Source organism: Streptomyces sp. NPDC050738 (assembly GCF_040654175.1).
Lineage (GTDB): Bacteria > Actinomycetota > Actinomycetes > Streptomycetales > Streptomycetaceae > Streptomyces.
In genome coordinates this window covers 110,237-164,795 of the sequence record NZ_JBFAHN010000004.1, presented here as the reverse complement: position 1 = coordinate 164,795, position 54,559 = coordinate 110,237, and the positions used below count along the sequence as shown (strand labels likewise).

Here is a 54,559-nt window from a genome sequence, read left to right as displayed (position 1 = left end):
CGAACGCCTTCTGCGACGCCTCGACGAAGTCCTTGTACGTGGTCTGCTGTACGGCCTTCTTGAAGGCGGCCGTGTTCAGGCCGGGAACCGTGTCGGCGATCTTCAGCAGATTGGCGTCGGTGAAGCCGTCCGTCTCCTCGCTCGGCTGGCTGGCGAAGAGCGCCGCCTGGAACTGGGCGAACTTCCCCGTCCCCGCCTCCACCGAGGCGCGCAGGGCGTTCGCGGCCTTGACCGAACCGCTGCCGCCGAGCCGGGCGTCGAGGAAGGAGGCCATCTGGTACTCGACCTTGGCCTTGCCCGCGGCGACGAGCCCGGGCAGCGCCTGCGCGCCGCCCTCCTCGAACTTCTGGCAGTACGGGCAGCGGGGGTCCACGTACACGGTGACGGTGTGCGGCGCGTCCGCGTCCCCGACGACGATCTTCGAGCCCACCACCTGGGCCGAGAGCCCGGCCAGCGTGGCGGCATCGGACGCGGGCTGCACGGCGAAGGCGGCCGGGGCGGCGTCGGAGGCCGGGCCGGAGGCGGACGCGCAGCCCACGGCCGCGGCGCCGACCAGCGAGACGGCGGCGAGCGACGCGACCAGGCGTCCGGTGTGACGACGTACAGCCAGACGTGCAGCCATGGGGGAACCTTCCGCAGAACGACGGGACCTCCTCTCAACGCTAGGACCCGCAGGCACGGCGATCGCACCGCAAAGGACCCGTACCCCCAGGCCAAAGGTCCCGCGAACTCGATACCCTGCGCGACAACAGCGCGGCGACAGCAGGGGACACATCGACATGAGCACCGTCAACGGCGGCATATCGTTCTGGTACGCGACCGAGGGCATCCCGGATCCGCGGGAGCCCCTGCCCGGCGACACGTCGGCGGACGTCGTGATCGTCGGGGGTGGGTACACCGGCCTGTGGACGGCGTACTACCTCAAGAAGGCGGTCCCCTTCCTCAACATCACCGTCCTCGAAGCCAAGTTCTGCGGCTACGGGGCCTCGGGCCGCAACGGCGGCTGGCTCTACAACGGCATCGCGGGCCGCGACCGCTACGCCAAGCTCCACGGCCACGAGCAGGCCGTCCGCCTCCAGCAGGCGATGAACGACACGGTCACCGAGGTGGTGAACACCGCGGCGGCCGAGTCCATCGACGCGGACATCCACCAGGGCGGCGTACTCGAAGTCGCCTACACCCCGGCCCAGTTGGCGCGCCTCAAGGCCTTCCACGCCGTCGAGATCGCCTTCGGCGAGAAGGAACGCACCATCCACGGCGCCCGCGAGACCGCCGAGCGCGTCCGCGTCCAGGGCGCGGTCGGCTCGACCTGGACGCCGCACGGCGCGCGCCTGCACCCGGCGAAGCTGGTGAAGGGCCTGGCGAAGGCGGTCGAGGCGCTGGGCGTGACGATCCACGAGTCGACGCCGGTCACGGAGATCAAGCCGAAGCACGCGGTCACGCCGTACGGCACGGTGCGCGCCCCGTACATCCTGCGCTGCACGGAGGGCTTCACCGCGTCCCTCAAGGGCAGCCACCGCGCCTGGCTCCCGATGAACTCCTCGATGATCGCCACCGAGCCGCTGCCCGCCTCCGTGTGGGAGACGATCGGCTGGCAGGGCCGCGAGACGCTGGGCGACATGGCGCACGCGTACATGTACGCGCAGCGCACCGCCGACGACCGGATCGCGCTGGGCGGGCGCGGGGTGCCGTACCGCTACGGCTCGAAGACCGACAACGACGGCCGTACGCAGCCGGAGACCATCGAGGCGCTGCGCGAGATCCTCACCCGCTTCTTCCCCTCCCTCGCCTCGGCCCGCATCGACCACGCCTGGTCGGGCGTGCTGGGCGTCCCGCGCGACTGGTGCGCGACCGTCACCCTGGACCGGACGACGGGCCTCGGCTGGGCGGGCGGATACGTCGGCTCGGGCGTCGCCACGGCCAACCTGGCGGCCCGCACCCTGCGCGACCTGATCCAGCAGGACTCGGGCCAGGGCGGCCCGACGGAGCTCACGACACTCCCCTGGGTGAACCACAAGGTCCGCAACTGGGAGCCCGAGCCGCTGCGTTGGCTCGCCGTCCACACGATGTACGCGGCGTACCGGGGTGCGGACCGCCGCGAACTGACGGGCAGCACGACGGAGACGGACAAGATCGCGCAGTACGCGGACCGCCTGTCGGGACGGCACTGACACCGCGACGGACGACGAAGGCCCGGACCGGCGTGACATCCGCCGGTCCGGGCCTTCGTGGCGCAACTCCCCTGTCAGAGCAGGCTGTTGTACGCACCCCAGCCGGAGCCGATCTTGACGCGCGCCGCGTACGGAGCGGCCGCGTTGCCGGTGCCCTTGTACAGCCACAGCACGCCCGAGGCGTCCTTGGCGACGAGGTCGGCCTTGCCGTCGTCGGTCAGGTCACCGGGGTACGAGACCTGGCCGTAGGCGTTCCAGCCACTGCCGACCTTGACCCGGGGCGCGTACGGCACGGCTCCCACTGTGCCGGTGCCCTGGTAGACCCACAGCACCCCTGCCTTGTCGCGTGCGATCAGGTCGGCCTTGCCGTCACCGGAGATGTCGCCCACGCCCGTGATCTGGGTGTACGCGCTCCAGCCGCTGCCGACCCTGACCCGCGGGGCGAAGGGCGCGGCGTCCTGGCCGGTGCCCTGGTAGAACCAGAACACCCCGGTCTTGTCGCGCGCGAACATGTCGGGCTTCCCGTCGCCCGAGACGTCGCCCAGACCGGTCAGCGTGTCGTACGCGTTCCAGCCGGTGCCGACCTTGACGCGCGGCTTGACCACGTTCCAGTCGCCGGACATGCGGTAGTTCCAGAGCGTGCCGGTGGCGTCGCGTCCGACGATGCCGCCGCCGGTGTCCTGCACCGTGATGGGGGCGAGCTTGGTGAGCGCGGTGTAGGTGTTCCAGCCGCTGCCGATCGTCTCGTTGAAGTCACGGAAGGGCGCGGTGGCCTTGCCGGTGCCGTAGTGGTAGTCCAGGTATCCCTTGGAGTTCCGGGCGAGCAGCTTGTAGTGCGTGGGGACGGGGCGGGTGCTGTCGATCGCGAAAGCGCTCGACGCCTCCGGGTTGCCGTCGCCCCAGTTGTACACCTGGTAGACGGCATCCATGTCGAGCTTCCAGGCCGCCGCCGTCGCACCGGCCTTCAGGGTGTACGTCACGGTGGCATCGCCCGGCGTGACCTGGCAGGTGACTCCGCCGTAGGCCAAGTCGCCGGTGGTGTGGTCGCACTCGGCGGTGGGGCCACCCGCGGCGTCGGTGATCGTGACCTTGAGTTCGTCCTCCTCCGGGTCGCGCATCCCGTCCGCAGGCCGGAAGGTCAGCTGCAGCTCCCCGTTGTCCACCGCGTGCAGGGAAACGGTGTGCGTCACCGTGCCGCCCGCGGCGAGGGCGGGCGTGGAGAGCGTCATCGTATTGCCGGCGACGTGGGCCGCAGTCAGCACGCGCACCGTACGCGCGGCGCGCGTCTCGTCCTCCGTGACGCTGCCGACCGTCTGCGCCTGCTTCACCGCGGCGGCGATGTTCGCGCCGCTCTTGGCGTACACCACCCCGTAGTGGAGCGTGGTCTCGTCCGCGGTGGACGCCGCGGCCTCGACCATGGGCCCGGGGAAGATGTGATCGTCGTTGGTCGGGCAGGTATAGACGCCCTTGACCCCGGAGAAGGCCTTGCAGTCGCTGTCGACCGTGGCCTTCATCCCGGCAGGGAGCCCGCCCCCTGCCCAGGTGGCGTCGGTGAGCGGCTTGGTGCTCAGGGCGTAGATCAAGGTCCCGTTGGGCGTGCCTCCCACCGAATCGGGGGCGAGTTCCGCGAATCCCTCGCCCGGCTTGAGGGTGGAACCGTGCACTTCGAAGGAGTACGGATCGTCGTCCGCCGCGGCCTGTACCGCCGTGGCGAACCCCCCGGTGACCGCCAGGGCCACCACTCCCCCGAGCATGCCGAGGCGCTTTCCGCCCCGGCCGAAGAGTCTGCGCGTCATGCGCACCTCACATCTGGATGGCGGCATTCTGCTGCCGCTGCAACGCCAGGTATCCCCCCATGGCGTGGACGGAACGTACCCCACAGGGGCCCCATGCTTCACAGCTGGGGCCCCGTGGGCAGTCCTCAGACGGTCAGCGCGACCGGGATGCGCTGCGCGCCGTTCGCGATGAACGATTCGACCGGTGTCAGGCCCTCGGACGTCCGCTTCAGGTCCGGGAAGCGGGCGAACAGCGCCTTCAGGGCCACGTCCGCCTCCAGGCGGGCCAGGGGGGCGCCGAGGCAGAAGTGGACGCCGAAGCCGAACGCCAGGTGCTCCTTCTTGACCCGGTCGATGTCGAACGCGTCGGCGTCGGGGCCGTGTTGGGCGGGCTGGCGGCCCGCCGCCGCGTAGGCGGCGAGGATCGCGTCGCCCTGGGGGATGACCTGGCCGCCGGGCAGCTCGATGTCCTCGACCGCGTACCGCATGGGGAGGTGGGCCACGCTCGGCTCCCAGCGCAGGGTCTCCTCGATGACCTCGCCCCACAGACCCGAATCCTCGGCGGTGACGCGCTCGCGCTGTTCCGGGTGGTCCAGGAGCGCGCAGGTCGCGTTGCCTATGAGGTTGACCGTGGTCTCGAATCCGGCGCTGATGATGAGCAGCAGCGTGTCGGCGAGCTCCGCCTCGCTCAGGCGGGTGCCGTCCTCGTCGCGGGCGGCGATCAGGACGCTGGTCATGTCGTCGGCGGGCTCGGCGCGCTTGAGCGCGATGAGGTCCGCGAGCATCTGCTGGAGCTCGGCGAAGTTGGCCGCCGCGTCCTCGATGGTGGTGTCGAAGACCCGCTCCACCAGCAGCGCCATACGCGGCTGGAGCTTCTCGGGAAGCCCGAACAGGTGGCAGATGACCTGCATCGGCAGCGGGTGCGCGTACGCGCTGCGCAGATCCGCCTCGCCGTCGGGCGAAGCCGCGAGCCCGTCGAGGAGCTCGTCGGCGATCTTCTGGATCGTCGGCTTCAGCGCCTCGATGCGGCGGCCGGTGAACGCCGGGGCGATCAGCTTGCGCAGCCGGCGGTGGTCGGTGCCCGCCGCCGTGAACATGTTGTTGACCGCGACCCAGGTGTAGATCCACATGTCCGGGGTGATCTCGCCGCGCTGCCACGCGCCCCAGTTCTTCGGGTCCTTGTTGACCCGGTCGTCGGTGAGCAGCGACTTGAGCAGCGCATGGTCCGTGATCGCCCAGGCGGCTACATCCCCGGGGAGTACGACACGGGCCGCGGGCCCGCGCTCCCTGAGGGCCACGGACTCTCCGTGGATGTCCCGGCCTGCCGGGTCGATGACGAAGGGCTGCTCCATGGGGTGACTCCAGTCTTCTGGGGAGTGATCGGGGTGAAGTGCGCCGGGAGATGGGACAGCGCCCGGTGGAAGGGGCCGGGCCGCCACTGCAGCTGTTCGCGGGGCACGGCCAGTTCGAGGTCGCCAAGGTGGCTGGTGAGACGTTCGATGGCGGTGACCGCGACGAGCAGGGCGGGCTGTTTGGCGGGGCAGGCGTGCGGGCCCGCGGACCAGGCCAGGTGCGCGCCGCCGTCGCTGCGCGGCTCCGAACTGCCGCTCAGGGGGCTGCTGTTGCCGCCTCCGGTGAGCAGGTCGTCGGGGGTGGTGTTCGCCGCGTGGTACGAGACGAGGACCAGCGCGTTGGCCGGGATCCAGGTGCCGTGGAAGTGCACGTTGGCGCGCGGGAAGTGGGCGCTGTAGTTCGCCATCGGGGGCTCGTTGCGCAGCACGTCGTCGACGGCGTCGTACGCGGTGAGGGCGCCGTTGGAGAGGGTGCTGTAGTAGTCCGGGTTCGACAGCATGCGCGAGAGGCTGTTGGAGATCAGGTTGGTCGTCGGCTCCTGGCCGGCCGCCATGGTCAGGACGACCTCGGCGGCGAGCTCGTCCGTGCTCAGTCCGGCCGGGTGGTCCATGAACCAGCTGGTCAGATCCTCGCCGCGCTTCTGCGACTTGAGCGTGATGAGCTCGGTCATGTACTGGCTGAAGTCCTCGTTGGCCTTGATGGCGTTCTCGGGCTTCGCGTCGAACATCCCGCCCAGCGCGGCCACCAGCCGGGGGCCGTCCTCTTCGGGCATTCCGAACATGGCGTTGAAGAGGATGAGGGGCAGCGGGCGGGCGTACTGGACGACCAGATCCGCCTCTCCGGTGGCCCCGAATTCACGGATCAGGCCGTCGGCGATGTCCGCCACTTGTTGGCGCAATCTGTGCGGTTCGACCCGGCTCAAGCTGTCCGTGATGACCGACCTGTAACGCCGGTGCGCCTGGCCGTCGTTGAAGAGTGCGTTGGGGCGCCAGCCGAGCATGGGGCGCACCGGGGATTCCGGGGGCAGCCCGCTCTCCCAGGCCCTCGGGTCCTTCGCCCAGGTCTCCGTGTCGTTCAGGAGCTCCATCGCGGCCTGCCGGTCGGTGACGAGGTACGCGCTCACCCCCGGCGAGATCTCGACCGGCGCGACCGGGCCGAAGGCCCTCAGCCGGGTGTAGATGCTGCCGGGGTCGGCGGCGAACTCCTCCCCGTACAGCGGGACGGCCAGCGGCATATAGGAGTTCTTGGAATGCGGCACGGTCATGAGGCGTCCAGGGCGGGTACGGATTCGGGAGCCGGTACGGATTCGGGTGCCGGCGCGGGCTGCGCGAGGAGGTGGGTGACCAGCTCGATCAGCACGTCCACGGAGGACGTGGTCCGCCGGGCGTCACAGATCACCAGCGGGGTGTGCGGCTCCAGGTCGAGGTGGTCGCGGAGCACCTCCGGCGGGTACTGGGGGGCGTCGGGGAAGTTGTTGACGGCGATCGCGTACGTCAGCCCCTGCTCCTCGATCATGTCGATGACGTCGAAGGACGCGTCCAGGCGGCGCGTGTCGACCAGCACGACCGCGCCCAGCGCCCCGCGCGCGATGTCCTCCCAGAGCGGCTTGAAGCGCTTCTGGCCGGGGGTGCCGAACAGGTAGAGCACGAGATCGCCGGGGAGCGTGCGCCGCCCGAAGTCGATGGCGACGGTGGTGGTCGCCTTGTCCCGTACGCCGACGAGGTGATCGACACTGGCGCCGGCCTCCGTCATCACCTCCTCGGTGTGCAACGGGGCCGTCTCCGAAAGGGAGTTGATCATCGTGGTCTTCCCGACGCCGAAGGCTCCGGTCACCACGATCTTCAGCAGCGTCATCTCGGCGCTGTCGAGATAGGTGGCGCTATCGGATACTGCGGAGTCCATCGAGGACCGCCTCCAGGAGCTCGGGGTCGTGCACTCGGGCATGGGGAATCGGGGCGCGGGCGCTCAGGTGCGAGCTGTCGACCAGGTCGGCCACCAGCGCGCGCACCAGGCTCACGGGCAGGACGAGCCGGGCGGCGACCTCCGCCAGTGCCAGCGGTCCGCCCGCGAGCAGGTCGAGCAGGCGGCGCTTCACATGGGTGAGGTCATCGGTCGATGTCATACCGGTGGCGGAGAGCAGGGTGACCCGGTCCAGGGTGTTGCGCGTCGGCTGGACGCTCTCGGCGGCCAGGAAGGACGGCACGAGCCGTCGACGAGGCGCCGGGGTCATCCCCGTACACCGTCCCTGACCCGCGGGGGCGAACTCATGGCCTTGGCGCCCAGTTTGGCGACCTGGACCTGCATGGCGTGGGCGATGACGCCCATGTCCACGGTGGAGTGCGCGAACACCGCCATCACGGTGTTGTCGCCGGCCGGGATGAGGAAGGCGAAGCCGTACGTCGTGGAGACCACCACCTGGTGGACCACCGGGCTCTCCACCTCGCCGGCCAGGTTCCTGACCAGCTCCTTGCCCGCGCCCTGGAGCGCGGACGCCATGGCGGAGGCGCCTTCGCCCGCCTCGCGGGTGAGGTTCTCGGAGGCTCCCTGGATCATCCCGTCGCCGGAGAGCACCAGCGCGTGGACGACCCCCGGCACCTCCATCAGCGGAGCGAGCACCCAGGACATGTCCCTGAGGAGTGGGCGCTTGGGAACAGTCATGACTCGGAGCCTTCTTCCTGGTCGGCGGTCTGCGCTTCTGCGACGCCCCGCTGGGTTCCGGTGTGCCAGGCACCCCAGGTCTGCGCGGCCTGCTCCGGGTCGATCACCGGTACGGCGGGGGCGGCGTCCTGCGTCCTGTCGTGCTCGTGCGCGTGCTCGTACCCGGAGGCCTCGGGGGACCGCTTCTGGCGTCTGCGGCGCGGGAGTTCGACGGCGGCACCGGGCTCGGGGGCGGGAGCCGTGGCCGTTTCCGCAGCGGCGGAGGCGGAGACGGGGGCGGCGTGGGCCGGGGCGGGTGCGACGGCGGCCGGAGCGCTGTGCGCGGTCCGGGCCGGCAGCTGGTCCCGTACCTCCGGCTCGGGCTGCCTGCGCAGGGCCGGGGACATCGCCGACATGGGCTGGGCCTCCTCGTCCATCAGCAGCAGGAGGTGGTCGGGGATCCACACGACCGCGCGCACGCCACCGTACGAACCGGGCTTGTCGACCGTGACCGTGAAGCCGAACTGCTTGACCAGCCGGCCGATGGTCGCGAACCCCGCACGCGGCGGGTCGCCGAGGTGGGTCAGCAGCAGCGACTGCTGGCTGGAGAGCATCCGGGCGGCGAACTGCCGCTCCTCGTCGGTCATTCCGACACCCGGGTCGTCGATGACGACGCATGCGCCGGTCTGCACCTGGTGGAGGCTGACGTCGACGGCGCGCGTGCCCTGGGGCGTGTGGTGCACGGCGTTGGCGAGCAGTTCGGCGACGATCACGGCGAGCGGCTCGACCGCCCGGGCGACCACCCCGACCGGCACGTTCAGCTGGCTGGTGACCTGGACGCGCTGGTAGCCGGGGATACGGGACTGCGCCCCCGCGACGATGTCGCCCAGGTGCGAGTCGGCCCTGGCCAGCCCCGGCCAGGCCCCGCAGAGCACGCCGGTCGCCTGGATCTGGCGGAGGTTCTCCTCGTTCGTACGGTCCAGTCTCAGCAGCTGCTCCGCGAGCTTGGGGTCGTCGTAGAGGAACTGCATCTCCTCGATCATCGACTGGATGCGGTAGCTCTTGGCCTGGATGCTCGCGGTGGTGTCCCGCAGCACGGCCTGTGCGCCCTCGTCGACCCGGATCTCGGTGTCGACGACGACCTGGGCGACCTGGTTGAGGACGCCTTCCAGGAGCGTGCCGATCTCGGTGTGGGCGAGCGAGGGGTCCTGGGTGCCGGGGATGGCCACATGGCGGTGCCGCAGGTGTGTGACGAGGGCGGGCAGCCGTACGGCGCCGAGGTACGCGACCTCGTCCGACACCTGGATGTACCGTTCCTCGGCCGCGAGCCTGGCGAGCCCCGCGCCGTGCGCCTCGGCCCTGAGCCCGGCCTCCATGGAGCGGAAGCGCTCCTCGGCGCTCTGTGCCTCCGCCCGCAGGCCTATCTCCATCGCCTGGTGGCGCCCTTCCGCGGCCAGGCCTGCGGCCATGGCCTCGGTCCGCAGGGCGGCGGCCGAGCGGCGGGCACGGAACAGGAGCTGTACCGCGACTGCTGCTGCGGCCGCCATGACCACGGCGGCGGCCCAGGGCAGCGCCTCCGATATCTGCGTCATCAGTAGATCCTCGGTGGAAGGGATTCAGCCCAATCCGCAAGCGGACGAAGCCAGTTGAGACGACCACAGAAGAACATCCGTTCGCGGCGGCAGATGCAACAGATCTCGCGATCATGGCCGGAAACCGCCGTTGATGGCGCGTCGACCGCACTCCCGGGTGGCCGCGGTGACCACGCTGTCGAGCAGCCCGGGGTAGAGGGCATCCAGGTCCTCGCAGCGCAGGATGCTCATCTTGGCGGCACCTCTGTAGTACTGACGGATCACCCCGCCGTCACGGAGTACGCGGAAGTGGTGTGTCGCGGTCGATTTGGCCACAGGAAGGGCGAACCGGGCGTAGGGGAACTCCCCTTTCCCCGTTGCCAGTTGATGCACTATCCGCAGGCGTATCGGGTCAGCGAGCGCATCGAGTACGGACTCCAGGCGGATCTCGTTGCGCCGGGGGTGGGCGAGCGGGGGCCTGCTCGTCGCCCGGGCCGGACGCACCCACGGACCGAGTTCGGCGAGGACCGCGGGGAGGTGCTCGTAGAGGAAGAAGTGACCGCCGGGGAGGATCCGGTGGCGGAAGGCGACCGAGGTCAGGGCGCTCCACTCCCCCGTCGCCCCCGGGTCGACGAGCGGGTCGTCCGCACCGCCGAACGCGACGACGGGGCAGGGCAGCGGGGTGAGGCGCGCGTGCTGCGCATGGTCGCCGTAGCCGGCCATCAGCCGGAAGTCGGCGCGGATCGCGGGGAGCAACGCCCGTACCAGGCAGGCGCGTTCGAGGACCGCGGCAGGGGTGCCCAGGTGCACCAGCTTCTCGACCAGCGCGCTGTCGGAGAGATCGTGCAGGGGGTGCGCCGTGCGGGCCCCGACGGGCCGGCAGCCGGAGACGACCGCCGCCAGGGGCAGCGGCCCGCCCGTGGCGGCGAGGCGGCGCGTCGTCTCGTACGCGACGTGCGAGCCCATGCTGTGGCCGAGCAGGACGAACGGCTCCGTGCGCGGCCGGGCCGCCAGCACGGCGAGCACCTCGTCCACCACCCCGGCCATCGAGGTGAGCGGCTCCTCCGCGCGGCGGGCGCCGTGTCCGGGCAGCTCGACGGGTACGAAGTCGAACGCCGGGTCCGCCGTCTGCCGCGCCCAACTGCGGTAGCTGTCCGCCGAACCGCCCGCGTGGGGCAGGCAGTGGACGCGGACGCGTCGGCTGTCGTGAGCCTTTTCGTGAGCCTTTTCGTGAGCCATGGAGAGTCCTCGTCGTCGCCGGCGGGTCAGGCCGCTGCTCGTGGTCGGTTCAGGGGGAGCGCGTCGTCGCGCCCGGTGCGCCGCGGATGCACGGGTCCGCTGCCGTCCTTCAGCGGGAGGCAGCCGCCGCCGCGGCGGTGGGCGACCAGCTCGGCGGCGATCGCCACCGCCGTCTCCTCGGGCGTACGCGCTCCCAGGTCGAGGCCGATCGGGGAACGCAGCCGGGCCAGTTCATGCGCGGTCAGGCCCGCCGCGCGCAGCCGCTCCTCGCGGTCGGCGTGCGTACGGCGTGAGCCCATGGCGCCGATGTAGCCCACGGGGAGGCGCAGGGCGAGTTCGAGGAGGGGGATGTCGAACTTGGCGTCATGGGTGAGCACGCACACCACCGTCCGGTCGTCGACCGCGTACCGCTGCGACTCCAGATAGCGGTGCGGCCAGTCGACGACCACCTCGTGCGCGTCGGGGAAGCGGCGTGCGGTGGCGAAGACGGGGCGGGCGTCGCAGACGGTCACGTGGTAGCCGAGGAACCGTCCGATACGGGTCACGGCGGCGGCGAAGTCGATCGCGCCGAAGACCAGCATCCGGGGGGCCGGTGCGTAGGACTCCACGAAGAGCGTGAGCGCGCCGCCGGCTTCGGGCGGGCACGGGCTCCCGTCGGGGGCGAGCGTGTGCGTGTCCGTGGTGCCGGAGCGGAGCAACTCCCGTGTGTGGTCGAGGACGGTGTGCACGGGGAACCCGGGCAGGCCGCCGTGGTGCGTCTCGTCGGTCACGGCGAGAGCAGTCCCCAGGAGCGCGGCCGGCCCGCCGACGACCCGTGCGAGGGCGACGGGCGTCCCGGCGGCGATCAGGTCGATGGCCCGCGCCAAGGGGGTCGCCGCATCGGCCGCCACCGGTTCGATCAGGACTTCCAGCGTTCCGCCGCAGGTCAGGCCCACCGCGAAGGCGTCCGTGTCGCTGTAGCCGAAGGTCTCGACGACCGTACGGCCGCCGGCGATCGCCTCCTCGCACAGGGCATACACCGCCCCCTCCACGCAGCCGCCCGAGACGCTGCCCACCGCTTCCCCTTCGGCGTTCACGGCGAGCGCGGCCCCCGGTTCGCGCGGCGCGCTGCCGGAGGTGCGGACCACGCTCGCCACCGCGAAGGCCTGGCCCGCCGCGCGCCAGGCCGACAGCCGCTCGGCGATGTCCTTCATGTCAGGCCCCCTCGGACGACGCGCCGACCAGCGCGTCCCGCTTCTCGCAGTCACGCAGCCAGTCCAGCGACAGCCAGCGCACGGCCGGGGCGGGCGCCGGGCCGCGTACGGCAGCCGCAGCGCTGTGGCGCGGCCCGCACGGGATGTCCAGGAGCGTCCAGCCCTCGGGGTGCGCCGCCCGGTCGGCGCCGAGGTAGTCGGCGGACAGGTCGCGGCTCAGACCGGTGCCGATCCCCTTGAGGTACGCCTCCTTGCGCGTCCACAGCCGGCCGAACGCCTCCTGGCGTACGTGATCGGGCTCGGCCCGCAGCTCGGTCCGCTCGTCCGTGTGGAGCGCGGCCGAGCACACCTCCACGGTCTCGGCTCCCGGCCGTACCTCCACATCCACGCCGATCGGTGTGGCCGCGACCCCGACCAGCACCATGCCGCTGCTGTGCGAGAGGGAGAAGTGCACCGGGCGGGGCGGGTCGGCGACCGCAGGGCGGCCGTGCGGCTCACCGCAGCCCGGGCACGGCTCGCGCATGAACTCCAGCTCCGCGGCAGGGGTGTCGAGGTACTCGCCGAGCAGTCTGCGCAGGGCGATGTGCGCGAGTGCGTAGAGGTGGCCGCCGGTCGAGCGCTTGCAGGTGCCCGCCCGGTGGCGCTCCGCCTCGTCCAGTACGGAACGGTCGAACTCGGCCTGTGGCGTGCCTGTTCTGGGCTGGCGCAGCAGCCACAGATCGACCCGGCCCCCGTCGAGGGGGAGGACATCGCTCATGCCGCTGCCGCCGCCGCGTACTGCCCGGCCAGGCGGTCGGCCAGATGGTCGGCCAGGGCGTCCGCGTCGGCGGCCCCCAGGATCCGGGGCAGGGCGACATCCAGGTGCAGGGCGTGCCGTATGCGCTGCTGGAGTTCCAGGCCGGTGATGGAGCCGACACCGATGGAGCCGAGGGTGCGCCCGGTGGTGTGGACAGCGCCGGGGTCCACGCGCAGCACCCGGGCGAGCTCCTCGCGGAGGTACGCGCCGAGCAGCCGCCTGCGCTCCTCGGGGCGCCCCTGGGCCAGTGCGGTCGCATCGGGGGCGGTGACGCCGGGGGCGGGTGCGGGGCGGTCTTCGGGGGGCGGCGCCTCCCACAGGTCGTCGTCCCAGCCGGTCGGGCGGTGCGCTTCGGGAATCATGGCGTTCTGTCTCCAACAGGCTGTGGGATTACGGGAGTTGTCGGGTCCTGGGCGAGCTGCTCGCGCAGAAGCGCCTTGACCCGGTGCGGGTGCAGCGGGAGTGCGCCGACCGTGCCGCGCAGCTGGAGCGCGTCGCGTACGGCGTTGGCGACGGCGGCCCCGACGCCGGCGGTGCCGCCTTCGCCCGCGCCGCGCACGCCCAGGGGGTTGCCGGGCGAGGGCGAGTCCTCGTACAACTCGACCTGGATGTCGGGGAGATCGCTCGCCCGGGGCCAGAGGTAGTCGTTGAGGGTGGTGGAGAGCGGCTGGCCGTCCTCCGTGTAGCGGAACTCCTCGAAGAGCGCGCCGCCGATGCCCTGGACCGCACCGCCGATCAACTGGCCGTGCACGGCAAGGGGGTTGACCGCCCGGCCGATCTCATAGCTGACGGCGTACCGCAGGAGCTTCACGGCTCCGGTGCCCGGGTCCACCTCGGCCTGGGTGTAGTGGGCTCCGTACGGGTACGTCATGCCGTCGGCGACATAGGTGCCACGGCCGATCAGCCCCGGCTCCTGCCCGGTCCTGATGTGCTGGGGGGTGAAGCAGGCCACGGCGATCTGCCCCAGGGTCAGCCGGGTTCCGGGGTCGTCGCGCCGGGCCAGCGTGCCGTGCCGGACCTCGATGGAATCGGGGTCATCGGGGTCCGCGCCGAGCATCACGGCGGCGACGCGACGGGCCTTGGCGAGGGCCTGTTCGGCGGCCATCTTGACGGCGGTGCCGCCGACCACGGTCGAGCGGCTGGCGAAGCTGCCGGCGCCGTCGGGCAGGATGTCGGTGTCCGAGAGCACCACGGTGACGGACTCCGTGGGGATGTCGAACTCCTCCGCGCAGATCTGCGCCATGACCGTCTCGATGCCCTGCCCGGAGCTCGCACCGCCCATGGAGACGCGTACGGCGCCGGTCACGCCGATGTCGACGACGGCGCTGTCGTGGCCGAGGCCCGCCTTCTCCAGGATGACGGCACACCCGGCGCCGACCAGCCGCCCTTCCGCACGCGCGGCCGCGGCCTCCTCCTGCCAGGCGGCGTAGTCGACCGCGGTCCTGGACTTGTCGAAGTGGTCGAGGTGGTCCTTGCCGTCCAGGAACATCGGCGAGCCGAAGACCTGCATCGGCCGCCGCATCGGGAGTTCGGTGGCATCCAGCAGATTGCGGCGGCGCAACTCGACGGCGTCCATGCCCAGTTGGGTGGCGGCGAGGTCGATGGCGTGCTCGCGTACGAAGTTGTGCTGGAAGCGTCCGGGGGCGCGGTAGGTGCCGATCGGGGTCTTGTTGGTGGTGACGATGTGGATGCGGCTGCGGCAGGCCGGCAGCCGGTAGGGGCCGGAGATCATCGCGGAGGTGAGGGCGGCAACGACGGCTCCGTGCGTACGGATGTAGCCGCCGTTGTCCAGCCATCCCTCGTCGCGCAGCCCGAGCAGCAGCCCGTCGTCGTCGAAGGCGAGCTCGATGTGGTGCTGCTGTTCGCGCGCGTGGTTGGCGGCGATCATGTGCTCGGTGCGGTCCTCGGACCATTTGACGGGGCGGCCCGTACGCAGGCAGAGGAAGGGGACCAGCAGGTCCTCGGGGTAGAACTCGCCGCGTACGCCGAAGCTGCCGCCGGCGTCCGACTCCAGCATGTGGATGCGGTGTTCGGGGACGCCGAGCATGGAGGACAGGACCCGCCGGTTGAAGTAGGGCACCTTGGTGGCGCCCCAGATCGTCATCCGCTCCGTCCTGTCGTCGTAGTCGGCGACCAGACCGCGCGGCTCCAGCGGAGTCCCGCTGTGGCGGCCCGTGCTGAGGTCCGCGCTCACCACGTGGGGCGCTGTGGCGAAGACCTCGTCGACGTCCCCGTACGCGAACTCGACGACGCCCACCTCGGCGCGCTCACCGCGCCAGGACTCCGGGCGCTCGTCGGCGGCGCTGCGGGCGTCGAGGAGGACGGGGAGCGCTTCGAGGTCCAGGGCGACCAGGTCGGCGGCGTCCTCGGCGATATAGGGGTCCTCGGCGAGGACGACCGCGACGGGGTCGCCGACGTAGCGGACGAATCCGGTGGCCAGAGGGGACTGCAGATAGGGGGTGAAGTCGATGCCGGGATGCGGCTGGCGGACCGGGATGCGCAGCTCTCCGGGCAGGTCGGCGGCAGTGAACACCCCTATGACACCGGGATGTTGGGACGCCTCTTCGGTGTCCACGCCGACGATGCGGGCATGGGCGAGCGGGGAGCGCACCATCCGCATCCACAGCTGCCCGGGGCGCACGGTGTCGTCGTGGAAGCGGCCGCGCCCGCGCAGGAGCCGGTCGTCCTCGAGACGGGGTACGGAGATGCCGATGGCGTTCACGCCTGCTCCCCTGCGGGTGTGGCGACGGCTTCGAGGGCGTCGACGATGTGGGCGTATCCCGTGCAGCGGCACAGGTTGGCGGAGACGCAGGCGCGGATCTCCTGCCGGTCGGCGCAGGGGTTGCGGCGCAGCAGTTCGGTTCCGAGCATCAGGAATCCCGGGGTGCAGAAGCCGCACTGGAGGGCCCCGTGCTCCTTGAACGACTCCTGGAGCGGGTTGAGTTTGCCGTCCTGGGCCAGCGATTCGACGGTCTCGATTTCGGCGCCGTCGGCCTCGGCCGCCAGCATCAGGCAGGAGCGGACGGGTGCTCCGTCGACAAGAACCGTGCAGGTCCCGCAGGACCCGGTCTCACAGCCGACGGTGGTGCCGGTGAGGTTCAGGTCGCGTCGCAGTACGTCGGCGAGGCTGCGCCAGGGGTCGGCATCGACCGCGTACGGCTGCCCGTTCGCGGTGAGCCGGACGGGGACCTGTGGGGGCCGGGTGGGGTCGCTCATCGCGCGCCTGCCTTCTCTTCTTCGCGCCTGCCGGCGTGTGATTCCTGCGCACTGCCGTGTGCACGGGCGGTGGATTCGCGCAGCGCCCTGACCAGCAGCGTGCTCGCGAGCTCCGTGCGGTACGGGCCATCCGCGCGCGGGTCTGGGGGCGGATCGAGTACGCCGGCGAGCACGTCCCCGGCGTGCCGGAACAGGGCTTCGCCCGGGATCTCGCCCAGGAGCGCCTGTTCCACGAGAGGGACGCGCACCGGCGTGGCCGCCGCTCCGGCCAGCGCGACGCGGGCCGAGGTGATCGCTCCGTACGGGCTGGTCTCCACGACGGCTCCGGCGGCCACCAGAGGCAAATTGCCCTGCTGGACGGCGAATTCGACGAGGGCCGCGGTGGGGGCCGGGGTGGGGAACCTGATCCCGGTGATGATCTCGGCGTGGTCGAGGACGGTCTGTCCCGCGCCGGTGAACAACTCACCGGCGGCGATCGTGCGGGGGCCGGCGGAGCCGCGTACGACGATCTCCGCGTCCAGGAGCACGGCGGCCAGGCACCATTCGGCGCACGGGTCGGCCTGGGCGAGGGAGCCGCCGAGCGTGCCACGGGTGCGTACGGGAAGGTGCCCGATGAGCCGGGCGGTCTCCGGGAGGACCCGGAACGCGGTGTCCAGGCCGTGGCCCTGTGCGGACTCGATGTCGTGGTGGGTGGTGAGTGCGCCGATGGACAGGACGCCGTTGTCCTGGGCCATGCCGCGCAGCCGCGTCAGGCGCTTGAGGTCGATGACGGCGCTGGGGCGCACCGTGCGGCGGTTCATCAGGGCGAGGAGGCTCTGCCCGCCCGCGAGGACCCGGGCTCGGGGCCCGTACGTCTGCAGGCAGGCGACCGCCTCGTCGACCGATTCCGGTTGGAGATAGACGAATCGGGTCGGCTTCATGCTCGTTCCTCACGGGGTGGGCAACGGGGGGACGGGGGCCCGGCCGGCCGGCGGCCCGGTGGGGGGCGTCGGGCCGCCGGCGGGACGGGGCACACCTCAAGGGCGGTCGATCGGGGGGATGTTGATGGATTCGTGGCCGAGCTGGCGCATCAGGTCCGCCAGGTCGAACCACGCACTGCGCTCGATGACCTTGTCGCCGCGGAAGCGGTCGATGCCGACCGCACCGAAGGTGGCCTGCTTGCCGCTGGGCGGCAGGCCGCGGAACGCGCCGAGCTGGGTGCCGATGCACTCGACCCGGGTGACGACGACGTCGCCCTCGGCGGTCTGCTCCTGGACCAGGTCGCTGATGTCGGGGAAGGTCGTGCGGAAGGCCTTGACCCAGGTGCGTACGCCCTCGGGTCCGCGCAGGTCGAACTGCGGCCAGTGGAAGTCCTCGTGGAAGATCTCCTCGGCGAGGTCCAGCCTCCCGTTGGTGATCATCTCCTCGAAGAGCAGGGCGACGAGCTGCTTGCGGCCCGTGGTGACGTGTATGTCGGTGGTCATGGTCATGGTGTTGTTCTCCGGATCTCTCGGGGCGGCGGCGTGCCGGTCAGCGGGTGCCGACGGGGCGGCCGGGCTCGGCGACAGCGGCAGCGGCAGCGGCCGGGGCCGGTACGGCGACCGGGGTGGACGCCTGGGCGCGCGGCGGCCTCGGGAGCTTCACGCTGATCGCGCAGGCGATCAGCACGAGGACCAGACCGATGGACGCCACCCATTCGAGGGCGGAGGCGTAGACGCCGACACCGTGCCCCGTGCCGACCGCGGCGAAGAAGACCGACCCGATGCCGGCGACACCGACGGCACTGGCGAACTGCTGCGTGGTGGTCAGCACACCGGCTGCCGCACCGGCCTGCTTGGGCTCGATACGGGAGAGCACCGAGCCGGTCAGGGCCGGAACCGCGAGTCCGTTGCCCAGGCCGATGAGCACCATCGGACCGATCAGCCGCAGTGCGCTGGTGTCGGATCCGGAGACGCTCAGGTCGACGAGGAGCACGAGCAGACCGACCGCGGCGATGGCGGTGCCCACGGTGACGAGGCGGCCGCCGTGCCGGCCCGCGATCCGAGAGGAGGTGATGGAGGAGCCGGCGAAGGCCAGTCCCAGCGGGCAGAAGGTGAAGCCCGCGTGGAGCGGGTCGAGACCAAGTCCCGTCTGGAGCACCAGAGTCAGCGAGAACATCAGGCTGAAGAAGGCGAAGAAGACGCCGAGGCTGACGAGCAGACCCTTGGTGAAGATCTTGTTGCGGAAGAGCGTGGTGTCGAGCAGCGGCTGCCCCGCGTTGCGCGCCAGCCGCTTCTCCCACGCCACGGTCAGCGCCATGAGCGGAGCCGAGGCGATCAGGCAGATCCAGGTCCACACCGGCCAGCCCTCGCTGCGGCCGACGGCGAGCGGGATGAGCGCCAGCGCGAGGCTGCCGGACACACCGAGTACGCCGATGGGGTCGAGCTTGGCCTGGGCGGCGGGCTTGCGGTGCGGCAGCAGACGCAGGGCGAAGCCCATGGCGATGAGCCCGATCGGCACGTTGACCAGGAAGATGACCCGCCAGCCGAGCCCCAGCACGTTCACCTGGAGCAGCGCACCGCCGAGTACCTGGCCGGCGACCGCGCCGACACCGATGGTGACGCCGAACCAGGCGAGGGCGCGGGCGCGCTCGGTGGCCGGGAAGACCGCCGTGATCAGGGCGAGGACCTGCGGGACCATCATCGCGCCGGTCAGGCCCTGGACGAGGCGTGCGGCGACCAGCTGGCCGGAGGTCTGGGCCAGCCCGCAGAGGAGCGAGGCCAGGGTGAAGGCGAGGGTGCCGTACAGGAAGAGCTTGCGGGACCCGAAGAGGTCACCGAGGCGGCCGCCGGTGATGAGGCCGCTGGCGTAGGTGAACCCGTAGCCCGCGACGATGAGTTCGAGGGCGGCCTGGCCCGCGTGGATGTCGTGTTCGAGGGAGGGGGCCGCGACGTTGACGACGTACAGGTCGAACTGGGCCATGAACATGGCGGCCAGCAGAACCGGCAGCATCAGCCAGCGACGGGAGTAGGGCCCCTCGGGGGTTTCGGGCGGTGCGGACACCGCACTTGCTTGCTTGGACATGTTGCACCTGATTTCTGGTGGGGGCGGGTGTTCTCAGGCCGCGGCGGACGTCGCCGCGACGGCGGCCGTGCTCTGGCTGCGGACCTTCTCCAGGCGCCAGTCGACCTTGGCGTAGTCCTCGCCCGCGAGAGCGATCGCTTCGTCGATGTCGCGTACGACCGGCAGGTCGAAGCGGCGCACGATCGCCTCGAGGCGATCGGTCACGGAACCGCCGAGCTGGATGTAGGGGATGTCCAGCTCGTCCAGGGCGACCAGCAGGAGGTCGTCGCATTTGGAGCGGAACTTCTCGTTCATCGGGCGGTGGCCGTCCGCGCCGAGCGGGAACTCGTTGCGCAGGTGGACGAATCCGTCGAAGGACTCCTTCACGTGCTGGCGGAAGGCGTGCCCGAGCTGGGCGGTCACCTCCTCGAAGAAGCCCATCTCGGGCGTCTTCGCCGGCGGCGGCCCGTCGACGTGCGCACCCGGGTCCATGCCGAACTCGACGCGGACCGCGGCGTACGTCCACTCCTGGAGCGAGGACCCGTCGGCGATGAAACTGCCGCCCAGGAGCGCCTCGTTGACGGCGCGCCCGACGTGGCGGCGTACGGCGAGCTGGATGTACTCGGCGGGGGTGACCTCGGTGAGCGCCTTGCCGGGAACGGCGTCCGGCATGATCTCGCGGATGGTCTTGGCGGGCGAGCGCGGAATCCCGGTGTGGTGGGAGAGCGCCATCGCGGTGAAGGTCTTGCCGGCCGAATAGGTGCCGGATATGGACAGTCGCATGGTGTGGCTCCTGCGGTTCGTGACGGGCGGGTGAGAGGGCTGAGGCGGCTGAAGTGGGGGCGTCAGGCGGGGAGTTCGTGGGCGAAGGAGCAGCGCATCTCGATGCCGGCCATACGGCTGTGGAGCTCGACGGTGCGCCAGATCCCGCCGCGCAGGGGCAGCTTGCGGGCCGCGGTGAGCGTGGTGGCCGTCTCCAGTGCGCCGGAGACCGGCACGGCCAGGGGCTGCGGGTCCTCCGGGGCCTCCAGGACGGTCTGCATCATCCACAGGGTGTTGCTGGACTCCCTGGTCAGCGAGTCGAGTTCGTACATCAGCACCTGGGCGAGCTGGAGGTTGACGACGAAGCAGTCCACCAGCGAGACGACCGGCGGTCCTGCCCCCTCGATGCCTTCGGTGGGGGCGGTGTCCGATACGGCGGTGAAGCGTGCGGTGGCCTCGGCGGTGAGGGCGCCCATGTCGACGCGGACGTCCTCGACGGTGTGCCTGCGGAGCTTGAACCCCTCGCCGTAGAACCGCGGTTCACCCGGTCCGAGCGCGTCGGTGAGCGCGTCGTAGCGGGCGGGCGCGGTCGCCTTCGTACGGAGAGGGTGGTCGATCTCGCAGCGCACGCGCAGACCGCCGACCGTGCTGTCGTACACCGAGCGGTGGCCGCCGCGCGCCGACTCCTCGGCGACGGTCGCCTTGAGGGTCGCCGAGAGCGCGATGCCCTCCAGCTCCTCCTGGGGTGCGCCGCCCGCCCGGAGAACGACCTTGCGCAGGCGCATGGCCGAGCGGTCCGCGGCGTCGAGGCCGTAGGCGTGGGCGAGGTGGAGCTCGGCGAGCTGTACGCCGAGGACGAGGGCGTCGACGGTGCTCAGGTGCGGACGCAGGTCCTCGTCGGCGGTCTTCTTCGACCAGTCGGCGGGGTAGCCGATGTCGGCCTTCGCGGTGACGGCGGGACCTTCGGCGCCGGCGGGGTGCGCGGTGATCCCGTACACCGTGTAGTCGGCGCGCTGGTAGCCGCGGGAGAAGAAGCGGGTCTCCCCAGGGCCGAGGTAGTCGTCGACGGTGCGCAGCAGGAGCTGCTGCTCGGCAGCGGCGGCGGACATCGTCAGACCACCGCCGTGGCGTCGAGCGCCTTCTCGTAGGCGTTCACGAGGTCGCGGACCGTGCGCATGTCGGTGATGGAGAAGCGGTCCTCGAACGGGTCGACTCCCAGCTCCAGTTCGAGCTGGATGAGGAGCTGTGCGAGGAAGAGCGAGTTGAGGCCGAGCTCCACCAGGGAGTCGTCGAGGCCGAGGGGACCCGAACCGCCGTCCTCCTCCAGGCTGAGCGCCCGTATCTCGTCCTCGACAACGGCCTGGACGTTCGTGGTCTCTAGCATGTGATTCCTCCGTCGACTATCAGGGACTGTCCGGTCACGAAATTCGATTGCGGGGAGGCGAGGAAAAGAACGGCGTCGGCTATTTCCCCGACGGTTCCCAGCCGGCCCAGCGGTGTCCTGTGCTGAATTTTTTCGCGGTTCTTCTCGGTGACGTCCGCCGTCATTTCGCTGTCGAAGAATCCGGGGACGATCGAATTGACCCGGATGTCGAATGCGCCGAGTTCACGCGCGAGGCTGCGGGTGAAGCCGTCCATGCCGGCCTTGGCCGCCGTGTAGACGGACACGCCCCGGTAGCCCCGGACGGCGTTGATCGAGGAGACGTTGACGATGGCGCCGCCGCCGCTTCGGGTCATCAGCCGGGCGCAGGCCTGGGTGAGGATCACCGGCGCGAGCAGGTTGGTGGTGAGCAGCGAGTCGATCTTCTTGGGCGGGGTGGTCAGGAAGAGTTCCTGGTGCAGCACGCCCGCGTTGTTGATCAGCAGGTCGATGCGCCCGAAGCGCCGGCCCACGACCCGTACGAACTGCCGCATGGTCTCCGGGTCACCGAGGTCTGCGGACTCCCAGAGGTAGGCGTCGGGGTGCTGCTCGGCGGTGGCCGCGGTGAAGTCGTTGGCCGTACGGCTGAAGGCCGCGACCCGCCAGCCGTCCGCGAGCAGCCGCTCGGTCAGGACCCGCCCCAGCCCTCTGCTGCCGCCGCTGACGACCGCGACCTTGCGGACCGCCTCGGTGGTCTCGGTGGTCTCGGTGGTCTCGGTGGTCTCGGTCGCTGTCATGTCAACGCCCGGGTCTTCTTGAACCGGTCGTTGTGGTGTTCGGCCTCGGAGATCTCCACGATCGCGGGGATCTTGAAGGGCTCCAGACGCGTGCGGCAGTGTGCGCGCACCCGGCGGGTCAGCTCTCGGGCCTCGGCCGGCTCGCTGAGCTTGACGACGGCCTTCACCACCATGCCGGTCACATGGCTGGGCTTGCCCGACACGGTGGCCTCGGCGATGCCCGGGACCTCCAGGAGGATGTTCTCGACCTCGCTGGGGTAGACCTTCTCGCCCGCCACGTTGATGATCTCCGAGCGGCGGCCCAGGATCCGTACGTAGTCGCCGTCGACGTCGACCGCGTCCTGGGTGTTGAAGAATCCCTGGTCGTCGAAGGGTGCCGGCGCGTTCAGATAGCCGAGCATCGCCATCTCCGAGCGGATCCAGAGGATGCCGTCGCGGATCTCGTACTCGAAGCCGGGACCGCCCAGCTTCACCCACAGCGTGTCGTCGCCCTTGGACTTGGTGGGCAGGATGCCGAGCTCGGAGAGCCCGTACGTCTGCTTGTACCGGACCGTCGGCAGCGCTTCCTTGAGCCGCTTCAGGGTGCCCAGGGGCATCGGTTCGGTGCCGTACGTGATCAGTCCGAGCGCGCTCAGGTCGTGGCGCTGATAGGCGCCGGAGATGAGCAGCATGTTGAGGAACGTCGGGGTCGTCGGCAGCACCCGCACCCCGAACTCGGCGACCGCCGCGCACACCGTGTCGGGCGAGCGCTCGGCCAGGGTGACGACGGTGCCGCCCTGACTGAGCGTGTGCAGCAGGGTGTTGATGCCGCCGATGTGGTCGATGTTCAGGAACGCGAGGGTGGACTGCGGCCGGGTGGGCGCCCCGTACCGTGCGAGCACCTTGGTGAAGTCCAGGACGGTGGCCTTGCTGCGGCCGGTGGTGCCCGAGCTGAACAGCACCAGGCCGGGGGCGCCGGCGGTGCGCAGCCTCGTGTAGAGCTCGTGGTCCGCTGTCCGGCCGGTGCGCTCCAGCGACCTCGATGTGCCGTCGGCGCCGATCGTGATGACGGTCTCGACTTCGGCGACCTCGTGGAACTCGGTCCGCTTCGCGGCCGTCAGCAGCGTGAGCGGTACGACGACGGTGCCGCGCTCGATCAGGGCCAGCAGCCCCGCGCAGGCCTGGAAGGAGCTCGCTCCCTCCAGGACCACGACCTCGCCGGCCGTCACCTCATGGGTGTCGAGGAAGGTCCTCCAGTCGGCGATGCTGCGTACCAGATCCGCATAGGTGTGGCGCACCGAGTTGTAGACGATGGCCTCGGTGTCTCCGAAACTGCTCAATCGCTCAAGGAATTGATCGACCATGATTCCCTCCGCCGTTCAGGAAATTCGAATAAGGAAGAATTGATGTCCGGTGACTGCCGGACAGGACGCTAGGTGGTTGAAGTCCACATGAACCAAATCAATTGAGCTCCGCGTGAGGCAGCTCACGGTGGTCGGCCACTTTCCGGTCCAGGAAGCTGATGTTCACCGCCAACTCCGCTGCCTGCCTGGCCAGTTCGGACCGGTAGCGCTCCAGCATCCGCAGGCGTTCGGGCGCGGTCTCCTCGCCGCGGCGCAGCAACTCGACGTAGCAGCACAGGTCGGCGACGCTCATCCGGGTCGCGCGCATGTCGGCGAGGAAGCCCAGCCAGCCGAGGTGGTACTCGGAGTAGGCCCGCCGGCCGCCGGGCCCGCGCGGCACCTCGTCGATGAGGCCGAGCCGCTCGTACCAGCGCAGGGTGTGCGCAGCCAGTCCGCTGAGCCGTTCGACCTCGGTGATGGAGTAGGTCCGCTCACGTACGGAGAAGTCGGTTTCAGAAGTCATGGGGTCCTCCTGCCGGTGGTGCGGGCGGCGGTCTCAGGGTCTTCGGGGCGTACGGCGCCAGGTGCCCGCCGGAAGCCGGCCGTCCTGACGGGGCCAGGCCGCCCGGCCCGGCGCGACCGGGGGAACGGTCACGGGAAGTGCCGGGTGGGCCGCGGTGAGGGCGCGCAACACCGCGAGTACGGCGGCGAGTTCGGCCGCGTCCGGGTGTCCGCGCTCCAGCCTGACGAGCTGCTCGGGGCTCTCCTGTCCGGCGCTCATACGGGCTGGTTGCCGTGTTTGCGGTCCGGCAGGGAGGCGTGCTTGGCGCGCAGCATCCGCAGCGAGCGGATGAGGACCCTGCGGGTGTCGCGCGGGTCGATCACGTCGTCGACGAGGCCGCGCTCGGCCGCGTAGTAGGGGTGCATGAGCTCCTCCTGGTACTCCGCCACACGCCGCGCGCGGGCGGCCTCGGGATCGGGGTCGGCGGCTATCTCACGGCGGAACACGACGTTGGCCGCGCCCTCCGCGCCCATCACCGCGATCTCGTTGGTGGGCCAGGCGAAGGACAGGTCGCAGCCGATGGAGCGCGAGTCCATGACGATGTAGGCGCCGCCGTAGGCCTTGCGGAGGATGACCTGGATCCGCGGCACGGAGGCGTTGCAGTAGGCGTACAGCAGCTTGGCGCCGCGGCGGATGATCCCGTCGTGCTCCTGGTCGGTGCCGGGCAGGAAGCCGGGCACGTCGACGAGGGTCACCAGGGGGATGTTGAAGGCGTCGCAGAGCTGCACGAAGCGTGCGCCCTTCTCCGATGCGGCGATGTCCAGCGCACCCGCACCGGCCATCGGCTGGTTCGCGACGATGCCGACGACGCGGCCGCCGAGCCTGGCCAGGGCGCAGAGCAGATTGGGCGCCCAGCGTTCGTGGAGTTCCAGGAACTCCCCGTCGTCCGTGATCTCTTCGATCACGCGGCGCATGTCGTAGGCCTGGTGGGGATTGGCCGGCACCAGGTTGACCAGGGCGTCGCCCGCCGGGTCGTCGTGGCCGTCATGGTCGTAGGTCAGGTCGTCTGGCGGCAGTTCGCGGTTGTTGGACGGCAGCAGCGACAGCAGATAGCGCACGTCTTCCAGGCAGGAGGCCTCGTCGTCGTGGACGAAGGTCGACACTCCCGACACGGCCGAGTGCACGTCGGCTCCGCCGAGTTCGTCGTGACTGACCCGCTCACCGGTGACGGCGTGCACCACATCGGGTCCGGTGATGTACATCTGCGCCGTGCCGCGCACCATGAAGACGAAGTCGGTCAGCGCGGGCGAGTAGGCGGCGCCACCGGCGCACGGCCCGAGGATCACGCTGATCTGCGGCACCACGCCGGACATCCGGACGTTACGGGTGAAGATCCCGCCGTAGCCCGCGAGGGCGGTGACGCCTTCCTGGATACGGGCCCCGGCCCCGTCGCTGAGGGCGACCAGCGGGGCTCCCGCCGACTCGGCCATGTCCATGATCTTGTGGATCTTCTGCGCGTGCGCCTCGCCCAGCGCGCCGCCGAAGATACGGAAGTCGTGCCCGAAGACGAAGACCTGCCGCCCGTGGACGGTGCCCCAACCGGTGACGACACCATCGCTGTGCGGCTTCTTCGCCTCCAGCCCGAAACCGGTGGCCCGGTGCCTGCGCAACCCTTCGACCTCGGTGAACGACCCTTTGTCCAGGAGCAGTTCGATCCGTTCGCGGACGGTGAGCTTGCCCTTGGCGTGCTGGCGCTCGGTGGCGGCCGGGTCGCCGTCGTACAACGCGCCGCGTATCGAGGTGAGTTCGCCGATGCGCTCGTGCATGGACGGAGCCGCCCGGCTCACCAGGTCCTCCAGCTCCTGCGCGGCAAGGTCCGGAATTCCGGACCCGGCGCCGGTGGAGCGCGCCGGCCGGCTGAGATGTGGGGGTGAAGTCATCGGAACTCCTCGTAGAAACACCGAAGTCGCGTTGAACTCACGCTAGGGCGCGGACCGTCGGCACCAGCGGGAATTGCACCCAACGAACAACCGGCATGCGCCTTTGAGCGCATACGCATGTCTCTTTCGGAACACGCGGCCCCGGCACTTGCGTGCCACCCTTTGCCGCCATGGGAACACCGCGGTCCGAACGGGCCCTGCGGAAAGCTATGTTCTGTTTCTCTGCAGAATGCCGTGAAGACGAAGAAGGATTCCGGAGATGGCTGACCACTACCCGATGTCCTCGTTGTCCGCGCACCGCACCGTGGTGGTGGCCGACCCGCATCCGGTGTCCCGCGCCGCCGTGTCCTCGCTTCTGGTGCACGCCGGCGCCGCCGATACGACGGAGGAGGCCGGCTCCAGCGAAGGCGCCCTGGCAGCCGTCCTGCGCAGCCGCCCCGATCTGCTGATCACCGAGGTCGACCTCGCCGGACACGGTCACGGCGACGGCATACGGCTCTGCCGCCGGATCAAGGGTCTTGCCCACCCGCCCCGCGTCCTGGTGTTCACCGGCGCCGACGACCCCTCGGTCGTCGCGGCCTGCCTGGCGAGCGGAGCGGACGGGTTCGTCCACCGCTCCGCCACCGCCGAGCGCGTGGTGCGCGCCGTGGAGACCCTCGCGGCAGGGCGGCCCGTCTGGTACCTGCGCGAACAGCACGCCGACGGCTCCGGAACACCCGGCACACCCGGGTCATGCACCCGCGTTCCCGGGATGACCGCACGGGAACAGCAGATACTCGGGCTGCTCCTCGGCCGCCTCTCCAACGACGAGATCGCGGCCGAACTGCACCTGGCCAGACAGACGGTGAAGAATCACGTCAGCAAGGTGCTGACCAAAGCCGGGGTCTCCAGCCGCCGCGAACTCCTGGCCCCGCGCATCCCGGCCTGAGTCAGGCGTGCGGGTACCGGGCGGCCAGCCAGCTGCCGAGGGCCCCGCCGCCGAGCGGGCCGGCCCAGGAGACGACCCCGTCGGGGCGTACGACGACGGCCGCCTCGCCCCCCATCCCGAGCGTGGAGCGCACCTCAGCGCCGGTCACCCGCAGCACGTCGATCCGGGGCTCCTTCGCCCACTCCAGGGACAGCTGGTGCGCGGCGACGGAGGACGAGGAGGCGAGCAGAAGCAGGGTCGGCCGCTCCGGGTCGAGGAGCCTGTGCAGCCAGTGTCCGCCCGACAGTTGGATGTCGGGCAGCCGGTGTCCGGCCCGTACCGCACCGTGCCGCTGCCTGCTGCCGGGGTAGCCGAGGGTGAGCTGGGCCTGGCGGGGCACGACGAAGCGCTCCAGCACACCGGTGGCCTGCGCGACACGGATCAGGGCGTCGCGCAGCGCGCGCCGCCAGCCCTTCAGCGTCCACAGGCGGGTCTGCAGATCGGTGTCGTCCACGACGCCCTGCGCCACGTGCTGCCGCTCGCGTTCCCAGTCGTCCAGTACGCCGGCACCGCTGTCACCGGCTATGACCTGCGCAAGCCGCCAGCCCAGCGAAGAGGCGTCCTCCAAGCCGGTGTTGAGGCCCTGGCCGCCCGCCGGGCCGTGGATGTGGGCGGCGTCCCCGGCCAGCATGACCTTGCCGATACGGAACCGCTCGGCGGCCCTGCGGTGGACGCGGAAGACCCCGGTCCGCGGTTCGCCGACCAGTTCCAGTGGGACGGGGCAGCGTTCGGCCGCGGCCTCCCGCACGAGCCGCAGGGCGTCGTCGATCCGGGTGTCGGGGGGAACGCTGACGCAGATCCGGTAGAGGCCGCCCGGCAATCCGACGACGGCCAGCGCCCCTGAGGGGGTCATGAAGTAGTGCGCCTCGTCCTGCGCGAGCGTGGTCTCGCACGCGCTGTCGGCGAGCAGGAACTGCTGGGGGCGGGACTCACCGGTGAGAGCGACACCGAGGGACTCCCGAACGGTGCTGTGCGCTCCGTCGCAGCCCACGACCCAGGAGCACGTCTCGCTCCAGGTCGCGCCGAGCGCGGAGAGTTCGGCCTCCGCACCGTGGGACGTCTGCTTGAGGGACTCCAGCCGTACGCCGAAATCGATCCTCCCGCCCAGGGACTCGAATCGCTCCCGCAGTACCGCTTCCGTCTCCTCCTGGGACAGCGAGAGGGCATAGGGATACCGCGTCCCGGAGAGCCCGTCGAAGCGCGTACGGGCAAGCCTGCGCGCGCCCGAGTGGTAGTTCTGCGCCTGCAGGGCGTGCCCGCGCTCCACGATCTCCTCGGCGACGCCGATCCGGCCGAGGGCCTCGATGCCCCGGGGCCACAACAGAACGGCCTTGGCGTGCGGCCGGGGCCGTTCCGCCTGCTCGATGAGGCGCACCGGAATGCCGCGTTGCAGCAGTTCGGATCCGAGGGTCAGTCCGACGGGACCGGCGCCGACGATCATCACGGGGGTGGGAGTGCTCATGTCGGATACCTGTTCTCAGACGAGGGCCGGTGCGGGAGCGGTTTCGGGCGCGGACTCGGTGGCGGGCTCGGTGGCGGGCTCGGACTGCGCTGCCTCCAGGCTCGCAGGTGCCGTGTGCCGGGCGCCGACGACGGCGACCAGGACGGTCACCGCGGCGCAGAAGCCCGCCATGACCCAGAGCACGCTGTGCAGTCCGTCGGTGTAGGCGCTGCTCGCGACGGAGGTGAACGCATCCCTCATGCCGGCGGGCACGGTGGCCGCCGGGCCCTGGAGTTGGCCCTGGTTCAGCAGTGCGGCCAGGGTCTCGGGGTGGTTCGCGTACGGACCGGGGAAGCGGTCGAGCTGTGATCCGAGCCGCAGGCGGGTGAAGGAGACCAGCAGGGTGCCGGCCACCGCGATCGCCACGGCCTCACCGCCCAGCCGCATGGTGTTGAACATGCCCGCGGCCATGCCGGCGCGCGAGGGCTCCACACTCGACACGGCGGCCCCGTCCTGCACGCCGAAGGCGATGCCGACGCCGATTCCGATGACCAGGAAGGGGCCGAGCGAGGCCCAGTTGCCGATGCCCGGCTCGATCACGGTCAGCCAGGCGACGCCCGCCGCCGGCAGTCCGACGGAGGCGGTGACCAGGTGGCGTACGGCGATCCAGCGCTGCAGATATCCGGCGACCAGCGGGAAGAAGATCGTGGGGACGGTGAGCATCAGCAGGTCCACACCCGCGTGCAGGGTGGTCTGGGCGTTGACGGCGGTCAGATAGCTGGGCAGATAGACGAGGAGCGGCGTGAAGCCGGCGACCATGGCCACCGCCGCCGCGCACAGCGAGGCGAACTGCGGCTGGCGGAAGAGCGTGAGGTCGGCCATCGGGTGCGGCCGGCGCCGCTCGGCGACGACGAAGGCGCCGAACAGCAGCGCGCTGAGGAGAAATCCGCCGACCACGAGTCCGTGGCCCCAGCCGAGTCCGGGGCCTTCGAGGAGCGCCGCGATGAGACTGGCGAGCGCTGTGGTGAGGGTGAACGTACCGGCCCAGTCGACCCGCTTGGCGCCCGGATCGCGCGATTCGGGGAGCAGTACGGACAGACCGACGACGATGCCGCCGAAGACGGCCGGCACCAGGAAGATCGCCCGCCAGCCGAAGGCGGTCGACAGCGCCCCGGAGACGAAGGGCCCGAAGGCCTGGCCGATGCCGACCGCGGTGCCGAAGACGCCGAACGCCTTGGCGCGGGCAGGCCCGTCGAAGGTCTGCGCGAGGAGCGCGCTGCCGGAGGTGAGGACCGCGGCGGCGCCCACCCCCGCGACGGCACGGGCGACGTCGAGGACGACGATGCCGCCGGCGAACGCGGAGACCAGGGAGGCGAGGGCGAAGACGGCGCTGCCGATCGCGAAGACCTTCCGCCGGCCGAAGCGGTCGGCGAAGGCCCCGCAGGCGAGCATGAAACTGGCGAAGGTCAGGTCGTAGCCGTTGACGATCCACTGGCCTGCGGCCAGGGAGTTGTGGAAGTTCTCGGCCACACCGGGCATGGCGACGGAGGCGCCGGTGAGAGAAATGGGGAGGAGAAACGAAGCCAGCACCACGGTGGCCAGGCTGAGGCCCGGGCGCCGTAGGCCGGGGGCCGAGGTGTCCTTCATGGTGATCCTTGCCGTGTTCGTCCGAGGCGTCCTGCGGCATTCCCGGAAGCGGGTCGCGCCTTTTCGTCGCGCCTTTTCAACGTAGCGACACAGAAGGCCAGGAAGCGGTCCGGTGTTTCTTTGGAAACACGCCGTCGGCACCTACGAGGCATTCCTGCGGCAGGCGGCGGCCGGGCACCGATCCGGTACCGGAAGTACCGGGTACCGCGTTTATCGGTACCCGGCGGCCCATGGAATTCCGGGCGTCCCCGCCTAGCGTTTTCCCCATGACGACGCAGCGTGCATTCGACCGACATCGTGGGGCGGGCTCCTCTTCCCCCCTCGCGATCTGGACCGACTTCGCCGGGGTGCTCACCCCGCCCGTCGACGTCACCTTCAACGCCTTCGCCGACCAGGTCGGTGTCCCCCTGTACGCCCTCAAGGAGGCGATGCGCGTGGTGGGCGCGGCCCACGGCACCGACGCGATGGGGGTGATCGACATACCGCTGCTCTCCGTGTCGGCCTGGTCCGACGCGCTGGAGACGGAGTTGGGCGCGACCTTCGGTCTCGTGGCCGATCTGGAGCACTTCGGCGACCAGTGGTTCGCGGAGCGGCCCACCAACACCGCCTGGGTACAACGCCTGGAGAGCTTCCGCGCCCGGGGCGCGTTCGTGGGGCTGCTCGCCGATCTGCCGCCGTCGTGGGAGCGCCACCGCCGGCTCATGGTCGACGACTCGCACTTCGACGACATCGTCTGCTCGTACGCGGTCGGCAGCCGCAAGCCCGAGCCCGAGATCTTCCGGCTGGCGGCGCAGCGGTCGGGAAGGGCCCCGCACGAGTGCGTTCTGGTCGACGACCTGGAGAAGAACGTCGCCGGTGCGATCGCGGCCGGGTGGCAGGCCGTGCTCTTCCACGACGCCGACCAGGCGGCCCGCCAGGTGAACCACCTGATGAACGCCGCGGCCCCCTGCCCCGCAGCCGTGCACGCCCACGCGTGAACCGCTCAGCCACCGGGGGGATTTCAGGACGCGAGCGGTGTACGCCGGGCGGGCTGGGCCCTGATCAGGGAGAGGTCCACCGCCTTGTTCACCGCGTCCAGCCTGGAGACGGCACCGAGCTTGTCGAAGGTCTTCCGCAGATGGCGCTTGACGGTGCCTTCCGTGATGCCGAGCCGTGCACCGATCTGGCGGTTGCTCAGCGCCGTGGAGACCAGGGTGAGGACCTCGGCCTCGCGCTCCGACAGCCGTTGCACCGGGGTGGACCGCGGTCCCTGTGGCCGTAGTTCGCCCGGTGCCATCGAGACGGTGACGACGCGCCGGCCGGAGTCGGCCCGCTCGCGGATGGCGGCGACGAGCGTGGCACGGCTGACGCTCTTGTGCAGATAGCCGTGCACGCCGAGGGCCAGGAGGCTCCGTACCAGGAGGGGGTGGTCGTCCATGCTCAGGATGATGATGCGCATCCCGGGCCGGCGCAGCAGGAGTTGGCGGACGGTGGCCACGGGGTCCTCGTTGTACGGCATCTGGATGTCGAGCAGTGCGACGTCCGGGTCGAGCAGGGCGGCCTGCTGGAGGGCGGCCTTCGCATCGCCGGTCTGGGCCACGACCTCGAAGTCGGGTTCGGCGCCGAGGAGTTCGCACAGCGCCTCGCGGAGCAGGGTGTGGTCGTCGGCGACCAGGATCCTGGTCCTGTCCTCAGTCATGACTGACTCCGTTCTCCTTGATCGGTACCCAGACGGTGACCCGGGTCCCCCGGCGGGGGGCGGAGGTGAGTGCGGCGGTGCCGCCCAGGGCGCGGGCGCGTTCCACCATGCCCAGCAGGCCGTTGGTCCCGCCGGCGGTGAGCAGCAGGGCCGGGTCGAAGCCGGCTCCGTCGTCGGTGACGACGGCATGGACCTCGTGCGGGGCGATGGTGAGGTGAGCGGTCAGCACGCGGGGCCGGGCGTGGGCGAGGGCGTTGCGCAGCGCCTCGCGGACGATGAGGAACACTTCCCCCGCGATGTGCTGCGGCACCCACTCCGCGCTGCCGTCGACCCGCACCTGGGTGCGGAGCCCCTCGGGGGCCATGGTGTGCAGGAAGTCCTGGAGCGCGGTTTCCAGGGAAGGCGGGGCGGTGGGTGCCGGACGGCGCAGACCGGTGGTGATGTCCCGTGCCGCGCCCAGAGCATCCAGCACTGCGGCCCTGACCCCGGCCAGGCGTTCCCTGTCCGCGGGGGTCAGACCGGTCGCGGTGAGGTCGAGGAGTTCCAGGCGGCGAAGCGCCAGTGCCAGTCCGCCGCCGATGCGGTCATGGACCTCCCGTGCGAGCAGGGTACGGACCTCCGCGTGGGGTCCGGCTCCGATGTGTCCCACAGGTGCCTCCTTCGATGCGCTCACCTTCGACTCGACAGATAGAACAATACAGAGCGCTCGCTATGTTTTCTATCGTGCAGAGACGTTTTTACCTCCCCATGAATCAGGGGCTCACAGCACTGACGCCCGTGACCAGCCATTTCTCGGCGGCACGGGCGCAGGCAACATCAAAACGAGCGTTCTGTATCTTACGATGCGGACACTAGATGGCGGTCCAGCCGCCGTCCACGGACATCGAGGAGCCGGTCACGAACGACGCCCGGTCGCTGCACAGCCATGCGGCGGCCTGGGCCACCTCGGTGGGGTCGGCCATCCGCTTCTGTATCGCGCGGGCGACGAACTCCTTCTCCAACTCCGGTGAGGTGTCCAGTACTTCGCTCATCATCTCGGTCAGGGTGTTGCCCACGACCAGGGCGTTGACCCGGATCCCCCGCTCGCCGTACTCCGACGCGGCCGCCTTCGTCAGACCGATCACCGCGTGCTTGGACGCGATATAGGCGGCGGAGGCTCCGGTGGCGACCTGTCCGGCGACGCTGGAGGTGTTCACCACCGCCCCGCCGGTCCCCGATCCGAGCATCACGGGTATCTGGTGGCGCATGCAGTTCCATACGCCGCCGACGTTGACGTCCAGGGTGCGGGCATAGGTCACGTCGTCGGTCTCGTGCAGGAGATGACCTGCGGTGGCGTATCCCGCGTTGTTGAACGCCGCGTCCAGCCGGCCGAAGGTCTCGGCGCCGGACTTCACCGCGCGCTCCACATCCGCCGAACTGGCCACGTCCCCGGCCACCGCCAGCGCACGGCCCCCTGCGGCACGGATCTCCTCGACGACATCCTGGAGCCGGTCCTCGCGCCGCGCCATCAGCACCACGGCCGCCCCTTCGGCGGCGAACAGCCTGGCCGCGGCCCGCCCGATCCCGCTCGAAGCGCCGGTGATCATGGCAACCTTGCCCGTCAGCATCTTCTGCTCACTGCTCATTGAACTCTTTCTGCAGGTGCGCACAGCGCTCGGCCCCGACGGCATGCGCCGCCGGGTTCTCTGATGGTCACCGGGTGGAAAAGAGGGGGTGGAGAAGGAGCGGGCCCGGCCCCCGGTGCCGGGCCCGCCCCCGTCAGCTCGGGCTCTCGGTCCGGGCGGGAAGCCCGTCGGCGCCGGCTCCGGGCAGGAAGCCGGGAGGCACCCTGACCTGGGTGCGGGCCACGACGGCCGGCATCGCGATGCCCGGCATCAGCAGTTGCCACATACGCCGGGTGCGGTCGGGCAGATCCCGCCGACCGGACACCACGTCGGCGTACATCTGGATGCCCGTACACGCGCCGACGACGAACTCGGCCACCTCGTCGGGGACGATGCCCGCCTGCAACTCGCCCTTGTCCAGGGCGACTTGCAGGCAGCCCTGCATGATCTCGCGCCACTCCTCGTAGGAGGACTTGTCCTGGGTCGCGTGCTCGGTGGCGAGTCGGACGCCCGCGCGCAGGATCGGATCCACCTGGAGCTGGTACGACCAGAGCATCGTCAGGTCGATCAGCCGCTGCAGCCCCTCCGACTCCAGCAGGGGGACGATCGACTGCGGCTGCGAGGTCATCACCGCGCGCGCCAGCGCTTCCTTGGAGTCGAAGTGGAAGTAGAGGGCGCCGGCGGTCACCCCCGCGCGCTTCAGGATGCTGCTGATGGTCGCCCCGGAGAAGCCCGATTCGTCGAAGACCTCCGCAGCCGCGCGCAGGAGCGACTCCCGCGTCTGCACAGCTCTCTCCTGCTTCGGCTTGCCCATGGCAACCTCCCATAAAAAAAATAGAACGCTTCGTATGTTACGTGGGTGTTCCATCGAGTGCCAACCCCTGTGCACACCCGACTGTTTCGTTCACCACGCAGGTGCGTTTTGTCCACACAAGCCCATGTTGGAGACACTTCATCCCCAACTTCCATAGGGTTTCATGGGGCAGCCTTTACCTGGCGATGGCCTAAAACAAAACGCGCACTCTTTATGTTTGGCCCCGCGGCCAGCGCCGCTCGCCTCACCTGCCGGGTCCAACGCATCAGATTCCAGGGGGAACTCCAATGCCCATCGCCACCCAGCACACCGAGATACCCGCCCAGGGCGCCACCCCGGTGTCCCGCGAGTACGTGCACAAGCTCGACGAGGCCGAGGTGCTGCTCACCTCCTGGCGCCCGGTCGCACCGGACATGTACGTCGTCACCGCCCGCTGGCCCCGTCACCACAGCTTCTACGCGGCCCGCAACGGCCTGCACGATCCCCTGCTCCTCGCCGAATCGATACGCCAGGCCATCCCGCTGCTCAGCCACGTCGCGTACGACGTCCCCTTCGGGCACCGCCAGTCCTGGAGCCACTTCACGTACTCCCTCACCCCCGCCGCCCTGGCCGCCGGCGACGCCCCGGCCGAGGTCGAACTCCACATCGCCTGCCTGGATGTGATCCGGCGCGCCGGACGCCTGGCCTCGATGACGATGCAGATCAGCATCTGGCGCGACGGTGCCCTGCTCGGGACCGCACAGGCCGGCTTCCTCAACCTCTCGCCGGCGATCTACCAGCGGACGCGCGGGGAGTACGCCGACCTCGACCGGTCCATCGCCAACGCCGTACCGCTCGCCCCTCCGATGCCCCCGGCACGCGTCGCGCGCGAGGAGTTCGCCGATGTGGTGCTCTCCCCCACCGACACCCCGAACCTCAGCCAGCTGCGCGTCGACCTCTCCCACGCCGTGCTCTTCGACCACCGGGTCGACCACGCACCGGGCATGCTGCTCCTGGAGGCCGCCCGCCAGAGCGCACACGCCGCGACCTTCCCCAGGCAGACGGCGGTCGTCGGCATGGAGACCGTCTTCACCCGGTACGCCGAACTCGACGCCCCCTGCTGGATCCAGGCCGACCCGCTCCCCGACGACGAAGCCGGCCGCGCGCGCGTGCTCGTCTCCGCCCTGCAGAACGACATCTGCATCTTCTCCACCGTCGCCACACTGGAGACGGTCCCGGAGAACCGCTAACGCGCCGACGCCGCCCGGGACATGAGGGGCCGGTCCAGCAGAGTCATCGCGAGCACCACGGCCCCGACCGCGATCAGCACACCCCCCAGCAGGTGGAGGTGGCGGTCCGTGACCCCATGGTGGAAGGCGACCCCGGTCAGCGCGGCCGAGGCGCTGGAGCCGACGTAACCGAACGTACGGAACAGACCGGAAGCCGTGCCGATCTGCTCGGCCGGGGCCTGGCTGTACAGCGCGGCCTGATTGCCGATCATGGTGGTCCCGACGGTCACCCCGAAGACCAGCATGACCGCGACGATCAGGATCACCGGGCTGTGGCCGTCGAGGAACAGAAACCCTGTCGACCCGACGACCACACCGACCGCCGCGACGATCAGCGGGCCGCGCACCAGATTGCGGCGCGAGAGCGGCCAGGACACCAGCGCGGCGACGGCCCCCATCGGGAGCAGCAGCAACCCGGCCTCCTGAGTGGAGATCCCCCGGCCGGTCTCCATCCACTCGGTCAGTCCGTACATCACCGTGTACGCGGCCAGCGGCGTCAGCGCGGCACGTATATAGGTGCGGGTCAGGGCCGCATTGCTGCCGAGCCGGCGGACATCGAGGAACGGAGCCGGGGTCCGCAGTTCCCACCACACCAGCGGCACGGCCGGCACGACCGCCGCACCGAGCACGACCCAGTCGGCGTCCGGCAGCCCCATCAGGAACACCATCAGAGCCGTCATGATCGCGCCGAAGCCGACGATGCCGGGTACGTCGATACGGGTGGCGACCTCCCGCAGGGTCCGCCGGGGCGTGACCGGGTCGGGCTCCACCCAGCGCACGGCCATCGCCCACGCCACGAGCGCGACGGGGATGTTCACCAGGAAAGCCGCCTGCCAGCCGAACCCGCCCACCAGGAGCCCGCCGATGGGCGGTCCGAGCGCGGCCGTGGCCATACCGGCGATCGCGAGTCCGCCCAGCACACCGCCGGGCGGCGAACCCAGGCCGGCGCCGGCGGCCCGGCGGCGTATCAGGATCATCGCCGCGGGATACCCGGCCGACGTGCCGAGCCCGATCAGGACCCGCGCCGCGACCAGCACGGCCATGCTCCGGCCGCAGCTGCCCAACAGCCCACCGCAGAGCACCAGTCCGATCCCGGTCAGGAACACCCGCCGCGGCCCGAACTCCTCCGACAGTTTCCCGGCGGTCGGCTGCGCGACCGCACACGCCAGATAGAGGCAGGAGACCAGCACCACCGTGCTGCTCACCGACACGTGCAGGGCATGCGCGATCGGGACCAGCGCGGTCGCGATCACAGTGCTGTTGACCGGATTCAGCGCCGCCCCCACATAAAGGGGAGTGGTGAACTTCCAGTGGAACGGATCCGCGCCGTCCTCCCTGGCCCGTACGGACCGAGGCGCCGGCGCCGTCATATCGCGCCGCTCACAGTGCCGTCCACAGCAGCCCCCCGGCCAAGTGCGGCCCGGAGCACGGGGAGATCCGGGCCGGGTCCTGAAAGATCGTGACGGAGCATACCCCTGCCCCCGGAACCGCCCGCCGGTACCCGAGGCGGCCCACGTGGTACCCGGGTACCACGAGCGCCCGCACAGATCCGGACGGTGGTCCGACGCCCCCTGCGGCCCGTCTCCGTAATTTCGTATCCATGATTCGAGCTGAGCGACTCACCAAGAAGTACGGCGAGCGGACCGCCGTCGACGGGCTCTCCTTCACCGTCAGGCCCGGCACGATCACCGGCTTCCTCGGACCCAACGGAGCCGGCAAGTCGACCACCATGCGCATGCTCATCGGCCTCGACGCACCCACCTCGGGCCGGGCCACCGTCGGCGGTCGCGCCTACGCCGCGCACAACGCCCCGCTCACCGAGGTCGGCGCGCTCCTCGAAGCGCGGGCCGTGCATCCGGGGCGCAGCGCCCGCGCCCATCTGCTCGCCCTCGCCTACACCCACGGCATTCCGGCCGCACGCGTCGACCATGTCCTCGATCTGGCCGGCCTCACGGGCGTCGCCCGCAAGCGGGTCAAGGGGTTCTCGCTCGGGATGGGGCAGCGCCTGGGCATCGCGGCGGCGCTCCTCGGCGACCCGGCCACCGTCATCCTCGACGAGCCGGTCAACGGGCTCGACCCGGAAGGCGTGCTCTGGGTGCGCAACCTCCTCAAATCCCTTGCCGCAGAAGGCCGTACGGTCCTCGTCTCCTCGCACCTGATGAGCGAAATGGCGCTGACCGCCCACCACCTGGTGGTCGTCGGACGCGGCAGGCTCCTCGCCGACACCACGGTCGAGCAGCTCGTACGGGATGCCGGCGGGGCCACCGTCAAGGTCGTCACGCCGGACGCCGACGTGCTGCGCGGCGCCCTCCCCGGCGGCCTCACCGTCGCATCGACGGCCGCCGACACCCTGGAGATCCGCGGCCTGGACGCCCCGGCGGTGGGCCGGATCGCGGCCGCGCACGCCGTCGCCCTGCATGAACTGACCCCGCAGGCCCCGTCGTTGGAGCAGGCCTTCATGGACCTGACCCGCGACGCCGTCGAATACCAGGCCGTCAACACCCTTGAAGGGGCAGCCGTATGAGCACCGCAACGCTCCCGCAGACCGACCGTCCCGGCTACGCGCTCACCACCCCCCGGATCCTGCGCGCCGAGTGGCACAAGCTGTGGTCGCTGCGCTCCACCTGGATCACCGTCCTGAGCGCCTGCGCCATCGTGCTCGCCGTCGGCATCACGATGGGCTCGACGTACGACGGCGACGACGCAGACGTCGACACCGTCCTGTTCGTCCTCTACGGCTCCACGCTGTCGCAGATCATCCTCGCCGTCCTGGGCATCCTGGTCACGGCCGGCGAATACGCGACCGGCATGATCCGCTCCTCCGTCGCCGCCGTGCCCCGGCGGCTCCCCGTGCTGTGGGCGAAGACGACCGTCTTCGGCGCCGCCGTCCTCACGATCACCCTGGCCACCAACGCCGTCACCTTCCTCACCGCCCAGATCTGGCTCGGCGACACCGACAAGGCGGCCTCCCTCACCGACGCAAACATCCTGGCCCCGCTCGTCGGCAACGCCGTCGGCACCACGCTGCTCGCGCTGACCGCACTGGGCCTGGGCGCGCTGCTGCGCTCCGTACCCGGCGCGATCGGGGCGCTCATCGGCGGCATCGTGATCCTGCCCGAGGTCCTTTCGACCCTCCCCTGGGACGGGATGAAGGACATCGTCACGTACTTCCCGACCCAGGCCGCGTCCGCGCTCGGCACCCACACCCCGATGGGCGACGAGGCATCGACGGCGGGCGCGCTGATCGCGCTGGTGGTGTGGGCGGGCGGTGTGCTGGCACTGGCCGCCGTATTCCTCAAGCGACGCGACGTATGACGTACGAGGATGGCGTGGTGAGCACCTCAGGATCACCACAGGGCGACGCGCTCACCAGGAGCTTCAGGCGACTGGTCGAGCGCGTTCGCGCGTTCGACGTACGGCGCCCGTGGGTGTGGAATCTGACGGTCGCCGCCTGCTGCATGATCGCCACGCTCACCGACGCGACGGCGGGCTGGCAGAACACCGCCCGCAATCCGGACGCCGACCAGACGCTGGTCGTCCTGATCGCGATCGGCATCGCGCTCCCCTTGTACTGGCGCAGGCGCCACCCGCTGCTCGTACTCGCCGCGACGACCCCGGCGCTCGCCGCCGACAACTGGTCGGGCGCCCTGCTCCAGACCGCGCTCCTGACCATGCTCCCGGTCTTCAACCTGGCGCTCAGGGCCCGGATCCCGGTCCTCGCCTGGTCGGTGCTCCTTCTCGTGGCCCCCATCGTCCTGGCCACGCCCGGCATCCCGCACGCCGACTGGAACCGGGAACTGGTCCCGCAGTTGTACGGATACGTGCTCGCGTCGGCGGCGGGCATCGCCGTACGCGCACGGCGCGAATCCACCGAGGCCCTGATGGAGCGCGCCCGCCGCCTGGAGGTCGAGCGCGACCAGCAGGCCCGCCTGGCCGCCGCAGCCGAACGCACCCGTATCGCACGGGAGATGCACGACATCGTCGGCCACCACCTCTCCGTGATCACCGGCCTGGCCGACGGCGGCTCCTACGCGGCCGCCAAGCGCCCCGAACGCGCAGGACAGGCCCTCACCGCGATCTCCGCCACCAGCCGCGAGGCCCTGGCCGAACTCCGCAGACTCCTGGGCGTGCTCCACGACGACGACCAGCCGGGAAACGACGCCGAACTCGTCCCGCAGCCGGGCCTGGACGACCTGGAGCAGCTGCTGGAAGGGGTCCGCGCCGCAGGCCTCCCCGTACACCTCGCCTACGAGGGCGAGCGGCCCGACGGCGAGTCGTCCGGCCGCCAGCTCACGGTCTACCGCGTGGTCCAGGAAGCCCTCACCAACTCCCTCAAGCACGGCCCCGCGTCGGCGGCCGAGGTGCTGCTGCGGCAGACCCCGACGGCACTGACCGCCGAGATCACCGACTACGCAGCGGCCACCCTCGCCTCCGCCCACGACGAGGGCCGAGGCATCACAGGGATGCGCGAACGGACGGCGATGTACGCGGGCACACTCGAAGCGGGCCCGCGCACAGACGGCCGCCCGGGCTGGACCGTACGCCTGACCCTGCCCACGCCCGCCCCCCTCGCCTCCCCCAACCCGACCCCGGAGCACCAGAGATGACGCCGCCCCCGCCCTCCGCATCCCCCACCTCCGTGCTCCTGGTCGACGACCAGCCCATGCAGCGCTTCGGCTTCCGGATGCTCCTGGAGAGCCAGGACGACATGGCGGTCGCGGGCGAGGCGGGCGACGGCGCGGAGGCGGTACGGCAGACGGCGGCGCTCCGGCCGGACGTGGTCCTCATGGACATCCGCATGCCGGGCCTGGACGGAATCGAGGCGACCCGCCGGATCGTGGAGGCGGGCGGCCGCACCCGCATCCTGATCCTCACCACCTTCGACCTCGACGAGTACGCGCACGCGGGCCTGCGGGCGGGCGCCTCCGGCTTCCTGATCAAGGACGCGCAGCCGGAGCAACTCCTCGCGGGCATCCGCTCGGTGGCGGCGGGCGACGCCGTGGTGGCCCCCGCCCTGACCCGCCGCCTCCTCGACACGTACGCCCAGAAACTCCCCGCCCCCGGCAGCGCGCCCACCGGCCCCGACCCCCGCCTGACCGCACTCACCCCACGCGAACTGGACGTGCTCCGCGCGATCGGCGGTGGCTGGTCCAACACGGAGATCGCGGAACGCCTGTTCCTGTCGGAGTCGACGGTCAAGACCCACGTCGGGAGGGTGTTGTCCAAAACAGGCGCCCGCGACCGGGTCCAGGCGGTGATCCTCGCGTACGACACAGGCCTGGTGACCCCGGCCTGAACGCGGCGCGCCGGCAGAGAACTTCAGCGGTCCTGGCGGAAACGGTGGACGGCGGGGTCGTACTCCGGTGCGGGGAAACGGTTGCCGGTGATGGCGTCCGGCAGGGGCATCCCCGGGGACGTGGTGAGCGGGATGAAGCCGGCCCACGTCTCGACCTCGTCGTCCTTGGGCTCGTCCCGGGCGAAGCCCGCGCGGGTCTTGATCGAGAACTCCTCGATGGGCATCGTGAGCACCGCGGTGTAGTGCGCCTCCTCGGTACTCGGCCGCCGGGCCGCGCGGGGCCCCGTGAGACGTCCGGGAACGACGCTCTCCACGACACGGCCGAGCATCTCGGCACGCTCCTCGGCGTCCTCGATGGCACGGGCCCGCCCGAAGACCATGACGGAACGGTAGGCCGCCGAGTGGTGGGAGGCGGCCCGGCCCAGGATGACGCCGTCGATGAGGGTGGCCGTGACACAGACCGGGATGCCCGCAGCGGCGGCGGTGATGAAGCGCCCGTAGGCCGAACCGTGCAGGACCAGTTGGTCGCCCTCACGCATGTGCAGCGTGGGGATGACGACGGGCCCTTCGTCGGTGGTGAAGCCGACATGGACGGCGAGAGCCTCGTCCAGGATCGCGTAGGCGTCGGCACGGTCATAGGTGACCCGCTCGGGGTAGCGCTCGGCGGTGGTGCGCGCGGAAGGTGACATAACGGACACCGTAGGCCGCGCGGCCTCCCGGAACGCGCACCACACCGCCGGACCGCGGCGATGGCCGCGCGGGGGCCGTCGGGGCCGGGCTCCTGCGCCCCACGGGCCCGTTGCAGGCGTCACGTACGCTGGTGCACTCATCAGCCAGGGGTGCGACGCACCCCTATCTCACCTCGTACGGGGTGAGAGGGGGGACCATGCGGCACAGGCCGTTCTTTCGCTGGGTACTGACGCTCGGCGTCGTGGTGTTCGGCTGCTCCGCGTACCTCTACGCCTCGTATCCCGACACGCGGCAGACCGACCTCACCGTGATCAGCGAGCAGCACGACGGCCGGTGCACGGTCCGCTGGAACGACCCGTACCACGACGGCGGCCGTCAGCGTGAGGGCGCCTACCACTGCGATCCGGACCGCGATGCGCTGCTCAAGGCACCGGGCTACGACCCGGACACGGCATACGGCTGGGACACCGCCTTCATGTACACCGAAGGCCCGCACAAGGGCGACCTGGAGCCGTCGGACCTCGACGAGGAAAACCGCTTCGCCCTGTCCGACGAGCTCGTGCTGCTGGGCGTGGCCCTGATCGCCATCGGCCTCATCGGCGGAAACACCCGCGCCGCGATGCGCCTGTCCGGCGCACACCCGAAGACCGTGGCGCGAGCACGGAAGCTGTACGAGGCGGCCGACCAAGTGGTGCGGGACCAGGCCCAGGCCTGCGAGGCCGTGCGTACCGCCTGGAACGCACTGCGCCGCGAGCAGATCGAGGCAGAACTGAGCGCCGTTCCCGTAGCGCATCTGTTCAAGGAAGCGGCGCCCGACGGCACAGCGGCCCAGCACGCGGAGACGGCCGGCGCCCGCACCGCGCGCGATGTACTCGAAGCCGGTGTGCTGGGTCTGGAACAGATGGGCCTGGGCCACCGCTCCGCCGAACGCCTCCATGCCGCAGCCCGCCACCGCGCCCAGAACATCGAGGCCGACCTGACGGTACGCATCGACCCCACCCGCTCCGGACCGCACACCGCCGCGCTGCTCACCGCCCTGCACGTCCTGCAGCAAGCCGGAACCGAGGCCCACCGGACCGCCCGCACCGGCGCGGAACTCGCCACCGCACTCGAAGAAGCCCTCACCGAGGCCGAACCCGCGTCCAGCTACCTGAACATGCTGCGCGGCGGCCGCGACCAACGCGAGACGGCCCGCGCCGCAGTCACCGAACTGCGCACCCTCATGGCCACTGCCGACCGGGACGGCCTCCCGGCCCGTTTCGCCCAGGCATCGGTCGACCTGCTGCGCGCACCGGACGACCGGAACGACGCCCTGTCCGCGCGAGTGGATTTCGAGAGCAGCACCGGTCAGTACTACAGACTCCTGGCGCAGGTCGTGGACGGACGCACACCCCTACAGGTCACAGGCGACCTCCCCGAAGGCCCCTGCGTCGTCCCGGCACGCAAAAAGGCCAGGTCACGGGCTGTGTGACCTGGCCTTCTCAGAGCCCCCTATCGGATTCGAACCGATGACCTACGCATTACAAGTGCGTTGCTCTGGCCAGCTGAGCTAAGGAGGCAGTCCGGAGCAGTGTAACCAACCCCGGCACCGCCCAGCTCCGGAATTTGGTGTGCCCTGGACTACTGACAGACCGGAAAACGCCAGGTAGCGTCTCGGACCAGTTCACCCGTGTGGACTACACCACTCACCTTTACTCGGATCGTCCGGCACGTTCCTGCCGGTGAAGGAGCTACGCGATCATGGCAACTGTTTCGTTCGACAAGGCGACCCGGATCTACCCGGGCTCCACCAAGCCCGCCGTCGATGGTCTGGAGATCGAGGTCGAGGACGGCGAGTTCCTCGTTCTCGTCGGTCCGTCCGGCTGTGGCAAGTCGACCTCCCTGCGCATGCTGGCCGGTCTCGAGGACGTCAACGGCGGTTCGATCCGCATCGGTGACCGCGACGTCACGCACCTGCCGCCCAAGGACCGGGACATCGCCATGGTGTTCCAGAACTACGCGCTCTACCCGCACATGTCCGTCGCCGACAACATGGGCTTCGCCCTGAAGATCGCCGGTATCAACAAGGCCGAGATCCGCTCCAAGGTCGAAGAGGCCGCGAAGATCCTCGACCTCACCGAGTACCTCGACCGCAAGCCGAAGGCGCTCTCCGGTGGTCAGCGCCAGCGTGTGGCGATGGGTCGTGCCATCGTGCGTGAGCCGCAGGTCTTCCTCATGGACGAGCCGCTGTCGAACCTCGACGCCAAGCTCCGTGTGTCGACGCGTACGCAGATCGCGAGCCTCCAGCGCCGCCTGGGCATCACCACCGTGTACGTCACCCACGACCAGGTCGAGGCCATGACCATGGGCGACCGCGTGGCCGTGCTGAAGGACGGTCTGCTCCAGCAGGTCGACTCCCCGCGCAACATGTACGACCGCCCGAAGAACCTCTTCGTCGCCGGCTTCATCGGCTCCCCGGCCATGAACCTGGTCGAGGTCCCGATCACCGACGGCGGTGTGAAGTTCGGCAACAGCGTCGTCCCCGTCTCCCGTGAGGCGCTCGACGCCGCCGGCGAGCGTGGCGACCGTACGGTCACCGTCGGTATCCGTCCCGAGCACTTCGACATCGTCGAGCACAACGGCGAGGCCGCGAAGTCCCTCACCAAGGACACCGCCGACGCCCCGGCCGGTCTGGCCGTCGCCGTCAACGTCGTCGAGGAGCTCGGCGCCGACGGTTACGTCTACGGCTCCGCCGAGGTCAACGGCGAGCACAAGGACCTCGTGGTCCGCGTCAACGGCCGCCGCGTCCCCGAGAAGGGCACCTCGCTGCACGTCGTTCCGCGTCCGGGCGAGCTCCACGTCTTCGCGACCTCGACGGGCGAGCGTCTCAGCGACTGACGCACCCCCGCTTCAACTGGTGTCTGCGGCCCCGCACTTCGGTGCGGGGCCGCGGTCCGTTGTCGACAAATACCCCGGCACACCCGTCATTTCGAGCTCTGTTCGTCAACACCGATTCGAAAAAGGGAGTCGAACCATCCCTCGGGAGAGTGACTAAATGTCGCCAAATCATCACTGGCCGCTACGCTCACTCGCGTGACCACCACAGCCCGCCGAATCGGCCGAACTCTCGCACTCGTCCTGCCCGTCGCCCTCGTTCTTTCCGGGGCGCTCGCGGTCACCCTCGTACCGTGGGCAGGCTCATCCTCCTCCTCTGCGGCGTCCCTCACGGCGTCTTCGCAGAATGTCTCCGTACGCGCGAAGGCCCGTACCCCTCAGGACCTCCTGCGCGACAAACTCCTCACGGAGCTCCAGGAGTCGAGCCCGTCCGTGGCCCTCACGCACCTCCAGCGCGAGGTCGAGCGGCGTCCCTCGCTGGCCGCGCACTGCATGGACATCGCCCGTTCGCTGGGCCGCGCCGCCGTCCAGCGCTACGGCCCCACGCGCGCCCAGTCCTACGCCCGGCCCGTCTGCGACACGTCCTTCGCCTTCGGCGTCGCACACCAGCGCTGAGGAACTTTCCACCGGCGCATAGGGTGCGCCCATGACGACCACTGATCCTCATGCGCACGCGCTGCCCACGCAGGCCGTGGTCCTGGCGGGCGGCCAGGGCTCGCGGCTGCGCCCGTACACCGACGACCGCCCCAAGCCGATGGTCGAGATCCCGGGCACCGGGACCCCGATCATCGGCCATCAGCTCGCCTGGCTCGCGGCCGAGGGCGTCACCGACGCCGTCGTCTCCTGCGGCCACCTCGCCGAGGTACTCCAGGACTGGCTGGACTCGGCCGATCTGCCCCTGAGCGTGAAGACCGTCGTCGAGACGGAACCGCTGGGCCGCGGCGGCGGCCTCAAGTACGCCGCCGCGCACCTCCCCCACCCCGACCGTCCCTGGTACGCCACCAACGGCGACATCTGGACGCGTTTCTCACTGCGCGAGATGGCCGCCTTCCACGCCGAGCGCGATGCGACGGCGACACTGGCCCTGGCCCGACCGCGTATCCCCTGGGGCGCCGTCGAGACGAACGAGTTCGGGCATGTACTGGACTTCATCGAGTCCCCGCCCTCGCCGTATCTGATCAACGCGGGTGTGTACGTCTTCGCGCCGGACTTCGCCTCCCTCCTCCCCGACCGCGGCGACCACGAGCGGTCCACCTTCCCGCGCCTCGCGCGCGAACGCCGCCTGGCGGGCTATCCGCTGCCGCACGGCGCCTACTGGCGGGCCATCGACACTGCCAAGGACCTCACCGAGGCGGCCAAGGAGCTTGCGGGGAAGTAGCCGCGGACACGAGGGGCCCCCGGCGCGGAGATCGCGCCGGGGGCCCCTCGTGTGCGTACCGCGTACCGCGTCAGCCGAGGAGGCCGCCGATCGGGTTCTGGTTGCCGCCGCTGTCCCCTCCCGAGGACGAGCCGCCGCCGGACGACGAGCCGCCACTGCTGCTGCCGCTGCCCGTGCCGCCCGACGACGTCGGACCGGAGCTGCCGGACGCCGGCGGGGGCGGTGCCTGGTGGTGGGTGGGTGCCGTGCCGCTGCCCTGGGTCTGGCTCGGGCTGCTGCCCGCCGTACCCGAGGCGGTCGCGCCCGCCGTGGCGGCCGGGGCCTTGTGCCGGGCCTTCGCGCCGGCGGAACCGGTCGCCGACGGCGAGGGCTTCTTCTTGGCGCTCTGCCGGGACGGGGACTGCGAGCTCGGACGGTCCTCGGGGAGCGTGAGCCCGGGGAGGTGGTTCGTCGGGTCGGTGTTCGGGCCGGGCACGGTCACGACCGTCGAGGAACGGACCGCTCCGCCCAGCATCGAGCCGATCAGGAGGGTGAGTCCGACCACGAGCGAGGCGACGAGCGTCCCGCGCCGCAGCACCCGCCTGCGCAGCTGCCACAGCTCGGAGCGCGGGCCGAGCTTGCGCCAGGCCTCGCCCGCGAGCCGGCCGTCGAGGGAGTAGACGGGGGCGCCCGCGATGATCAGCGGGGACCAGGCGGCGAGGTAGATGACATCGGGGGCGTCATAGGCCGCCGTACGCCAGCTGACCGTCACCAGGAGCGCCGCGGAGAGCAGCGCCCCGAAGACGCCCGCCAGGCGCTGCCAGAGGCCGAGGACGGTGAGGACACCGACGACGACCTGGAGGAAGGCGACGGTCAGGCCGGCACCGACCGGGTGGGAGAGCGCGAAGTCGCGCATGGGCTCGGCGAGGGCCCAAGGGTGCAGCGAATGCAGCCACTTGACCATGGAGCCGCGCTCGCCGCCGTCGAAGTAGACGGGGTCGCAGAGCTTGCCCATGCCCGCGTACACGGAGATGAGGCCGAGGAACACGCGGAGCGGCAGCAGCACCACACCGAGGTTCAGCCGCCGGTCGGGGTAGAAGGCGTGCGCGGGGCGGTGCGCGCCGTGCTGATCGCCGGCGTGGTCGCCGTGATCGCCGCGCTCGCCGTCGTCGAACTCGTCGTGTTCGTAGGGCTCCTGGTGGTCGTACGCACCGACCGACTCCCGCATCCGGGGCAGCAGCGTCGTCGCGTCGGCCTCCGGGGCCCGCGCGCCGACGACCAGCGGGCTCTCGCCCTCGTCGAGGCTGATGCGCGGGATGACCTGGGTGGCGCCGGTGTCGTACGCCTCGTAACGCGGTTCGTCCGCCGAAGAGTTGCGTACGGCCTGGAGCAGTCCGCTCGCCCCGGGGTCGCCCGGTGCGGACTTCCCGCTCCAGACGACGGGGGCCCTGCGGCGGCCGCTCGAACCGCCGCTGCTCGCGCCGGCACTGCTCATCGCGGGGATCCTGGCCGTGTCCGCCAGGCTGGGGCTCGGATTCGGTGCGAGCTGCACCCGGAAGCTGGCGTGGTTCACGATGACCTGCGCGGGATCGCAGTCCACCTTGACCATGCTCAGGGCCGGCTGCTCGTCGAACCGAGGCGTTCTGGTGTCCACACTCATCTAACCGAGTGACAGAGGTTTAGGACACTGCCTTGACCGGATGGAAGTGTCCGAGACCCGTCAAGATCGTTCATCGAGTTCTCACGGAACCCTCAGCGGCCGCACAGGCTCGCGTTAATCCGGGCTCAGGAACGCGCCCTAGAAAGGAATGGATCCACTGCCCGTGACCGAGGAGGAACGACCATGCCGGTAAGCGACCCGCGCCTCAGGGCCGCGGTGCGGCGGGCTCGCAGGGGGTTGTACGCCCTGAACCTGCCCGGCGGCCGCCCGCCCCGCGCCGCGCCCGCCCCGACCGGGCAAAGGCTGGTCCCCGAACCGGTGTTCGTGATCTCCTCCGTACGGTCCGGCTCCACGCTGCTGCGCGTCCTGCTCAACAGCCACCCCCGCATCCGCGCCCCGCACGAGATGCATCTGCGGACCCTGCAGGTCGACCAGACCATGCCGTACACCAAGAACGCGATGACCCAACTCGGTCTCGACCAGCAGGAATTGGAACATCTCCTCTGGGACCGGGTGCTCCACCGCGAGCTGGAGCACAGCGGCAAGGACGTGATCGTCGACAAGACTCCCGGCAACGCCCTGGTCTGGGATCGGCTCCACGAGGCCTGGCCGGACGCCAAGTTCCTCTTCCTGCTGCGCCATCCGGCTTCCATGGTCAGCTCGTTGATCAACGGCCGCCCCGACCGCGACCCGGCGCAGACCGTCGCCGAATTCAGGAGTTACGTCGACGCCGTCGAGGACGCCGGCGCCACGACCCGTGACATCTGCGGCTTCCTCGGCGTCGAGTGGGACCGGCGGATGCTGCAGTACGGGAAGAAGGACCACGGCCCCTTCAAGGCGTTCATCGGTGACTGGAGCGAGAACATCAAGTCCGGCTCCGTCCAGCCGGCCCGCGCCCTGCCCGCCGCCGCCGACGTCCCCGAGGAGCTGCGTGCGACCGCCCGCGGCTGGGGGTACGCATGCTGAACCCGGTCATCGGCCGCGGCGCCACGGTCTGGTTGACCGGGCTCCCCAGCTCCGGCAAGACCACCGTGGCCGAGGCCCTGGCGGCCCGGCTGCGCGCCACCCAGCACCGCGTCGAGGTCCTCGACGGTGACGAGATCCGGATCGCGTTCTCCGACAGCCTCGGCTTCAGCCGCACCGACCGGAACACCAATGTGCAGCGGATCGGGCTGGTCGCCGAGATCCTGGCGCGCAACGGCATCATCGCGGTCGTCCCGGTCATCGCCCCGTACGCGGACAGCAGGGCGGCGGTGCGCGAGCGCCACGCCAAGAGCGGCACCGCGTACTTCGAGGTGCATGTCGCCACCCCGGTGGAGGTCTGTTCCGTACGCGACGTGAAGGGTCTGTACGCCAGGCAGGCGGCCGGGGACCTGACCGGGCTCACCGGGGTCGACGATCCGTACGAACGGCCCACCGCACCGGATCTGCGGATCAACACCCAGCGGCAGACCATCGCCCAATCGGCTTACGCAGTACACCAGTTGCTCGCGGAACGGAGGATCGTATGACGCCCGCATCCGCATACGCGCTGTCCCACCTGGACTCCCTGGAGTCGGAGGCGGTCCATATCTTCCGCTGCACCTGGCGCTCAATGCCTTCGCCCCGGCGCCCGTCCCCTTCTCACTCCTCCACGTGGACACCGGGCACAACTTCCCCAAGCTCCTGACCCCCGTCCTGTCCGCGATCCAGTCGCTCCCGGCCGCCGGCCTCGTACCGCGCGCGGTGCTGCTGCAGGTGGCGGGCGCTGATGACCGCCGAGCTGCTCACCCTCGCGGCCGTCGGCGTGATCCTGCTCGTCGGCGGCGTCGTCGAATCGGCTATTTTTACACCGGTGGAGCGCCGTGTGCTGCGTACCCGAGGCCTCCTCCCCCGAGAAAGGCACCGATGACCGCTCAGACTGCCCCCGAGAACCTCAAGATCAGCGTGATCGTCCCGGTCTACAACCCGGGCCCGTTCATCGACGACCTGATCTCCTCCCTGCTGCGCCAGACCATGGCCGCGGACGAGTTCGAAGCGATCTTCGTGGACGACGGCTCGACGGACGGCACCGGCGCCCGCCTCGACGAGGTGGCCGCGGAACACGACCACATCAAGGTCGTCCACATCCCCAACTCGGGCTGGCCGTCGCGTCCGCGCAACATCGGCATCGGGCATGCGCGCGGCGAGTACGTGCAGTTCGCGGACAATGACGACTGGTTCGGCGACGAGGCACTGCACCGCCTCTACACGTACGCCAAGGAGAACGACGCCGATGTCGTCATCGGCAAGATGACGGGCGTCAACCGGAGCGTGCCGCGCGAGCTGTTCCGCAAGAACCACCCGGACGCGACCTTCGCGAATTCGCCGCTCATCGACAGCCTCACCCCGCACAAGATGTACCGCCGCTCCTTCCTCCTGGAGCACGACCTGCGCTTCCCCGAGGGCAAGCGGCGCCTGGAGGACCACGTCTTCGTGACCGCGGCGAACTTCGCGGCCAAGCGGATCTCGGTGCTCTCCGACTACACCTGCTACTACCACGTGGGCCGCCCGGACGCCTCGAACGCCGGCTTCCAGCGCTTCGACCCGGCGGGCTACTTCGGGAACCTCCGCGAGGCCCTGGACATCGTCGACGCGCATACGGAGCCGGGCGCACTCCGCGACAAGCTGCACCGTCGCTGGCTGCGGGTGGAGATCGTGGGCCGTCTCACCGGAAAGCGGTTCCTCTCCGCCCCCGCCGACTGGAACACCGACTTCTTCCGCGAGGCCCGCACGGTGGTCACCGAGCGCTTCGCGCCGGGCGTCGCGGCCGGCCTGCCCGCGATGCAGCGGGCGACGGCGGCGCTGCTCGTGCAGGACCGCCCGGATGCGGTACGGGAGCTGGCGGAGTGGGACGCCGGCCTCAAGGCGCAGGCCACGGCGGAGGCGGAGGGCTCCCCGCTGCGGATCACCGCGACGGGCGAGCTGCACACCCCCGCGGGCCCGCTCGCCTTCGTCCACACCGCCGACGGCCTGGACGCGATCCGCACGCCGGTGGCCGACCTGGACCCCGCGCTCCTGGATGTCACCAAGCGGCTGAAGTCCGCACGGATGGACATCGTGGCGCGCAGACGCGGCTCGGCGGAGGAGTGCTTCCTCCCGGTGGAGACGACAACGGAGCGGGTGGAGCTGCCCGACGGCGGCTTCCGTACGGTGCACAGCGCGGTGGCGGTGGTCACCCCGGACGCGCTCAACTCGGGCCGCAACGCAGGGACTTGGGACCTCAAGGTCCGCATCCAGAACTGCGGCTGGGCCCGCGACGCCAAGCTCCCCCTGACGCTGTACATCGCCACGAACGGCGCGCCCCCGTCCCTGACCCCGCCGGCAAAGGCCCCGTCACCGCGCCCGCCCCGCAGGTCCTTCGTCCGCCGAGCGGCAGGCAAGATCCGCCGCATGCTGAAGGGCTGAGAAACAGCGACGCGGGCCCGCACCATGCGGGCCCGCACCATGCGGGCCCGCGTCAGCCGAGATCAAGCCCGGGTCAGGCGCGGCGGCGTGCCACTTCGTACAGCACGATCCCCGCCGCGACACCCGCGTTGAGCGACTCCGCCCCACCCGGCATGGAGATCCGCACCCGGTAGTCACACGTCTCGCCCACCAGCCGCCCGAGCCCCTTGCCCTCGCTGCCGATCACGATGACGACGGGGCCGGCCAGCTGCGGCAGGTCCTCGACCGTGTGCTCGCCGTCCGCGGCGAGGCCCACGACGGTGATGCCTTCCTTCTGGTAGCCCTCCAGCGCACGGGTCAGGTTCGTCACCCGCGAGACCGGCGTACGCGCCGCCGTTCCCGCCGAGGACTTCCACGCACCGGCGGTCATGCCCGCCGCACGCCGCTCGGGCACCACGACACCGTGGCCGCCGAAAGCGGACACGGAGCGCACGATCGCGCCCAGGTTGCGCGGGTCGGTGATCCCGTCGAGCGCGACGATCAGCGGCTCCTCGCCGGCGTCGTACGCGGCCGCCGTGAGGTCCTGCGGGTGCGCGTACTCGTACGGCGGGACCTGGAGCACCAGGCCCTGGTGGTTGAGTCCGTTGGTCAGCCGGTCGAGCTCGGGCCGCGGGGCTTCCATCAGGTTGATGTTGCCGCGCGCACCGGCGAGCTGGAGCGCCTCGCGCACCCGCTCGTCGTTGTCGATGTACTGCTGGACGTACAGCGTCGTGGCCGGGACGCCGTCGCGCAGCGCCTCGAAGACCGGGTTGCGCCCGACGACCATCTCCGAGGTGCCCTTGGGGCCACCACGCCGCGGTGCGGGACGCCGGTTGGCGGCCTGCTTGGCCATGGCGTTGGCGATGCGGTTCTTCTTGTGCTTCTTACGGGCTTCGGCGGGCGGCGTCGGGCCCTTGCCCTCCAGGCCACGGCGTCGCTGGCCACCGCTGCCGACCGTCGCGCCCTTCTTGTTGGACGTGCGGCGGTTCCTGCGCTGGCTGTTCCCGGCCATGACCTACCTGTTTCGTTGCTGCTCAGTGACGTACGTATCTGAAAGTGTGCCGCGTCCGCGCCGTCAGCGCGGTCCGAGCGTCCACCGCGGCCCGTTCGGGCCGTCCTCGATGACCAGTCCGGACTGGGTCAGCTGATCGCGGATCGCGTCCGCGGTCGCCCAGTCCTTCCGGGTCCGCGCGGCCTCGCGCTGCTCCAGTACGAGCCGTACGAGGGTGTCCACGGCCCCGTGAAGGTCCTCACCGCGGTCGCCGTCGCCGGCCCAGTGCTCGTCGAGCGGGTCGAGACCCAGCACGCCCAGCATGGCCCGCACCTCGGCGAGCCGCGCCACGGCCGCTTCCTTGTCGTCGGCGGCCAGTGCGGAATTCCCCTGGCGGACCGTGGTGTGGACGATGGCGAGCGCCTGCGGCACCCCCATGTCGTCGTCCATCGCCTCGGCGAAGGCGGGCGGCACCTGGTCGGCGGGGGCGACGGCGCCCCCCGCCTTCTCGACGACGCGCTGGATGAAGCCCTCGATGCGCGCGAAGGCGGACTCGGCCTCGCGCAGGGCCTCCTCGCTGTACTCGATCATCGACCGGTAGTGCGGGGTGCCCAGGTAGTAGCGCAGGACGATGGGACGCCACTGCTTGACCATCTCGCTGACGAGCACCGAGTTGCCCAGCGACTTCGACATCTTCTCGCCGGCCATGGTGACCCAGGCGTTGTGCACCCAGTACTTCGCGAAGTCGTCGCCGAAGGCCTTGGCCTGCGCGATCTCGTTCTCGTGGTGCGGGAAGATCAGATCGATCCCGCCGCCGTGGATGTCGAAGGCGGAGCCCAGGTACTTGTGGGCCATCGCCGAGCACTCCAGGTGCCAGCCGGGCCGGCCGCGCCCCCAGGGCGTCTCCCAGTCCGGCTCGCCGGGCTTGGTGGCCTTCCACATGGCGAAGTCGCGCGAGTCCCGCTTGCCGGTGATGCCGCTCTCGGGGGGCTGGCGCAGGTCGTCGATGTCCTGGTTGCTCAGCGACAGGTACTCCGGGAAGGAGCGCACGTCGAAGTAGACGCTGCCGTCGGCCTCGTACGCGTGACCGCGCTCGATGAGGCCGCGCATCATCTCGATCATCTCGGGGACGTGCCCGGTGGCGCGGGGCTCGTACGTCGGCGGGAGGCATCCCAGCGCGTCGTAGCCGGAGTTGAAGGCGCGCTCGTTCTCGTATCCGATCGACCACCACGGGCGGCCCTGCTCCGCCGACTTCGCGATGATCTTGTCGTCGATGTCGGTGACGTTCCGTACGAAGGTGACGTCATAGCCGCGGTAGTCGAACCAGCGGCGCATGATGTCGAAGTTCAGCCCGGACCTGATGTGCCCGATGTGCGGGGCGGCCTGCACGGTGGCACCGCACAGGTAGATCGAGACACAGCCCGCGGTGAGCGGGTTGAAGTCACGGATCTGCCGGGCGCTGGTGTCGTACAGACGAATGGTCACCCCTACAGGGTAGTGGCCCCATAGCAGTGCCCCGCGACCGTTTGGGCCACGGGGCACCGAAGTGTGAGGGAACGGTCGTCCCGGACGGCTCAGATCCGGCCGACGACCTTGCGCGGCGTGATCCGGACGACGACGCGCTCGGCGTCTTTCGCGGAGTCCGCGTTGAACTCCGCGTACTTCTTCCCGACGTACTTCACCGCCAGCTCGTCGATCAGCTCCTGCCCGCCCTCGGTGGTGAGCGTGGCGGTGCCGCGGATCTCGGCGTAGCTGTACGGGGCGTCGAAGGGCTGCAGCAGCACGGTGACGCGCGGGTCGCGGCGGAGGTTCTTCTCCTTGCGGCGGCCCACGGTCGTCGAGATCAGCACGTCGTCGCCGTCGCGCTTGACCCAGACCGGCGAGACCTGGGGCGATCCGTCGGGCTGGATGGTGGCGATGTTGACGAAGACGGGGCTGTCGAGCAGCTGCTTGATCTGGTCACTGAGTGCGGCAGACACGGGGATGTCCTCCAGAGCGGTGGGGTACGGAACGGGTTCCCCATCCCTACCGCTCTAGACCCGTACGACCAAGGCTGTCGCGATCGCGGCGAGCCCTTCCTCGCGCCCGGTGAAGCCGAGCCCGTCCGTGGTCGCGCCGGACAGCGAGACGGGTGCGCCGACGGCGGCGGAGAGGACCTTCTGCGCCTCGTCGCGCCGCTTGCCGATCTTCGGGCGTACGCCGACGACCTGGACGGCGACGTTCCCGATGTCGAAACCGGCCTCGCGCACGATCCGCGCCGCCTCGGTGAGCAGCGTGATCCCCGAGGCGCCGGACCATTCGGGCCGTCCGGTGCCGAAGTGGGCGCCGAGATCGCCGAGGCCCGCGGCGGAGAAGAGCGCGTTGCAGGCGGCGTGCGCGGCGACATCCGCGTCGGAGTGCCCGGCGAGACCGTCGCCCTCGCCCTCCCACAGAAGCCCCGCGACCCACAGCTCGCGGCCCTCCTCGAAGGCGTGGATGTCGGTCCCGATCCCCACGAGGGGGAGGTTGCTAATAGCCATCGTTGGCCCTCCTGCGTGCGAGTACCGCCTCGGCCAGCACCAGATCCAGCGGCCGGGTCACCTTGAAGGCTTCCTCGTGTCCGGGTACGACGACGACCTGCACGCCCAGCTGCTCGACCATGCTCGCGTCGTCGGTGACGTCCTGGGTGACCGTGGCGTGCGCCCTGGCCAGCAGGGCGCGGTCGAAGCCCTGCGGGGTCTGTACGGCGCGCAGCAGCGCGCGCTGCGGGGTCGCCACGACCGGCTCGGGGGATCCGGGGGCATCGGCGGGGGCCGGCTCGACCTGCTTGACGGTGTCGGCGAGCGGGAGCGCGGGGACGACGGCGGGGGCGCCGTCGCGTACCGCCTGGATCACCGCGTCGACGGTGTCGACGGGGACGAGCGGGCGGGCCGCGTCGTGCACCAGGACGGTGGTGATGTCGGCCGGCAGGGCTTCGAGTCCCAGCCGTACGGACTCCTGGCGGCTGTCGCCGCCGGGGACGACCAGGAAGTCGGTGCGCTCGGGCAGCGGGTGCTCCGCGAGGAGGTTCTTGACCTCCACGGCGCCGTCCGGCGGGGCCACGACGACGACCAGCGAAACGGCTCTGGAGTTCGCCATGGCGCGGATCGCGTGGATCAGCATGGGGGTGCCGTTGAGGGTCCGCAGCGCCTTGG

Annotated in this window: 55 protein-coding genes, 1 tRNA gene and 2 pseudogenes (2 of these 58 cut by a window edge); 17 read left to right on the top strand and 41 right to left on the bottom strand. The window is 70.6% G+C overall.

The genetic code is table 11. The annotated features are described in order from the left end of the window. Window positions 1-622, bottom strand: partial view of a thioredoxin domain-containing protein gene (locus AB0H78_RS12410; protein WP_363234293.1) — the 5' portion only. Its footprint begins 116 nt before the window's first position; 622 of the gene's 738 nt are visible here — the first part of the coding sequence; it begins with the start codon at window positions 620-622; its stop codon lies beyond the left edge, outside the window. 157 nt (window positions 623-779) lie between these two features. Between AB0H78_RS12410 and AB0H78_RS12405 the strand changes: the two genes are divergently transcribed. Then, entirely contained in the window at window positions 780-2,171 is a 1,392-nt protein-coding gene (locus AB0H78_RS12405) for an FAD-dependent oxidoreductase (protein ID WP_363234292.1), read from the top strand. Between the two features lie 74 nt (window positions 2,172-2,245). Here the strand turns inward: AB0H78_RS12405 and AB0H78_RS12400 are convergent, their stop codons facing one another. The 25 genes and pseudogenes from AB0H78_RS12400 to AB0H78_RS12280 all read right to left on the bottom strand — a co-directional run bounded on the left by AB0H78_RS12400 (window position 2,246) and on the right by AB0H78_RS12280 (window position 25,541). Then, entirely contained in the window at window positions 2,246-3,967 is a 1,722-nt protein-coding gene (locus tag AB0H78_RS12400; protein ID WP_363234291.1) for a VCBS repeat-containing protein, read from the bottom strand. A 125-nt stretch (window positions 3,968-4,092) separates the two neighbouring features. Continuing rightward, entirely contained in the window at window positions 4,093-5,298 is a 1,206-nt protein-coding gene (locus AB0H78_RS12395) for a cytochrome P450 (RefSeq protein ID WP_363234290.1), read from the bottom strand. Next, window positions 5,190-6,563 carry a cytochrome P450 gene (locus tag AB0H78_RS12390; protein ID WP_363234289.1) on the bottom strand — a complete coding sequence of 458 codons (1,374 nt, stop codon included), beginning with the start codon at window positions 6,561-6,563 and terminating at the stop codon, window positions 5,190-5,192. The genes AB0H78_RS12395 and AB0H78_RS12390 overlap by 109 nt, the downstream gene beginning before the upstream one ends. After that, window positions 6,560-7,201, bottom strand: coding sequence for an ATP/GTP-binding protein (locus tag AB0H78_RS12385; RefSeq protein ID WP_363234288.1), 642 nt, complete (start codon window positions 7,199-7,201; stop codon window positions 6,560-6,562). Before AB0H78_RS12385 ends, AB0H78_RS12390 begins: the two co-directional genes overlap by 4 nt. Continuing rightward, window positions 7,179-7,529 carry a DUF742 domain-containing protein gene (locus AB0H78_RS12380; RefSeq protein WP_363234287.1) on the bottom strand — a complete coding sequence of 117 codons (351 nt, stop codon included), beginning with the start codon at window positions 7,527-7,529 and terminating at the stop codon, window positions 7,179-7,181. The genes AB0H78_RS12385 and AB0H78_RS12380 overlap by 23 nt, the downstream gene beginning before the upstream one ends. Beyond that, on the bottom strand, window positions 7,526-7,957 hold the full coding sequence (locus AB0H78_RS12375) for a roadblock/LC7 domain-containing protein (protein WP_363234286.1): 432 nt from the start codon (window positions 7,955-7,957) through the stop codon (window positions 7,526-7,528). The genes AB0H78_RS12380 and AB0H78_RS12375 overlap by 4 nt, the downstream gene beginning before the upstream one ends. Beyond that, window positions 7,954-9,528, bottom strand: coding sequence for an ATP-binding protein (locus AB0H78_RS12370; protein ID WP_363234285.1), 1,575 nt, complete (start codon window positions 9,526-9,528; stop codon window positions 7,954-7,956). Before AB0H78_RS12370 ends, AB0H78_RS12375 begins: the two co-directional genes overlap by 4 nt. A 111-nt stretch (window positions 9,529-9,639) precedes the next feature. After that, window positions 9,640-10,011, bottom strand: a complete 372-nt coding sequence (locus tag AB0H78_RS12365; protein WP_363234664.1) for a helix-turn-helix transcriptional regulator — start codon at window positions 10,009-10,011, stop codon at window positions 9,640-9,642. A 15-nt stretch (window positions 10,012-10,026) separates the two neighbouring features. Next, a pseudogene (locus AB0H78_RS12360) lies at window positions 10,027-10,746 on the bottom strand (alpha/beta fold hydrolase); the annotation flags it as partial. A 26-nt stretch (window positions 10,747-10,772) separates the two neighbouring features. Beyond that, window positions 10,773-11,939 (bottom strand): XdhC/CoxI family protein, encoded by a 1,167-nt coding sequence (locus tag AB0H78_RS12355; protein WP_363234284.1) that lies wholly within the window; start codon window positions 11,937-11,939, stop codon window positions 10,773-10,775. A 1-nt stretch (window position 11,940) separates the two neighbouring features. Continuing rightward, complete coding sequence (locus AB0H78_RS12350) at window positions 11,941-12,696, bottom strand: 4'-phosphopantetheinyl transferase superfamily protein (protein WP_363234283.1); 756 nt, start codon at window positions 12,694-12,696, stop codon at window positions 11,941-11,943. Then, the gene (locus AB0H78_RS12345; protein WP_363234282.1) at window positions 12,693-13,097 is read right to left on the bottom strand and encodes an acyl carrier protein; all 405 of its coding nucleotides are present in this window, start codon (window positions 13,095-13,097) and stop codon (window positions 12,693-12,695) included. Before AB0H78_RS12345 ends, AB0H78_RS12350 begins: the two co-directional genes overlap by 4 nt. Beyond that, window positions 13,094-15,457 (bottom strand): xanthine dehydrogenase family protein molybdopterin-binding subunit, encoded by a 2,364-nt coding sequence (locus AB0H78_RS12340; protein WP_363234281.1) that lies wholly within the window; start codon window positions 15,455-15,457, stop codon window positions 13,094-13,096. The genes AB0H78_RS12345 and AB0H78_RS12340 overlap by 4 nt, the downstream gene beginning before the upstream one ends. Continuing rightward, window positions 15,454-15,951, bottom strand: a complete 498-nt coding sequence (locus tag AB0H78_RS12335) for a (2Fe-2S)-binding protein (RefSeq protein ID WP_363234280.1) — start codon at window positions 15,949-15,951, stop codon at window positions 15,454-15,456. The genes AB0H78_RS12340 and AB0H78_RS12335 overlap by 4 nt, the downstream gene beginning before the upstream one ends. Continuing rightward, window positions 15,948-16,871 carry an FAD binding domain-containing protein gene (locus AB0H78_RS12330; protein WP_363234279.1) on the bottom strand — a complete coding sequence of 308 codons (924 nt, stop codon included), beginning with the start codon at window positions 16,869-16,871 and terminating at the stop codon, window positions 15,948-15,950. The genes AB0H78_RS12335 and AB0H78_RS12330 overlap by 4 nt, the downstream gene beginning before the upstream one ends. Window positions 16,872-16,967: 96 nt before the next feature. Continuing rightward, window positions 16,968-17,414, bottom strand: coding sequence for an ester cyclase (locus AB0H78_RS12325; RefSeq protein WP_363234278.1), 447 nt, complete (start codon window positions 17,412-17,414; stop codon window positions 16,968-16,970). Between the two features lie 46 nt (window positions 17,415-17,460). Next, window positions 17,461-18,993: an MFS transporter gene (locus tag AB0H78_RS12320; RefSeq protein ID WP_363234277.1), complete on the bottom strand. Its 1,533-nt coding sequence runs from the start codon at window positions 18,991-18,993 to the stop codon at window positions 17,461-17,463. A gap of 33 nt (window positions 18,994-19,026) precedes the next feature. After that, window positions 19,027-19,755, bottom strand: coding sequence for an AAA family ATPase (locus AB0H78_RS12315; protein WP_363234276.1), 729 nt, complete (start codon window positions 19,753-19,755; stop codon window positions 19,027-19,029). A 62-nt stretch (window positions 19,756-19,817) separates the two neighbouring features. After that, window positions 19,818-20,843, bottom strand: a complete 1,026-nt coding sequence (locus tag AB0H78_RS12310; protein WP_363234275.1) for an AvrD family protein — start codon at window positions 20,841-20,843, stop codon at window positions 19,818-19,820. 2 nt (window positions 20,844-20,845) lie between these two features. Then, window positions 20,846-21,118, bottom strand: a complete 273-nt coding sequence (locus tag AB0H78_RS12305) for a phosphopantetheine-binding protein (RefSeq protein WP_363234274.1) — start codon at window positions 21,116-21,118, stop codon at window positions 20,846-20,848. Beyond that, entirely contained in the window at window positions 21,112-21,891 is a 780-nt protein-coding gene (locus tag AB0H78_RS12300; protein WP_363234273.1) for an SDR family oxidoreductase, read from the bottom strand. Before AB0H78_RS12300 ends, AB0H78_RS12305 begins: the two co-directional genes overlap by 7 nt. Continuing rightward, a complete protein-coding gene (locus tag AB0H78_RS12295; RefSeq protein ID WP_363234272.1) occupies window positions 21,888-23,234 on the bottom strand; it encodes a fatty acid--CoA ligase family protein in 1,347 nt (448 codons plus the stop codon). Before AB0H78_RS12295 ends, AB0H78_RS12300 begins: the two co-directional genes overlap by 4 nt. A 97-nt stretch (window positions 23,235-23,331) precedes the next feature. After that, entirely contained in the window at window positions 23,332-23,736 is a 405-nt protein-coding gene (locus AB0H78_RS12290) for a MerR family transcriptional regulator (RefSeq protein ID WP_363234271.1), read from the bottom strand. Between the two features lie 33 nt (window positions 23,737-23,769). Then, entirely contained in the window at window positions 23,770-23,994 is a 225-nt protein-coding gene (locus AB0H78_RS12285) for an acyl-CoA carboxylase epsilon subunit (protein ID WP_363234270.1), read from the bottom strand. Beyond that, a complete protein-coding gene (locus AB0H78_RS12280) occupies window positions 23,991-25,541 on the bottom strand; it encodes an acyl-CoA carboxylase subunit beta (RefSeq protein ID WP_363234663.1) in 1,551 nt (516 codons plus the stop codon). Before AB0H78_RS12280 ends, AB0H78_RS12285 begins: the two co-directional genes overlap by 4 nt. Before the next feature lie 373 nt (window positions 25,542-25,914). On the opposite strand from AB0H78_RS12280, the gene AB0H78_RS12275 reads away from it, so the two are divergent. Further along, window positions 25,915-26,583, top strand: coding sequence for a response regulator transcription factor (locus AB0H78_RS12275; protein ID WP_363234269.1), 669 nt, complete (start codon window positions 25,915-25,917; stop codon window positions 26,581-26,583). 1 nt (window position 26,584) lies between these two features. Here AB0H78_RS12275 and AB0H78_RS12270 read toward each other — a convergent pair whose 3' ends face one another. Both AB0H78_RS12270 and AB0H78_RS12265 read right to left on the bottom strand, forming a co-directional pair. Beyond that, window positions 26,585-28,084, bottom strand: coding sequence for an FAD-dependent monooxygenase (locus AB0H78_RS12270; RefSeq protein WP_363234268.1), 1,500 nt, complete (start codon window positions 28,082-28,084; stop codon window positions 26,585-26,587). 15 nt (window positions 28,085-28,099) lie between these two features. Beyond that, on the bottom strand, window positions 28,100-29,710 hold the full coding sequence (locus tag AB0H78_RS12265; RefSeq protein WP_363234267.1) for an MFS transporter: 1,611 nt from the start codon (window positions 29,708-29,710) through the stop codon (window positions 28,100-28,102). A 266-nt stretch (window positions 29,711-29,976) separates the two neighbouring features. Here AB0H78_RS12265 and AB0H78_RS12260 point away from each other — a divergent pair, with 266 nt between their 5' ends. Then, entirely contained in the window at window positions 29,977-30,687 is a 711-nt protein-coding gene (locus AB0H78_RS12260; protein ID WP_363234266.1) for an HAD-IA family hydrolase, read from the top strand. A gap of 23 nt (window positions 30,688-30,710) precedes the next feature. Here AB0H78_RS12260 and AB0H78_RS12255 read toward each other — a convergent pair whose 3' ends face one another. The 4 genes from AB0H78_RS12255 to AB0H78_RS12240 form a co-directional block, all read right to left on the bottom strand. Beyond that, window positions 30,711-31,388 carry a response regulator transcription factor gene (locus tag AB0H78_RS12255; protein ID WP_363234265.1) on the bottom strand — a complete coding sequence of 226 codons (678 nt, stop codon included), beginning with the start codon at window positions 31,386-31,388 and terminating at the stop codon, window positions 30,711-30,713. Further along, the gene (locus AB0H78_RS12250) at window positions 31,381-32,037 is read right to left on the bottom strand and encodes an ATP-binding protein (RefSeq protein WP_363234264.1); all 657 of its coding nucleotides are present in this window, start codon (window positions 32,035-32,037) and stop codon (window positions 31,381-31,383) included. Before AB0H78_RS12250 ends, AB0H78_RS12255 begins: the two co-directional genes overlap by 8 nt. Window positions 32,038-32,239: 202 nt before the next feature. Beyond that, the gene (locus tag AB0H78_RS12245; RefSeq protein WP_363234263.1) at window positions 32,240-33,013 is read right to left on the bottom strand and encodes a glucose 1-dehydrogenase; all 774 of its coding nucleotides are present in this window, start codon (window positions 33,011-33,013) and stop codon (window positions 32,240-32,242) included. Window positions 33,014-33,146: 133 nt separating this feature from the next. Next, entirely contained in the window at window positions 33,147-33,806 is a 660-nt protein-coding gene (locus tag AB0H78_RS12240; protein ID WP_363234262.1) for a ScbR family autoregulator-binding transcription factor, read from the bottom strand. A gap of 287 nt (window positions 33,807-34,093) precedes the next feature. On the opposite strand from AB0H78_RS12240, the gene AB0H78_RS12235 reads away from it, so the two are divergent. Next, window positions 34,094-35,035 (top strand): ScbA/BarX family gamma-butyrolactone biosynthesis protein, encoded by a 942-nt coding sequence (locus AB0H78_RS12235; protein ID WP_363234261.1) that lies wholly within the window; start codon window positions 34,094-34,096, stop codon window positions 35,033-35,035. Here AB0H78_RS12235 and AB0H78_RS12230 read toward each other — a convergent pair. Continuing rightward, on the bottom strand, window positions 35,032-36,444 hold the full coding sequence (locus tag AB0H78_RS12230) for an MFS transporter (protein WP_363234260.1): 1,413 nt from the start codon (window positions 36,442-36,444) through the stop codon (window positions 35,032-35,034). The two genes, AB0H78_RS12235 and AB0H78_RS12230, sit on opposite strands and share 4 nt — an antisense overlap. A gap of 230 nt (window positions 36,445-36,674) precedes the next feature. Between AB0H78_RS12230 and AB0H78_RS12225 the strand changes: the two genes are divergently transcribed. Genes AB0H78_RS12225 through AB0H78_RS12210 form a run of 4 tightly spaced genes read left to right on the top strand, consistent with a single transcriptional unit; the run spans window position 36,675 to window position 40,370 of the window. Continuing rightward, window positions 36,675-37,598: an ATP-binding cassette domain-containing protein gene (locus AB0H78_RS12225; RefSeq protein ID WP_363234259.1), complete on the top strand. Its 924-nt coding sequence runs from the start codon at window positions 36,675-36,677 to the stop codon at window positions 37,596-37,598. Next, on the top strand, window positions 37,595-38,389 hold the full coding sequence (locus AB0H78_RS12220; RefSeq protein WP_363234258.1) for an ABC transporter permease: 795 nt from the start codon (window positions 37,595-37,597) through the stop codon (window positions 38,387-38,389). Before AB0H78_RS12225 ends, AB0H78_RS12220 begins: the two co-directional genes overlap by 4 nt. 17 nt (window positions 38,390-38,406) lie before the next feature. Next, window positions 38,407-39,681 carry a histidine kinase gene (locus tag AB0H78_RS12215; protein WP_363234257.1) on the top strand — a complete coding sequence of 425 codons (1,275 nt, stop codon included), beginning with the start codon at window positions 38,407-38,409 and terminating at the stop codon, window positions 39,679-39,681. Then, entirely contained in the window at window positions 39,678-40,370 is a 693-nt protein-coding gene (locus tag AB0H78_RS12210; protein WP_363234256.1) for a response regulator transcription factor, read from the top strand. The genes AB0H78_RS12215 and AB0H78_RS12210 overlap by 4 nt, the downstream gene beginning before the upstream one ends. A gap of 23 nt (window positions 40,371-40,393) precedes the next feature. On the opposite strand, the gene AB0H78_RS12205 is transcribed toward AB0H78_RS12210, so the two are convergent. After that, window positions 40,394-41,059 carry a pyridoxamine 5'-phosphate oxidase family protein gene (locus AB0H78_RS12205; protein WP_363234254.1) on the bottom strand — a complete coding sequence of 222 codons (666 nt, stop codon included), beginning with the start codon at window positions 41,057-41,059 and terminating at the stop codon, window positions 40,394-40,396. Between the two features lie 197 nt (window positions 41,060-41,256). On the opposite strand from AB0H78_RS12205, the gene AB0H78_RS12200 reads away from it, so the two are divergent. Next, on the top strand, window positions 41,257-42,531 hold the full coding sequence (locus AB0H78_RS12200; protein WP_363234253.1) for a hypothetical protein: 1,275 nt from the start codon (window positions 41,257-41,259) through the stop codon (window positions 42,529-42,531). A 14-nt stretch (window positions 42,532-42,545) separates the two neighbouring features. On the opposite strand, the gene AB0H78_RS12195 is transcribed toward AB0H78_RS12200, so the two are convergent. Beyond that, window positions 42,546-42,619 (bottom strand) — tRNA-Thr (locus AB0H78_RS12195). A 181-nt stretch (window positions 42,620-42,800) separates the two neighbouring features. Between AB0H78_RS12195 and ugpC the strand changes: the two genes are divergently transcribed. The 3 genes from ugpC to AB0H78_RS12180 all read left to right on the top strand — a co-directional run bounded on the left by ugpC (window position 42,801) and on the right by AB0H78_RS12180 (window position 45,312). Then, entirely contained in the window at window positions 42,801-43,937 is a 1,137-nt protein-coding gene (gene ugpC, locus AB0H78_RS12190) for a sn-glycerol-3-phosphate ABC transporter ATP-binding protein UgpC (RefSeq protein ID WP_363234252.1), read from the top strand. A gap of 195 nt (window positions 43,938-44,132) precedes the next feature. Beyond that, window positions 44,133-44,549: a hypothetical protein gene (locus AB0H78_RS12185; RefSeq protein WP_363234251.1), complete on the top strand. Its 417-nt coding sequence runs from the start codon at window positions 44,133-44,135 to the stop codon at window positions 44,547-44,549. 31 nt (window positions 44,550-44,580) lie between these two features. Further along, window positions 44,581-45,312 (top strand): nucleotidyltransferase family protein, encoded by a 732-nt coding sequence (locus AB0H78_RS12180; protein WP_363234250.1) that lies wholly within the window; start codon window positions 44,581-44,583, stop codon window positions 45,310-45,312. A gap of 70 nt (window positions 45,313-45,382) precedes the next feature. Here the strand turns inward: AB0H78_RS12180 and AB0H78_RS12175 are convergent, their stop codons facing one another. Beyond that, window positions 45,383-46,951 carry a DoxX family membrane protein gene (locus tag AB0H78_RS12175; RefSeq protein ID WP_363234249.1) on the bottom strand — a complete coding sequence of 523 codons (1,569 nt, stop codon included), beginning with the start codon at window positions 46,949-46,951 and terminating at the stop codon, window positions 45,383-45,385. Between the two features lie 183 nt (window positions 46,952-47,134). On the opposite strand from AB0H78_RS12175, the gene AB0H78_RS12170 reads away from it, so the two are divergent. The 5 genes and pseudogenes from AB0H78_RS12170 (at window position 47,135) to AB0H78_RS12150 (ending at window position 50,377) form a co-directional block, all read left to right on the top strand. Beyond that, window positions 47,135-47,917 (top strand): sulfotransferase, encoded by a 783-nt coding sequence (locus tag AB0H78_RS12170; RefSeq protein ID WP_363234248.1) that lies wholly within the window; start codon window positions 47,135-47,137, stop codon window positions 47,915-47,917. Between the two features lie 8 nt (window positions 47,918-47,925). Then, complete coding sequence (gene cysC, locus AB0H78_RS12165; protein ID WP_363234662.1) at window positions 47,926-48,462, top strand: adenylyl-sulfate kinase; 537 nt, start codon at window positions 47,926-47,928, stop codon at window positions 48,460-48,462. Next, window positions 48,459-48,619 (top strand): annotated as a pseudogene (locus tag AB0H78_RS12160) (sulfate adenylyltransferase small subunit); the annotation flags it as partial. The gene cysC and the pseudogene AB0H78_RS12160, both read left to right, overlap by 4 nt. A gap of 82 nt (window positions 48,620-48,701) precedes the next feature. Continuing rightward, window positions 48,702-48,842: a hypothetical protein gene (locus AB0H78_RS12155; RefSeq protein WP_363234685.1), complete on the top strand. Its 141-nt coding sequence runs from the start codon at window positions 48,702-48,704 to the stop codon at window positions 48,840-48,842. Next, entirely contained in the window at window positions 48,839-50,377 is a 1,539-nt protein-coding gene (locus AB0H78_RS12150) for a glycosyltransferase family 2 protein (RefSeq protein ID WP_363234661.1), read from the top strand. The genes AB0H78_RS12155 and AB0H78_RS12150 overlap by 4 nt, the downstream gene beginning before the upstream one ends. A 73-nt stretch (window positions 50,378-50,450) precedes the next feature. Here AB0H78_RS12150 and rlmB read toward each other — a convergent pair whose 3' ends face one another. The 5 genes from rlmB to ispD all read right to left on the bottom strand — a co-directional run. After that, on the bottom strand, window positions 50,451-51,407 hold the full coding sequence (gene rlmB, locus AB0H78_RS12145) for a 23S rRNA (guanosine(2251)-2'-O)-methyltransferase RlmB (RefSeq protein WP_363234247.1): 957 nt from the start codon (window positions 51,405-51,407) through the stop codon (window positions 50,451-50,453). Window positions 51,408-51,470: 63 nt separating this feature from the next. Continuing rightward, window positions 51,471-52,871 carry a cysteine--tRNA ligase gene (gene cysS, locus AB0H78_RS12140; RefSeq protein ID WP_363234246.1) on the bottom strand — a complete coding sequence of 467 codons (1,401 nt, stop codon included), beginning with the start codon at window positions 52,869-52,871 and terminating at the stop codon, window positions 51,471-51,473. 89 nt (window positions 52,872-52,960) lie between these two features. After that, window positions 52,961-53,365: a PPOX class F420-dependent oxidoreductase gene (locus AB0H78_RS12135; RefSeq protein WP_363234245.1), complete on the bottom strand. Its 405-nt coding sequence runs from the start codon at window positions 53,363-53,365 to the stop codon at window positions 52,961-52,963. Window positions 53,366-53,419: 54 nt separating this feature from the next. Further along, entirely contained in the window at window positions 53,420-53,905 is a 486-nt protein-coding gene (gene ispF, locus AB0H78_RS12130; protein ID WP_363234244.1) for a 2-C-methyl-D-erythritol 2,4-cyclodiphosphate synthase, read from the bottom strand. After that, window positions 53,895-54,559, bottom strand: the 3' portion of a protein-coding gene (gene ispD / locus AB0H78_RS12125; RefSeq protein WP_363234243.1) for a 2-C-methyl-D-erythritol 4-phosphate cytidylyltransferase. 109 nt of this gene lie beyond the right edge of the window; 665 of the gene's 774 nt are visible here — the last part of the coding sequence; the start codon falls outside the window, past its right edge — the gene reads right to left on this strand; the stop codon is at window positions 53,895-53,897. Before ispD ends, ispF begins: the two co-directional genes overlap by 11 nt.

Coding starts and splice junctions, on each gene's coding strand:
- AB0H78_RS12150 (WP_363234661.1), top strand. CDS start 48,839: ATGACCGCTCAGACTGCCCCCGAGAACCTCAAGATCAGCGTGATCGTC.
- AB0H78_RS12300 (WP_363234273.1), bottom strand. CDS start 21,891: ATGACAGCGACCGAGACCACCGAGACCACCGAGACCACCGAGACCACC.
- AB0H78_RS12210 (WP_363234256.1), top strand. CDS start 39,678: ATGACGCCGCCCCCGCCCTCCGCATCCCCCACCTCCGTGCTCCTGGTC.
- AB0H78_RS12155 (WP_363234685.1), top strand. CDS start 48,702: ATGACCGCCGAGCTGCTCACCCTCGCGGCCGTCGGCGTGATCCTGCTC.
- AB0H78_RS12180 (WP_363234250.1), top strand. CDS start 44,581: ATGACGACCACTGATCCTCATGCGCACGCGCTGCCCACGCAGGCCGTG.
- AB0H78_RS12355 (WP_363234284.1), bottom strand. CDS start 11,939: ATGAAGGACATCGCCGAGCGGCTGTCGGCCTGGCGCGCGGCGGGCCAG.
- AB0H78_RS12245 (WP_363234263.1), bottom strand. CDS start 33,013: ATGAGCAGTGAGCAGAAGATGCTGACGGGCAAGGTTGCCATGATCACC.
- AB0H78_RS12260 (WP_363234266.1), top strand. CDS start 29,977: ATGACGACGCAGCGTGCATTCGACCGACATCGTGGGGCGGGCTCCTCT.
- AB0H78_RS12320 (WP_363234277.1), bottom strand. CDS start 18,993: ATGTCCAAGCAAGCAAGTGCGGTGTCCGCACCGCCCGAAACCCCCGAG.
- AB0H78_RS12330 (WP_363234279.1), bottom strand. CDS start 16,871: ATGAAGCCGACCCGATTCGTCTATCTCCAACCGGAATCGGTCGACGAG.
- AB0H78_RS12290 (WP_363234271.1), bottom strand. CDS start 23,736: ATGACTTCTGAAACCGACTTCTCCGTACGTGAGCGGACCTACTCCATC.
- AB0H78_RS12200 (WP_363234253.1), top strand. CDS start 41,257: ATGCGGCACAGGCCGTTCTTTCGCTGGGTACTGACGCTCGGCGTCGTG.
- ispF (WP_363234244.1), bottom strand. CDS start 53,905: ATGGCTATTAGCAACCTCCCCCTCGTGGGGATCGGGACCGACATCCAC.
- AB0H78_RS12240 (WP_363234262.1), bottom strand. CDS start 33,806: ATGGGCAAGCCGAAGCAGGAGAGAGCTGTGCAGACGCGGGAGTCGCTC.
- AB0H78_RS12270 (WP_363234268.1), bottom strand. CDS start 28,084: ATGAGCACTCCCACCCCCGTGATGATCGTCGGCGCCGGTCCCGTCGGA.
- AB0H78_RS12370 (WP_363234285.1), bottom strand. CDS start 9,528: ATGACGCAGATATCGGAGGCGCTGCCCTGGGCCGCCGCCGTGGTCATG.
- AB0H78_RS12295 (WP_363234272.1), bottom strand. CDS start 23,234: ATGGTCGATCAATTCCTTGAGCGATTGAGCAGTTTCGGAGACACCGAG.
- AB0H78_RS12220 (WP_363234258.1), top strand. CDS start 37,595: ATGAGCACCGCAACGCTCCCGCAGACCGACCGTCCCGGCTACGCGCTC.
- AB0H78_RS12170 (WP_363234248.1), top strand. CDS start 47,135: ATGCCGGTAAGCGACCCGCGCCTCAGGGCCGCGGTGCGGCGGGCTCGC.
- AB0H78_RS12405 (WP_363234292.1), top strand. CDS start 780: ATGAGCACCGTCAACGGCGGCATATCGTTCTGGTACGCGACCGAGGGC.
- rlmB (WP_363234247.1), bottom strand. CDS start 51,407: ATGGCCGGGAACAGCCAGCGCAGGAACCGCCGCACGTCCAACAAGAAG.
- AB0H78_RS12265 (WP_363234267.1), bottom strand. CDS start 29,710: ATGAAGGACACCTCGGCCCCCGGCCTACGGCGCCCGGGCCTCAGCCTG.
- AB0H78_RS12175 (WP_363234249.1), bottom strand. CDS start 46,951: ATGAGTGTGGACACCAGAACGCCTCGGTTCGACGAGCAGCCGGCCCTG.
- AB0H78_RS12255 (WP_363234265.1), bottom strand. CDS start 31,388: ATGACTGAGGACAGGACCAGGATCCTGGTCGCCGACGACCACACCCTG.
- AB0H78_RS12385 (WP_363234288.1), bottom strand. CDS start 7,201: ATGGACTCCGCAGTATCCGATAGCGCCACCTATCTCGACAGCGCCGAG.
- AB0H78_RS12280 (WP_363234663.1), bottom strand. CDS start 25,541: ATGCACGAGCGCATCGGCGAACTCACCTCGATACGCGGCGCGTTGTAC.
- AB0H78_RS12230 (WP_363234260.1), bottom strand. CDS start 36,444: ATGACGGCGCCGGCGCCTCGGTCCGTACGGGCCAGGGAGGACGGCGCG.
- AB0H78_RS12400 (WP_363234291.1), bottom strand. CDS start 3,967: ATGACGCGCAGACTCTTCGGCCGGGGCGGAAAGCGCCTCGGCATGCTC.
- AB0H78_RS12205 (WP_363234254.1), bottom strand. CDS start 41,059: ATGTCACCTTCCGCGCGCACCACCGCCGAGCGCTACCCCGAGCGGGTC.
- AB0H78_RS12225 (WP_363234259.1), top strand. CDS start 36,675: ATGATTCGAGCTGAGCGACTCACCAAGAAGTACGGCGAGCGGACCGCC.
- AB0H78_RS12315 (WP_363234276.1), bottom strand. CDS start 19,755: ATGCGACTGTCCATATCCGGCACCTATTCGGCCGGCAAGACCTTCACC.
- AB0H78_RS12335 (WP_363234280.1), bottom strand. CDS start 15,951: ATGAGCGACCCCACCCGGCCCCCACAGGTCCCCGTCCGGCTCACCGCG.
- AB0H78_RS12350 (WP_363234283.1), bottom strand. CDS start 12,696: ATGAGCGATGTCCTCCCCCTCGACGGGGGCCGGGTCGATCTGTGGCTG.
- AB0H78_RS12375 (WP_363234286.1), bottom strand. CDS start 7,957: ATGACTGTTCCCAAGCGCCCACTCCTCAGGGACATGTCCTGGGTGCTC.
- AB0H78_RS12275 (WP_363234269.1), top strand. CDS start 25,915: ATGGCTGACCACTACCCGATGTCCTCGTTGTCCGCGCACCGCACCGTG.
- AB0H78_RS12285 (WP_363234270.1), bottom strand. CDS start 23,994: ATGAGCGCCGGACAGGAGAGCCCCGAGCAGCTCGTCAGGCTGGAGCGC.
- AB0H78_RS12235 (WP_363234261.1), top strand. CDS start 34,094: ATGCCCATCGCCACCCAGCACACCGAGATACCCGCCCAGGGCGCCACC.
- AB0H78_RS12345 (WP_363234282.1), bottom strand. CDS start 13,097: ATGATTCCCGAAGCGCACCGCCCGACCGGCTGGGACGACGACCTGTGG.
- AB0H78_RS12310 (WP_363234275.1), bottom strand. CDS start 20,843: ATGTCCGCCGCCGCTGCCGAGCAGCAGCTCCTGCTGCGCACCGTCGAC.
- AB0H78_RS12325 (WP_363234278.1), bottom strand. CDS start 17,414: ATGACCACCGACATACACGTCACCACGGGCCGCAAGCAGCTCGTCGCC.
- AB0H78_RS12395 (WP_363234290.1), bottom strand. CDS start 5,298: ATGGAGCAGCCCTTCGTCATCGACCCGGCAGGCCGGGACATCCACGGA.
- AB0H78_RS12390 (WP_363234289.1), bottom strand. CDS start 6,563: ATGACCGTGCCGCATTCCAAGAACTCCTATATGCCGCTGGCCGTCCCG.
- AB0H78_RS12305 (WP_363234274.1), bottom strand. CDS start 21,118: ATGCTAGAGACCACGAACGTCCAGGCCGTTGTCGAGGACGAGATACGG.
- ugpC (WP_363234252.1), top strand. CDS start 42,801: ATGGCAACTGTTTCGTTCGACAAGGCGACCCGGATCTACCCGGGCTCC.
- AB0H78_RS12380 (WP_363234287.1), bottom strand. CDS start 7,529: ATGACCCCGGCGCCTCGTCGACGGCTCGTGCCGTCCTTCCTGGCCGCC.